Origin of the sequence: Acidithiobacillus sp., from assembly GCF_023256195.1 — a bacterium.
In the GTDB taxonomy this organism is placed as follows: domain Bacteria; phylum Pseudomonadota; class Gammaproteobacteria; order Acidithiobacillales; family Acidithiobacillaceae; genus Acidithiobacillus_A.
Genome location: NZ_JAGDWX010000013.1, coordinates 87,443 through 131,041, shown reverse-complemented (window position 1 = coordinate 131,041; position 43,599 = coordinate 87,443). Strand labels below are relative to the sequence as shown.

The following is a 43,599-nucleotide window of genomic DNA, read 5'->3' as shown; positions in this document are numbered from 1 at the left end:
AGATGGGTTTCTAGTCGGATTCCGGGCCTTGATCAGGCCCGGAGATGTCCAGAAACGCGGTGTTCAGGAAACCTTGGTTTATATCAGCTATACTTGGCGCTAGAGTCTTTCGGTTTCACTCTTCCTGGAGCTGCAGCATCCTTGAGTAAAGGCGTTATTACTTTGGGTCACTCTGTGCAGGCTCTTGCCAAAGGCAGGACTAGGATACCGTCCGAACATGCTGGCAAAGGTGAGGCAACCGATTGATCTGCTTCGCAGGATCGAGTCCTTAAGGGAATCGCAATCTTGCTTGCCTCGCCCCGGGGATCAGCCGAAGGGTACCAACCTTGTCGGGCTGGCTCCAAGACATAAGGTTCCATGGCGGCCCAGGTTGCCTGCCTCATTGAAAACATGGAATATACAGACATTAAAGAATCCAAGGGATAATTCGGTTCGGTGTACGTTTGCAATATTCTGGGTAGCCTGAAAGATTAGCGATGAGGATCGATTCCTCCCGACGGATCCGAATCAAGTACAGGTAAAGAGTAGTTAGAGCAAGAAGAACTAGCACTGCAGGATTGCCGGAAAGCACTCCCAGACCAAGAAACGCGATAATACCACCCGTATAGGATGGATGACGAACGTAACGATAAGGGCCTTTTTCTACCAATTGTTGGTTCTTTGCCACGCGCAGCACTACAGAGAAAGCATCTCGCAAAATGGCTATTGCGTAAAAACGTAGGGCATAGCCCAGGACGAATAGAGTGGCACCAAAAACAATCCAAGGAGTGGTGGCAAATATGGGCAGATGAAGCGCATTAGATATAACGGTTCCCAAAAGAAAACTTATAAATAACGACATACCAACAAACCAGAAATAATACCTGTCAATCAATGCTCGACTGTGAACATCGACTTGGTCATATCTGCGGTAACGCCACCATATATAGTACTCCATAAGCAGCATAAAGATAATTGCCAGCACCGCATAATTAACCATGGCCGTTTCCTCAAAAATAATCCAGCGTCAGTTATCATGGTTGCCAATACCTTCGTAGAAGTGATCTACAGGAGGAAACCGACCAGACGGAACTCAGCTAACAGCTTATTAGCTATACAATATAACTCCAACCAGTAAGCCTCTGATCACACTCCGCACATATGTTCATCTTGGTTTTAGATCAGACAAAATGCCTCATTGTGTCTGGTGGCTCCGAGACTCATTGACCGTAATGTACTGAACCCCCTACAGGCAGGCAATCCCAGCAGGGTGCTATCATCAGACCTTAGGAATCACGGGGAGAAAACTTAAGGCCACCGTGGCCAACACCAGTCCTGCCCCAACGTCCGTTTTCAGTCTCAAGCAGCCGTTTAGTGGATCAATAGTACCCCCCAAGGGAACCTGCTGTCACGAATCGGCAATCCTCGTGCTACGGGGGTTATGCCTAGGGACCAGGGCCACACGTCGAACCAAGCGACAGGACAGGGTCGTCATGATCAGTCTTTGTAGCCCATGCGCAAACTATATTACCCATAATCAAATTTTATTGCCTGCGAACAGTCGCCGCCAATTGGCCGCCTATCTCACTCGACCGTGACGGCCTTGGCAAGGTTACGCGGACGATCGACGTCAGTCCCTTTCACCAGTGCGGCATGATAGGCAAGCAATTGTACCGGTATAGCGTGCAACACCGGGGACAGCAGGCCGGCGTGGCGCGGCAGGCGGATGACGTGAATACCTGCCGCCGCCTCGAAATGGCTATCCAGATCGGCAAAGACGTAGAGCTCTCCGCCCCGCGCCCGCACTTCCTGCATATTGCCCGCCAGTTTTTCCAGGAGTCGATCGTTGGGGGCAATCACCACCACCGGCATGTGCTGGTCCACCAGAGCCAGGGGTCCGTGCTTCAGCTCACCAGCGGGGTAGGCCTCGGCGTGGATATAGGAAATCTCCTTGAGCTTCAGAGCCCCCTCTAGGGCGATGGGGTAGTGCAGCCCACGGCCCAGAAAAAGCGCATGCTCCTTGTCGGCAAAACGCTGCGCCCACAGCTGAATCTGTGGTTCCAGATTCAAGGCCTGTTGCACACCGCTCGGCAACTGCCGCAGCTGCTCCAGATGATGCGCGAGACTCGCGTCGTCCAGACGACCGTGCTGGCTGGCCAGCGACAAGGCCAGCAGATATAGCGCTACCAGCTGGGTGGTGAAGGCCTTGGTGGAAGCGACCCCAATCTCCGGCCCGGCCCGGGTGATGAAGCGCAGGGCGGATGCCCGCGGGATGGCGCTTTCCGCCACGTTGCAGATGGACAGGGTGTCGTCGTGTCCCAGATCCTTGGCACGGCGCAGCGCCTCCCAGGTATCCAGGGTCTCTCCAGACTGGGACAAGGTGACGATGAGCTGGTGTCGGTCGGGAATCGAATCGCGATAGCGATACTCGTGCCCGAGCTCCGCATGGGCGGGTATGCCGGCGATGCTTTCGATCCATTGGCGCCCAACGAGGCTGGCGTAGTGGCTGGTGCCGGAGGCCAGGAAGAGCACGCTGCGCACCTGGGCCAAGCGCTCGCGCGCATCGGCTCCCCACAAATCCTGCAGCGAGAAGGGGCCCTGCAAGGCACCCTCCAGGGTATCGGCAATGGCCCGCGGTTGCTCGTGGATCTCTTTTTGCATGAAATGCCGATAGGGTCCGAGATCGATGGCCGCAGGGCTCAGCTGGCTCCAGTGCTCGGTGCGCTGGACGGGATTACCGGCGGCATCCTCGATGGCAATATCCTCTCGGGTGATTTCCGCCAGATCGCCGTCTTCGAGATAGACGACACGGCGCGTAACCGGCAGAAGTGCCGCAACATCGGAGGCGAAATAGTGCCCATGCTCCGCGAGTCCCAGTAAAAGCGGGCAACCCATTCGGGCGACGCAGATACGATCCGGATCCCGACGACTCAATACGGCCACGGCAAAGGCGCCGCGCAGGTGTCTTATGGCCTCCCGACACGCGGACCGCAGATCGGCTTGCCGAGATCGTTCGCGATGGATGAGGTGGGCGATGACTTCGGTGTCCGTTTCCGAACTGAAGACATAGCCTTGATCCTGAAGCTCACGTCTCAGTTCGACGAAATTTTCGATGATACCGTTATGTACCACGGCGATGTCCTCGCCCGAAAGCAGAGGATGGGCATTGTGCTCGACCACGCCGCCGTGGGTCGCCCAGCGGGTGTGGCCGATACCTACGCTACCCGTCAGCGCCTCCTGGGCTATGAGGGCGCTGAGCTCCGTCACCCTGCCCACGCTGCGTCGCCGCACGATCCCGCCCTTGGCAGACACCAGCGCAATCCCGGCGGAATCGTAGCCGCGATACTCCAGACGGCGTAATCCCTCCAGAATATGGGGTAAAACGTCGCCATCCGCCACGCCACCGACAATTCCGCACATACTGTGGTCCGACTCCTTGCTAGTCCCGGGTTTTCTTGGTGGGTCGCCGCCAGTGAGCGACGTAGCGTTGGGGGCTGCGACTGAGCGTGAGGCCGCCCTCCGGTACGTCCCGAGTGATGGTGCTACCAGCGCCAATGGTCGCACCGGCCCCGACCTGTAGCGGCGCGATGAGCTGGCTGTCGGAACCGATGAACACGCCGTCGCCGATTTCCGTGTGGTGCTTGTTGGCACCGTCGTAGTTGCAGGTGATCACGCCAGCGCCGACGTTCACGCCAGCGCCGATACGGGCATCGCCAAGATAACTGAGGTGATTGGCCTTGCTGCCGGCGCCCAACTCCACGGCCTTGACCTCCACAAAATTGCCGATGTGGGCCGCCGCACCGATGACACTGCGGGGACGGATCCGGGCAAAGGGTCCCACCCGTGCCCCCTGACCCAATTGCGCGCCCTCAATGACGGAGTAGGGCAGGATCTCCACATCGTCGGCGACGGATACATCCTTGAGGTAGACGCCGGCGCCGACGCGCACACCCCTGCCAAGGTGTACGCTGCCCTCGCAGACCACATTGACATCGAGGGAACAATCCTCACCGCACCGGAAGTCTCCCCGTATGTCGACGCGACTGCGATCACGCACCCGTAGACCCGAGCGCATCAACGCCTCCAATCGTCTTTTCTGATAGAGGCGTTCGACGGCCTCGAGCTGAAGCGCATCGTTGACCCCGCTGGCCTCGGTAGGATCGGCCAAGCAAAAGGCTCGCACCGGGACACGCTCGGACACGGCCAGTGTCACGACATCGGTGAGATAGATTTCCCCTTGGGCGTTGTGCGGCTGCAGACGCGGCAGCCAGGACCTAAGCTCCGCTACGGGCAGGATCATGACGCCCAGATTCACCTCCGTGATGCGGCGCTCGTCTTCGTCGCGGCAGTCCCGCTCCTCGCGAATACCGAGGATGGTATCGGTCCCATCGCGCAGAATCCGGCCATAACCCTGGGGGGCCTGCAACACACCGGTCAGGATACCCAGTTCCCGCTCGGCGATGGTATCCAGGAACTCCTGCAAGGTCTTGGCCTGCAGCAGCGGTACGTCACCGTAGAGCACCAGGATCCGCTGCGCATCCGCGAAACCCTCGGCGGCAGCGGCGACGGCGTCGCCGGTACCGCGCTGCCCATCTTGTAGCCACCAATGCAGGTTCCATCCCTCAAAATGCGCCCGCACGGCGTCGGCGCAATGGCCGAGCACCACGTGGATATGCCGGACATGGGAGAGTGCACCGGCACTCTCCAGCACGTGCTGCAGCAAAGGGCGGCCGGCCAGATCCTGCAGGACCTTGGGCCTTTGTGAATACATCCGCGTGCCTTTGCCGGCAGCAAGAACGACGACATCCGTGATCACGGAGCGACATCTCCTCTGTATGCGCTTTTCGCGCCCATACGCGGTCGTGCCCTTGGCTGGAAGACTCCCGTAAAAAACCCCAAGTGGGCGCGGGGCCCGGACCTGGGGTTTTTGAGTACTCGGCTATCCGCGACTGTTCCGGACCATTCCACGCCTGAACGCGCGGCGCCCCGGACTCAGCGCAAGAGACCTTGTTCCCGCAGCTTCTGGACGGTCTTGAGACGAGCGATCTGCTCCAGGAGTTCCGCCTGCGCTGCGGCGTAGTCCATGCCATCGAGCTGCTGACTCAGACGCGCCTCTGCCGCCTCCTTGGCAGCCCTGGCCTTGGCCTCGTCGATATCGGTGGCGCGCTCGGCAGAGTCCGCCAGCACCGTCACCAGATGCGGCTGAATCTCGAGAATGCCACCATTGACGAAGAGATACTCCGTCTCAGCGCCGTGCTTGATACGCAGCTCCCCAGGGCGAAGCCCCGTGAGCAAGGGCGCGTGTAGAGGGAGGATACCCAACTCCCCCATTTCGCCGGGGGCCACCACCATGTCGGCGGCGCCCTCGTAGATACTGCCCTCGGCACTTACAACCTGGACATCGATGGTCATGGCCATACCGCCTTATCCCTGCTGCAGCTTCTGCGCCTTGGCAATGGCTTCGTCGATGGTTCCCACCATGTAGAAGGCCTGCTCGGGCAGATGATCGTATTCGCCGTTGACGATGGCCTTGAAGCCGCGGATGGTTTCCTTCAGAGAGACGTAGGTTCCCGGCGCGCCCGTAAAGACCTCGGCAACGAAGAAGGGCTGAGACAGGAAGCGCTGAATCTTGCGCGCCCGCGCCACCAATACCTTGTCGTCGGCCGAGAGCTCATCCATGCCCAGAATGGCAATGATATCCTGCAATTCCTTATACCGCTGCAGCGTCTTCTGGCAGGCTCGCGCCACATCGTAGTGCTCCTGACCCACGATCTGCGGGTCGAGCTGGCGGCTGAAGGAATCCAAGGGATCCAAGGCCGGGTAGATGCCGAGCTCCGCGATCTGACGCGACAACACCACCGTGGCGTCCAGGTGGGCAAAGGTCGTGGCCGGGGAGGGGTCGGTGATATCGTCCGCCGGCACGTACACCGCCTGCACCGAGGTGATGGAGCCCACTTTGGTGGAGGTGATCCGCTCCTGCAGCTTGCCCATCTCTTCCGCCAGGGTCGGCTGGTAGCCCACGGCCGAGGGCATGCGTCCGAGCAAGGCCGAAACCTCCGTGCCGGCGAGGGTGTAGCGGAAGATGTTATCGATGAACATCAGGATGTCGCGACCCTCATCGCGGAAATGCTCCGCCATGGTCAGCCCCGTGAGTCCGACCCGCAGACGGTTGCCTGGGGGTTCATTCATCTGCCCGTAGCAGAGCGCAACCTTGTCCAGCACCTTGGATTCGGTCATCTCGTGGTAGAAGTCGTTGCCTTCGCGGGTGCGCTCACCGATACCGGCGAACACCGAGTAGCCGGTGTGCTCGATCGCGATGTTGCGGATGAGCTCCATCATTAACACCGTCTTGCCCACGCCGGCACCACCGAAGAGACCCACCTTGCCACCCTTGGCAAAGGGACATACCAGATCGATGACTTTGACGCCCGTCTCCAGGATTTCCGTACTTGCCGCCAGTTCATCGAAGGCGGGCGCGGCGCGGTGGATGGGCGTCCGCTGATCGCACTGAACCTCGCCCTTGCCATCCACCGGATCGCCCAGCACGTTCATGATTCGTCCCAGCGTGCCGTGTCCGACCGGCACACTGATAGGTGCCCCGGTACGGCGCACCTTGAGACCGCGCTTCAGACCTTCGCTCGCGCCCATGGCGATGCCACGAGCCACGCCATCGCCCAACTGGTTCTGAATCTCGATCGTGAGCTGGCGATCCTCGACAATCACCGCTTCCATGATCTCCGGAACCTCGCCTCGCGGAAAGGCGATGTCGATCACCGGCCCAATGACCTGGACGATGTGACCTACCGCCTGTTCTGCTGCTTGCGCTTCGCTCATGTTCTAACCCTCGATAGTAAATGGAAGACTCTAGACCGCCGCCGCACCGGCGCTGATCTCGGCAATTTCCTGGGTGATGGCCGCCTGACGCGCTTTGTTATAGGCCAGCTGCAGGTCCGACACCATCCGTTTGGCGTTGTCCGAAGCATTCTTCATGGCCACCATGCGAGCACTCTGCTCGCAGGCCAGGTGCTCGATGACGGCCTGATACACCACCGACTCCACATAGCGCTCCAGCAGCCGGTCCAGTACGGGACGGGCCTCCGGTTCGTAAATGTAGTCCCACTGCTCCTTTTTCTGGGCTTCGGTCGGCTCTGGCTTGGCCACCGGCAGCAGCTGCTCCAGGGCAGGTCGCTGCACCATGGTATTGATGAAGCGCGACGACACCAGATAGACGACATCCACCTCACCGCGGCGGAAGGCATCGGCCATGGCGCGAATAGGGCCGATCATATCGGCAAGGTTGGGCCGGTCACCGAGGCCATTCAGCTCTGCGACCATATGACCGCCGTGCCGGCGCATGAATGCGATACCCTTGTTGCCGTAAACGCCCAGATCGGCGTCGATACCCTGCTGGTGCAGCTCGTGCATTTTGTCCACGACCTTCCGCAGGACGTTGACATTGAGTGCACCGCAAAGACCGCGGTCCGTGGTCACCACCAGAAAACCCGCGCGCTTGACTTCCCGCGCTTCCAGAAAGGGATGCCGGTACTCCGGGTGCGCCTGGGCAAGATGCCCGAGGACCTCGCGGATCTTCTCGGCGTACGGCCGAGCCGCGCGCATCCGCTCCTGGGCTCGCCGCATCTTGCTGGCTGCCACCATCTCCATGGCCCGCGTAATCTTTCGCGTGTTTTTAACGCTCTTGATCTGCGCGTTGATTTCCTTGGCCTTAGCCATGTAGAACTCCTAGTAGGTCGACGTGGATTTGAACTGCTTGACCGCCGCGTCCAACTGCTGCTTGAGTTCATCCGTCAGCTCTTTCTTCGCCTCGAGAGCCTCCAGAAGATCCTGGTGATTGGAGTGCAGGTAAGAGAGCAATGCCTTCTCGAAGGACCGCACCTTGCTCACATCGACATCGTCCAGCGCGCCGCTACTGGCAGTGAAGAGCGATACCGCCTGCTCGGCTACGGACATGGGTGCATACTGGTCCTGCTTGAGAAGCTCCGTCACCCGCTTGCCGCGCTCGATCTGCTTGCGCGTAATATCGTCCAGATCCGAGGCGAACTGGGCAAAGGCGGCCAGCTCGCGATACTGCGCGAGGTCAAGACGAATGTTGCCGCCCAGCTTCTTGATGATCTTGGTCTGGGCCGCACCACCCACACGCGACACCGACAAGCCCGCGTTGATGGCGGGACGGATGCCGGAGTTGAAGAGATCGGACTCGAGATAGATCTGGCCGTCGGTGATGGAGATGACGTTGGTAGGCACAAAGGCGGAAACGTCACCCGCCTGGGTCTCGATGATGGGCAAGGCCGTCAGCGAGCCCGTCTTGCCCTTCACCTCACCCTTCGTGAACTTTTCCACATAGTCCGCATTGACGCGGGAGGCGCGCTCCAGCAGACGCGAATGCAGATAGAAGACGTCGCCGGGGTAGGCTTCGCGACCGGGCGGACGCCGCAGCAGCAGGGAAATCTGACGGTAGGCCCAGGCCTGCTTGGTCAGGTCGTCGTAGACAATGAGCGCGTCCATACCCCGATCGCGGAAATATTCGCCCATGGTGCAGCCAGCATAGGGTGCCAAGTACTGCATGGCTGCCGACTCCGAAGCGTTGGCGGCAACCACGATGGTGTACTCCATGGCACCGTACTCTTCCAGCTTGCGCACTACCGCAGCGACGGTGGAGGCCTTCTGGCCAACGGCCACATAAATACAGAAAACGTCTTTGCCTTTCTGGTTGATGATGGCGTCGACGGCGACGGCGGTCTTGCCCGTCTGCCGGTCGCCGATGATCAGCTCACGCTGGCCGCGGCCCACCGGTACCATGGCGTCGATGGCCTTGATGCCTGTCTGCATGGGCACGTCCACGCTCTGTCGCTCCACCACACCCGGTGCGATCTTCTCCAGGACATCGAACTCCTGGGTGTCCACGGGACCCTTGCCGTCCACCGGCTGCCCTAGCGTGTTCACCACACGGCCCAGCAGGGCCTTGCCGATGGGAACCTGCATCACCTTACCGGTGCACTTGACGGTGTCTCCTTCCTCCAGACCCGTAAACTCGCCCAGCACGACAGCGCCGACGTTGTCCTGCTCCAGGTTGAGGGCAAGCGCATACTTGCCACCGGGAAGCTCCAGCATCTCGCCATACATCACGTCTTCCAGACCGTGGATGCGGAGAATACCGTCACCCAGGCTGATGATAGTGCCTTGGGAGCGGGTTTCGACCCGTCCCTGAAAGCCCGCTATCCGCTCGCGGATCAGTTCACTGATTTCCGATGGATTCAGTTGTTGCATGCCAGTTCCTCAAGTCTTAATTGCGAAGGGTCTGGGTCAGCTGCTCCAGCTGACCACGAACGGATGCGTCGATGGTAAGGTCGCCCGCCTGCAAGACGAGGCCGCCGAGGATGTCCTCGTCCACCTCTTCCCGCAACTGCACCTCGTGATCCGGGAAGCGGCGCCGCAGCGCCTCGCGCACGGCCGATTTCTGATCATCGGCCAGCGGTACCGCAGAGCGGACGACCACCTCCATCCGGCGCTGATCGGCGAGCACCGCCGCCTGAAAATGCGCAGCGATCTCAGAAGCCGCGGCCCAGCGATCGTTCTCGAGGAGCACCGCGATGAAGCGCCGCCAAGCCTCGCCGTTCACCTCTACGGGCAGGGAAGACAGAAACTGAACCTTGTCCTCCTCAGCCCGCTCGGGATCGTCGAGGAAAGCGCGTGCCTGTGGATCCGCGATCCAGGCCGAGAGGACAGAAAGGGCGTTGGACCACGCGCTTTCTTGGTGCTCGGCCTTGGCTACGGAGAAGAGTGCGTCGGCATAGGGCCTCGCTATCGTGATCAGATCCGCCATAGGTCTAGGCCTCAGAGCTCCCCGACCACACGGTCCAGAATATCACGATGGGTATTGCTGTCGATTTCCCGGTGCAGAATGCGCCGCGTGCCGTCCACCACCAGTTCCACCACCTGGCCCCGCAGCACCTCGCGCGCACGATTGGTCTCCACCTCGATCTCGGCCCGGGCCCCGGCAATGATGCGATCCGCCTCTTCCCGCGCCTTGACCTGCGCTTCTTCGCGCATCTCCACGCTCCGGCGCTCGGCGTTGGCGATGATCTCGGCAGCCTTGTCCTTGGCATCGCGAAGAATCTGCTCTGCGCGCTTCTGCGCCAGAGCCAGCTCTTCTTTACCGCGCTCCGCCGCCGCCAGGCCATCGCTGATCTTGGCGCGCCGATCGTCCATGATCTTGCGTAGTGGACCGTACAGATACTTGTAGAGCAACACCACCAAGATGGCAAAGGTGATCAACTGAATGATCAAGGTGCCATTGATTGCTACTGGATTCATGATTCCCTCTTATGTGCAGAACCGGCGCGCGCCGGACCGACCTCAGCCCAGGAAGGGATTGGCGAAGAGGAACCAGAAGCCGAAGGCGAGAATGATGAAGGGGAAAGATTCCATCAGGCCCGCAAAGATGAAGGTGTTGACCATGAGCTGCGGGCGCATCTCCGGCTGACGGGTGATGCCTTCGATGGTCTTGGAGGTGATCAAGCCCCAGCCGATGGCGGAACCGAGACCAGCGGCGCCGAAAATGATACCCACGGCAATGGCGGTAGCTGCAACGATGATGGTATGCGCGTCCATGATGACTCCTGAGATGACGAAAGGTGATAAGAATCCGAAATTCTGGGCTCTGCGCTCAGTGTTCCTGCATGTTGGCCATGCCCAGATACACTACGGTGAGTACCGTGAAGATAAAGGCTTGCAAAATGATGATAAGGCTTTCGAAGCTCGACCACACCACGCCGAGAATGCCCTCCCCCCACCAGGGCAGCATCACGAGCAACAGGAAGACGAGCTCTCCTGCGAACATGTTGCCGAAAAGTCGCAGGCCGAGGCTGAGAGGCTTGGTGATCTCTTCGATGAGGGTCATGACGATGTTCAACGGGAAAAGCCACGGCCCAAAGGGATGGGTGAGATAGGTCTTGAAGTAGGCAAAACCCTTTACCCGCAGGCTGGTGAACAGACTCAGCAGGAATACTGCAATGGCGACACCGAGGGTCGTGTTGAGATTGACCGTCGGCGTGATGCGAAATTCGGGGATGCCGAACCAGTGCGCCACAATGGCGGGCAGGTAGGCGGGGATCACGTCCATGCTGTTCATGAGCAGGATCCACAGAAAAACGGTGAGAGCCACCGGTGCGATCATCGGATCCCGTACCGGGAAGCTGTCGGTTACCAGGTTGTCGATGAACTCCACGACCCCCTCGAGCCAGGATTGCATGCCCGTGGGCGCGCCACTGACCAGTCTGCGACCCACCACCATGCTGGTGATTACCAGGACCGCGGCAAGCACCCAGCCCATGAGGATGGTGTCGAGGTCGAAGGTCCAGAAGCCATGGCCAACGTGCCAGTTGGTAAGATGCTGGGCGATATCGCCTTGAGCCACGTTTCAACTCCTTTGACTGCTGCGTTGCCGCAGCATGAAACCCAAGAATACAAAGTGTGTGAGCAGCAGGCCAGCCACCAATCCGATCACGGGGAGATGGAGCCAAGCGATGGCCACCAGCAGACCCACGATGGTGATCGTCCAGCGCTGCAACACTGCGCCGCCGAGGCGTCGCGCACCTCGACCGGACACAGGGAGCGCTACGAGGCGACTACCCAGTATGAGCATATTGATGACGCTCAACGATGCGGCGTAGAGGACCGCGAGAGCGGCTTCGCGTCCCCAACGCCACTGGACGAAGCCGGCGACCACCAGAGCCAAGGTCACCTCCCACGTCACCACGCGCGCCACAAAGGACGAGAACCGCACCATGGCCGTTTGTTTTTCTTGCTCTTTCAACGGCTCGGTCCTGAATTCGCTGGGAGTCTAAAGGCGCGCATCGGGCTCGTCAAGGGTGTGGACGCTAATCGAGGGCGCTCAGGTCGAGCTGCAGGCGTTGCCAGAGTTCCGCCTCCTCGGCAGCGTCCCGCCAGCGGATGCGTAGCTCCCCACCCTGCCCACGCTGCCGTACCTGCACCGGCAGGCCCAGCTGCGCGGCAATGAGCTCGGTGAGGGCCTGGACATTGGCGTCAGCGGATGGTGCCCGACGTTTTTTCCGGCTCTGTCCGGCGAGCTTCTCCATCTGCCGCACACTCAAGCCTTCGCGTACCGCGCGCATCGCCAGCTCCCGTTGCTGCGTGGGCTCCAGCGCCGCCAGGGCACGCGCGTGTCCGGCGGACAGGGCGCCACTCTGCAGGTGGGTCGCGAGGCTTGGGTCCAGACGCAGCAGTCGCAACTGATTGCTGATAGCGGCCCGCGAGCGGCCCAGAGATTGGGCGAGGGCGTCGTGGGTGAGGTGGAACTCGTCCACCAGCCGTTGCAGAGCCTGAGCCTCTTCCAAAGGATTCAGATCCTGCCGCTGGATGTTTTCGATCAGCCCGATAGCGAGGGCTTGCTGATCGCCGCATTCTCGCACCAGCGCCGGTATCTCGCGCAGGCCGGCCCTTTGGGCCGCCCGCCAGCGGCGCTCGCCAGCCAGGATCTCGAAGCGTCCTTCGGCCAGAGCTCGGACCAGAATGGGCTGTAGCACCCCTTCGCTGCGGATGGAGCTGGCAAGCTCCTCCAGGGCTTCTTCTGGGAAATGTCGGCGCGGCTGGAAGCGTCCGGGCTGCAGCAGATCCAGAGGAATGCTGCGCAGGCTGTCGCTGCTCGACTGGGCAGAAAAAAGGGCGTCGAGCCCCCGCCCCAAGGCCCCGGGTCGCTTCACTGCCGCCACTCCCGCTGCAGAAACTCCGCGGCCAGGACGCGGTAGGCCTCGGCCCCGGCGCAGTGGGGATCGTAGTCGAGGACCGCTTTGCCGTAGCTGGGGGCCTCGGCGAGGCGGACGTTGCGGGGCACCACCGTGCGGAAAAGTTTTTCAGGGAAATGCCGCTCCAGCTCCGAGCCGACCTCACCGGCCAAGCGGTTGCGGGCATCGAACATGGTGCGCAGGACCCCGTGCAGCTCGAGCCCGGGATTCAACCGACTGCGTACCCGACGGATGGTGCCCAACAGTTGAGCAAGACCTTCCAGGGCGTAGTACTCGCACTGCATGGGAATGAGCACGCGCTCTGCCGCGACCAGGGCATTGATGGTCAGTAGATTGAGAGCGGGCGGGCAGTCTATCAGGCAGTAATCCCACTGGTCCGGGGCCTTTTCCAGGGCGCGACGCAGGACCGACTCGCGCTGTGGACGCTGCACCAGCTCTACCTCGGCACCGGCCAGATCGGGACTGGCAGGGAGCAGATCCACCTGCGCGGCCCGCCGCACGGCCGACAGCAGCTCCGCCTCTTCCAGAAGGACGTGGTAGACATTGGGATTCAGGGCCTTGGACAGACCCATGCCGGTGGTGGCGTTGGCCTGGGGATCCAGATCGATGAGCAGAGCACGCTTGCCCGCCGCGGCCAGCGCCGCCGCCAGATTGACGGCCGTCGTGGTCTTGCCGACCCCACCTTTCTGATTGGCAATGGCAATGCAGCGCATCGAGAGGGCGTGTTCTCGGTCTGAGGAGATGTGGCAGAGCATACCCTTTTACCGACGTTCCGGGCTAGCCCGTGGAGTCTGCGGACAGCCGCGGTTTGGGCCAGCGAACCAGAAACCGCGGCGGGAGCCCAGGTACCGTCAACGGGATGATCTCTGGTGCAAGCTCCGTCGCCCGGGGCCATTCCTGCAATTCCGCAATCCAGCCTGGGCCCTTGGCCGCCAGCACCTGCGTGCCGCTACCCTGCAGGTGCTGGGTCAAGGCGTCCAGACCTGCGAGGGAGGCCGTGGCCCGGCTGAGGATGGCAGCGATAGGCTCGGCGGGGCAGTAGCTCTCGACGCGTCCTGCATGGACCTCGACTCGGGCCAGACCCAGGTGGCTGCGCAGGTGACGGAGAAAGGCAACCTTCTTGGCATGGGGCTCGATGAGCACGATATCCTGTGCCGGACGGACGATGGCCAGAGGTACACCGGGCAGACCGGCGCCGCTACCCACATCCAGGAGCCGCCCTTCGGGCGTGTAGGGAAGCAGAGCGAGACTGTCCAGCAGGTGGTGCGTCACCATCTCCTGCGGGTCGCGTATGGCGGTGAGATTGTGGCTACGATTCCAACGCTGCAACTCCGCGAGATATTGCACCAGGGTGTCGAGCGCGTCCGCGTCCACAGCAACCCCCAGACCCATGGCGTTCAGCCCGTCGCTCAACTGGCGACGCAGCAGTTCTCTGGGGAATTCCACCATGGGGAGCGGGCTCAGACACCGGCCTGCAGCTGACGACGTTTCACGTGGATCAAGAGCAGAGAAATGGCCGCCGGAGTCACGCCCGGGATACGGCTGGCCTCACCCACGGTGCGCGGACGCTGGCGCTCCAGCCGCTGACGCACCTCGAACGACAGGCTGTCGAGCTGCCGGAAATCCAGGTCTTCTGGGATGTGGGCCTGCGCCCAACGCTGGGCACGCTCGATTTCCTCGGCCTGACGCTGTATGTAACCAGCGTACTTGGTCTCAATCTCCAGGTGCTCGGCCACCGCCTCGGAAAGTTCGGCATTCTCTCCCACCAAGCGAGCCACGGCCGCATAATCCCACTCCGGTCGGCGCAGCAGTTCCAGAGCCGTGAGATCGCGCGGTTCGCCGTCGCCCATTTCCACTCCCAACGCGCGCGCCGCGGCACTGTCCACACGAAGGCGCAGGCTCGCCAGGCGCTCGCGCTCCCGACCAAGCTGCGCCTGCTTGACCTCGAAGCGCTGCCAGCGCTCGTCACCCACCACGCCCAACCCACGACCGATGGGGGTAAGCCGTCCATCGGCATTATCCTCGCGCAACTGCAGGCGATATTCCGCCCGGCTGGTGAACATGCGATAGGGCTCGTCCACGCCGCGGCTGACCAGATCGTCCACGAGGACCCCGATATAGGCTTCGTGTCGCGCCGGGCACCAGGGTGCCTCGCCGCGCAGGCCGCGCACCGCGTTGATTCCGGCCAGGAGCCCCTGCGCCGCCGCCTCTTCGTAGCCGGTGGTGCCATTGATCTGCCCGGCGCAGAAAAGACCGGGCAGACGACGGCTCTGCAGGCTGTGATCGAGATCCCGCGGATCCAGATAATCGTATTCTATGGCGTAACCAGGACGCAGCAGGATCGCCCGCTCCAGGCCACGGATGCTGCGTACCAGCTGCTCCTGGATCGCGAAGGGCAGACTCGTGGAGATGCCGTTGGGGTAGACTTCCTGCGTGTCCAGTCCCTCGGGCTCGAGGAAGATCTGGTGCGAGGCCTTGTCCGCAAAACGAACGATCTTGTCCTCGATGGATGGGCAGTACCGCGGCCCCACGGCCTGGATGAAGCCGCCGAAGAGTGCCGAACGCTGCAGATTGGCGGCGATGATCTCGTGGGTGCGGCTGTTGGTGTGGGTGATGAAACAGGGTCGCTGGGGTAGCGGCACCTGGCTGTTGAGGAAAGAAAAAGGGCGCGGCGGCGTGTCCCCGGGCTGAGGCTCGAGGCAGCTGTAGTCGATACTGCGTCCGTCGATACGCGGCGGCGTTCCGGTCTTGAGCCGTCCCACAGGAAACCCCATGGCCCGCAGACGTTCGGCAAGGGCATTGGCCGGCGGATCTCCCGCCCGACCCGCCGACGTCCGGCGGTCCCCAATGTGAATCTGGCCGCCCAGAAAAGTGCCCGTCGTCAGCACCACGGCACGGGCACCGATCTCGATACCGTTCTCCAACTGTACCCCAGCCACGCGCCCGGCCCGCAGCAGAAGATCGGCCACCGTACCCTGAAACAAATGCAGCGCCGGCAGGGCCTCCAGCAACTCGCGAATCGCCTGTCGGTATCGCACGCGGTCCGCTTGGGCCCGGGTCGCCTGCACCGCTGGGCCCTTGCGCCGGTTCAGGGTACGAAACTGGATCCCGGCGGCATCGATGGCGCGCCCCATGAGTCCGTCCAGGGCATCGATTTCCTTGACCAGATGTCCTTTGCCAATGCCACCGATAGCGGGATTGCAGGACATCTGGCCGATGGTGTCGAGATTCTGGGTGAGCAGCAGGGTGCTTGCCCCAAGGCGAGCACCCGCAGCGGCTGCCTCGACGCCGGCATGACCGCCACCAACTACAATGAGATCATATGCTTGTGCCATGCGGCGATTATCCCCGTCCGTGTCGGCCACGGCAAGATATCCGCCTTGGCGCGCGAGCCCTCACTGGGGACGACGCCAGACGCCGGCTACGCGCTCCTCGTCCTCTTGATAGTACAGACAGGTCAACGCGGCAAAGGCCGTCGCCAGCTCCCCGGGCCCGGCGCGGAAATCCGGATCGCGCGGGCCGCGACCGCGGTAGCTGCCGCACCAGGTCGCATAAACGAGCAGGCCGCCGGAGCGCAGCGCGGCCACGAGCCTGGAAAAAATGGGACGGGCCATGAAGTTGGCCACGTGTATGCAGTCATAGGATTGCTCCTTCGGCGGTGCCCTCAGCACGTCGCGGACCTCGGCATGGAGCGCAACACCGTCGGCGAGGGGGCGCAGGGCTGCAATGGCCGCCTCGGCAGTGTCCCAGGCCTCTGTCACGTAACCGCACCGCGCCAAATACAACGCATCTTGACCCCGACCGCAGGCAAGATCCAGAGCCGTGCCCTGCTGCGGTGCCCGTACCCAGGCCTGCAGCAGATCGTGCACCGGCGGCAGCGCGCTGCCGGAGAGCTCGGTGTAGCGCGCCTGCCAGCGGGCTTGACGATCCGCATGGCGGGGGTCGCCGTGCCCGCTCCCCTCAGTGCTCATTGCGGATGCGCGGCAAGAGTTCTGCAAGACTGCAGGGGCGATTGCGGCTGTCCAGCTGCGGCAGGACGATCTCCTGCAGGCCCAGACGCACGCCACCGCGCGATCCCGGCAGAAGAAAGATCAGGGTGCCGGAGCACACGGCCGCCTCGGCCCGTGACTGGATGGTGCTCGACCCGATCTCCGCGTAAGAGAGCTGGCGAAAGAGTTCACCGAAGCCGGGGATGGCCTTGCTCACCAACGGCGCCATAGCCTCGGGGCAGACATCCCGACCAGTGACTCCGGTGCCGCCCGTGGCGATGACGACGTCGACATCGGGATCGTCGATGAAGCTCTGGAACTGCCCGCGCAAGGCCATCAGATCGTCGCGGACGATGACCCGCGCCGCTACGCGGTGCCCGGCGTCACGGCACAGGCTCTCGGCCAGATCGCCGGAGCTGTCTGTGGCCGGGGTGCGGGTATCGGAGGCCGTCAGGATGGCAATGCTGAGAGGGTGAAAGGGACGATTGGGATCGATGGGCATGGCAATTCCTCCACGGCTAGCTGGTACGGTCTGGCCCCCGAGGGCGTTTCGAAGCCGACGCTGCAGGGCCTGGGTCAGTGACCCGTCTCGTCGTCGCCATCCCCACGGCGCTCACTGCGCAGGGCGATACCGAGGCTCTTCAGCTTACGATACAGGTGGGTGCGCTCCAGCCCCACGGTCTCGGCAGTGCGGGCGATGTTCCAGTCATTGCGCGCCAGGTGGTATTCCAGAAAGGCGCGCTCAAAGCGCTCCCGAGCGCGCTTCAAGGTGCCGCCAAAGTCTTCCTGATCAAGTCCCATGGGCTGGGCGAAGACCGAACGGTTGTCGAGCCCCAGCGCGCCTTCAATCTCATCGGCGCTGACCTCCGGGCCCTCGGACAGGATCAGCAGGCGTTCCACCAGGTTCTGCAGTTCTCGAACATTGCCAGGCCAAGGGTAGTGGCGCAGCACCTCCAGGGCATCGGGTCGGAATTGCCGCGGCGCCAGGCCATCGCGGCGACCGTAGAAGGCCATGAACTCCTCCACCAGCACCGGAATGTCGTCCACCCGCGCCGACAGCGGCGGTACGCGCAGTGGCAGGGCGTTGAGACGATAGAAGAGCTCTTGGCGAAAACGCCCGGCCTGCACGGCCTGCCCCAGATCCTGCACGCTGCCGGCGATCACGCGCACATCGACGGGCACGGGACTGTCACCACCGACCCGCATGATGCGCCGCTCCTGCAATGCCGAACTCAGGCGCGCCTGGGTCTCGAGATCCATGTCGCCGATCTCATCGATATAAAGGGTGCCTCCGTGGGCCATCTCCAAGCGTCCCCGCACCAGGCGCCCATCCTGTTCGCTGCCGAAGAGCTCGATGGCGACATTGGGACGGGCGATGGCGGCAGCGCGCAGATCCACGAAGGGCCCGCGCGCACGGCGGCTGTGCTGGTGCAGATAGCGTGCCGCGACTTCCTTGCCGCTGCCGGGCTCGCCCAGCAGCAAGGCCCAGGAGTCCACGGCGGCGACGCGCTCCAACTGTTCCCGAAACTGGCGGATGGCCAAACTATCGCCGGAGGGTCGATGGACCACCCCGACCTGATTCTGCAGGAGACGATTCTCGCGCTGCAGACGGCTGGCCTCCAGGGCGTGCGCCACCGTCAGCAGGGTCTTGTCCAGGGACAGGGGCTTTTCGATGAAGTCGTAAGCGCCAAGCTTGGTGGCCTGTACCGCCGTTTCGATGGTACCGTGTCCGGACATCATCACCACCGGCTGCTCCAGGCCCTGCTCGGCCAGGCGCCGCAGCAGGCTGAGCCCGTCCTCGCCGGGCATCCAGATATCCAACAAGAGCAGGTCGAAAATCTGATCGCGGCACAGGGCCGACGCCGCCTCGGCACTGGCGGCGGTCTGCACGGCATAACCCTCGTCCTCGAGAATCTCGGCCAGGGTGGCGCAGATATCCGGTTCGTCGTCCACCACGAGAATCTTCAGGCCCGACTCTTCCATCCTCCCTCCTCCGTCTCCGACTCCTGCAAGGGAAAACGCATCACGATGCGTGCTCCGCCGTCCAGACCCTGATTGTCCGCATGAATCTGCCCACCATGCTCCTCGACAATGCGACGGACGATGGCGAGACCCAAGCCCGAGCCTTTGACCTTACTGGTGACGTAGGGTTCGAAGACCCGTGCCAGCAACTCCGCCGGAAAGCCCGGGCCGTTGTCGCTCACTTCCCATTCTAACACGGCTTGGCCCGCCTCGACGCCCACCCGGCTGGCAATGCGAATGACCTTGTGTGGGCGCTCGTCACCGACCGCCGCGAGCGCGTCCAGGGCATTGCGCAGCAGGTTGTTGAGGATCTGTCGCAGACGATTGGCGTCGGCACGCAAGGGCGGCAGATCCGCAGCCAGTGCGGTCTGCAGTTCTACCCCGGAGTCCTGGCCGCGATAGAGTTCCAGAACGTCCAGTATCAAGGTGTTGAGGTCCACCGGCCGCAATTCCAGCTGCGGCGCCCGGGCGTAGTCGGAAAAGGCGTCCACGAGCACCCGCAGGGAATCCACCTGATGGATGATGGTGCGAGTGGCCCGATCCAGGGTGTCGGCCTCCGGTCCCAGGCGCTCCAGATATTTGCGGCGCAGGCGCTCGGCCGACAGCTGAATGGGCGTGAGCGGATTCTTGATCTCGTGGGCCAGACGGCGGGCCACTTCGCTCCAGGCGGCGCTGCGCTGGGCGGCCACCAGGGTGCTGATGTCGTCGAAGACCAGGACGAAACCGCTGCGACCGCCTTCCTCGACGAAACGGGCGCCGTGTAGGATGAGGGTTTGATTGCCGTCCTTGCGCTCGATCTGCAACTCCTTGTGCATCTCGGCGCGGGGTTGGCGTACCCAGTCCTGCACCAGCTGCCAGAAGGGTTCGAGCACCGCGCCGTCGCCGGACTCCGCCAGGGTACGGCCGGTCTGGAGATCCTGCTGCAGGATCTGTCTGGCAGCGGCGTTGCACTCGGTCAGGCGCTCCTCGCCATCAAAGGTCAGGATGCCGCTGGAGATCTGCGCCAGCACCGTCTCCAGATACAGGCGGCGCTGTTCCGCCTGCTCCTGAGCGGCCGCCGCCTGGGTCTTGGCACGCGCCAGCTGCCGGGTCATGTTGTTGAAGGAGTGAATGAGCACCCCCAGCTCATCCTGGCTGGCCACCGTCTGTACCGGGATGAACTCGCCCCGAGCCACCGCCTGGGTCCCGGCGGCGAGGCGGGCGATGGGGGCGGTCAGGCGGCGGGCGAGGTGCAGGCCCATCCACACGGCGGACAGCACCGCCAGAAGGAGCGCCACGCCGAGGCTCAGCTGAAAGGCGGTCTTCATCGGCTCGCGCATGAGCAGGAGCTGGTGGTAGCGGGTGTAGGCCACCTGTACCGCCGCTGCCGCTTTGCTCAGCTGCTCCGGAATCGCCTGCTCCACATAGAGCAGGCGATTGCCCTGGCCGAGGTTGGGGCTCATCACCGGCACCACCACACGCACCACCATGCGCCCGTCCGGCTCGGTGATGATCTTGGCGTCCGGATGCCCCGTATTCATGCCCAGCATCTGCCGCCGCGGCAAGCGCGGGGCCAGGTCGAGGCTGTCGCTGCTGGTGGCGATGATGCGATTGTTGCTGGAGAAGAGTGTCACACTGCTCAGGCGAAATTGATCCCGCAACTGGATCACGGTGAGCACGGCATTGCTGTCGGACTCTCCCACCAGGGCCTGGGCAATGCTCTCGGCAGCGAGGAGGGTGTTGCTGCGGTAGCGATCGAGCCCGGCCTTGGCGACGTCCAGGGCCTGATCCAGCGCGCTCTGCACCGCCGAACTGAACCAGGAGTCCACACCGCGGTCCAGATATTGCCAGGAGAAGGCGAACACGACGGTGGCCGGGAGCAGGCTCAGGACGGTAATGATGACCACGAGGCGGGTCGCCAGCTGGCTGCCCACCTCGCCGCGGCGCAGGCGCCAGACCAGCGCAGCCACGGACAGGATCACCAGCCCCAGCAGTCCCAGCAGAATGATGGCCGATGCCACCAGCATGGGGACGAAATAGGCGCTGAGGGGACCGCCGGCACCGGTAACAAAATTGACGCCCAGAAAAATGAGTATGGCGACGATCAGCAGTATCGCCCCGAGACGTGGACCGCTGCCCTCGCTCGCATCTGCGCCCCCACGACGCAGGGCTCGCAGCCAGGAACGGCGCGAAGACTCTGGCCGCTGCGGACTGCTCATGCGAAGTCCTCAACCGTCACGTCCGGCCGCGTCGTCTCGTCCGTTTCACGTGAAACACAAGCCGGCGCCACAATCTTGCCCAGCAGGGCATAGAAGAAGCCATCCATACCGTCCTCACCCGGGAGCCGCTGCCCGCACAGCGGGTGCTCCAACACACGGGCATCGCTGTGACGATCCAGGAAACCAGCCACCTGTTCCTGGTTTTCTTCCGGCAACACCGAACAGGTGCAATAGAGCAGACGACCACCGGGCTTGAGCACCGGCCAGAGTGTATCCAGGAGGCGCTGCTGTTCGCCGCAGACAGCTTCCAGGTCCGTTTCACGGCGACGCAGGAGAATATCGGGGTGACGACGGATAACCCCGGTGGCCGTGCAGGGTGCGTCCAGGAGGATGGCGTCGAAGGGCGTACCATCCCACCAGGTGTCGAGCTCGGCAGCGTCGGCGACCTGCAGCAGGGGCAGGCGCAGGCGCAGACGCTGCAACTCCTGTCGCAAGCGATCCAGACGACGCGATGATCGGTCCAGAGCCATCAGTTCGGTCACCCCGAGACTGAGCAGGTGGGTCGTTTTGCCCCCCGGCGCGGCACAGGCGTCCAGTACCCGCTCGCCCGGCCGTGGCGCCAGGATCTGCGCCGCGCACTGCGCCGCACCATCCTGAATGCTCACCCAACCCTCGTCCCAGCCCGGCAGCGCCCGCACGGGGACGGCGGCGTCCAGACGCAAAGCCTGCGGCAGCTCGGCAAAACTCCGCGCGGGCAGACCGGCCTCGGACAGTCGCTCCGCGTACACCTCCGGCGCGACGGCCTGGGGATTCACCCGCAGCCAGAGAGGCGCTTCCTCGAGATTGGCAACGAGGATATCGGACCACCGCTCGGGGTAGACCTGCTGCAACCGCCGCACCAGCCAGTCGGGGTGATTCCATCGCGCCCCCTGGACCTGCGCCTCCAAGCTCTCGCGCTCCCGAAGGTAGCGGCGCAGTACGGCGTTCACCAGTCCGCGCGCCCACTCCTTGTGCAGGATCGCGCAGGCCTCCACCCAGTCGTTGACTACGGCGAAGTCCGGCCGCTGTCCCGCGCGCAGTTCCTCCAGGGCAAGGTGCAGCAGGGCTTCCAGATCCCCGTCTTCGGGCCGCAAAGCCTTGCGCAGCAGCAGAGCTGTGAGCCGGCGCAGGCTGCCGTGCTGGCGGAGACAGCCGCTCCACAGCCACTGCAAGGTGCCCCGCTGCGCCTGCTCCGGCGCCAGTTCCGCCAGCAGATCGTCGAGACGGGTACCGACCCACAGTCGCTGCAGGCCCGCTATGGCCAGACCCCGATCCAGGCGCACCGGCCTCAACCGAGCCGCTCTCCCACCTGCAGCCGATAACCGCGCAGGAAATCCCCGCCCCCCAGCGCCGCTTTGCCGCTGGGCTGGACGCGCGTAAGGATCAGGCTGCCCGCGCCACAGGCCACCTCAGGTCCTTCGGGGTGCAGGGCAAGGACCTCACCGGGGGTACCGCGTGCCGCACCGATGCGGGCGGACCAGATACGCAGGGGCTGTCCACGCCAGCTGCTGTGGGCAACGGGAAAGGGATTGAAGGCGCGCACCAGGCGTTCCAGCAAATTTGCATCCTGCTGCCAATCCAGCCGTCCTTCCTCTTTACGCAGCTTGCGGGCGTAACTGACCCGGGCAGGATCCTGAGGCTCCGGCGTCAGGGCCCCGAGCCAGAGTCGGTCCAAGGCCTCGCGCAGGGCCAGCGCGCCCAGCTCCGCCAGCCGATCGTGCAGACTGGCTGCGGTATCGCCGGCCTCGATGGCGAGAGATCGGGTCCATAGCACCGGGCCGGAATCGAGACCCGCCTCCATCTGCATGATGGATATGCCGGTCTCACGGTCACCGGCGGCGATGGCCCGGGCGATGGGGGCAGCGCCGCGCCAGGCGGGCAGGAGGCTGGCGTGCACGTTGATGGATCCCAGGCGCGGGGTGTGGAGCAAGGCTTCCGGCAGGATCTGGCCGTAGGCGACGACGATGAGCAGATCGGGGGCCAGGGTCCGCAGAGTCTGGATCACCTGCGGTTCGCGACAGCTTTCCGGTTGGAACACGCTCAGGCCATGCTCCTCGGCCAGCATCTTGACGGGGCTTGCCTGCAGGCGCCGACCCCGGCCGGCGGGCCTATCGGGCTGAGTGAACACGCCCACCACCCGTTCTGGCCCGGCCATCAGAGTCTGCAGCACGACACGCGCAAACTCCGGCGTTCCCGCGAAGACGATGCGACGGCTATCCACCATGGTGACGCAGCCGTTTCTCCGCCTTTCGGCGGATGAGATTCTGCTTGAGTCGGGAGAGCCGATCGACGAAGAGGGTTCCATTGAGGTGATCGATCTCGTGCTGCAGACAGACAGCCAGCAGGCCATCGGCTTCCAATTCCAGGGTCTTACCGCGCAGATCCTGGGCCCGCACCTTGACCCGCTCGGCACGGCGTACCGTCTCCAGGACGCCCGGTACGGACAGACAGCCTTCCTGCATCTCCTCCTCACCGGAGCTTTCGACGATCTCGGGATTGACCAGGGTCAGGAGCTCATTGCGCGCTTCCGACACATCGACCACGATGAGCCGCCGCGGCGCTGCCACCTGAATGGCGGCGAGACCGATACCGGGAGCATCGTACATGGTCTCCGCCATGTCATTGGCCAAGGCTTCGATATCGCGATCGATACGGGTGATGGGGCTGGCCTCTTGCTTGAGGCGGACATCGGGATACTCGACAATCTTCAAAAGCGCCATGATCGTCCTCTGCGCTGCGCTAACTCGCCAAATCCCTTATCTTGAACTAATACTAGTTGCTGCGAAAGTCTGGAGGAAAACATCATGCGCAACGCCCCCCGTGTCGTTCTCAGCCTTGGTCTGGCCTTGGCCGCCATGGAACCCTTGGCCGCGTCGGCCACACCCGCCGTGGCCTCGGCTGCCCAGTCCGAGGTCTACGTGGTTCGGCCCGGTGACACGCTCTGGGGCATTGCGGCGCACTTTCTCAAAAATCCGTGGGACTGGCCGCTGCTGTGGCGGCGCAATCCGGCCATCCGCAATCCGAATCTCATCTATCCCGGCGATCGCATCGTCCTGAGCTACGATGCAGCGGGCCAGCCGCATCTGCAGGTGATCCAGCTGCAGCCCCAGATGCAAGTAGGCCCCATCCCGAGCTATAACACCGGCGTGATGATGCCTTTCCTGGGTAGCCCGGGCCTCATCGCCAGCCGCAGCGACTACGAGCGACTGCCCTACATCGCCGCCGCCGATGACAGCGATACCATCTTCAGCAACGGTGATCGCCTCTATGTGAAACAATTGGGCGATCTTGCCCCCGGTACCATGCTGCGGGTGGTCCGCGCCGGCCCGACCCTGACTCGGCCCGGTGAAACCAAGAGTCTGGGCCACGCCCTGATGGATCTCGGTAGCGCCAAGGTGCTCCACGCGGGTAGCCTGGCCGAGATCGAGATCACCAACGCGCGAGAGGAGATTAGCCTGGGAGATCGCCTGGTGCCCGAGGAGCCGGAACCCTCTCCGCACTTCTTCCCCAGCAGTCCGACCCATCCGGTGCAGGGGCACATCATCGGCAGCCTCAGCAACTTTCCCGAGATGATGGTGGGGCAGGTGGTGGTCGTGGATCGGGGCAGTGCGGCGGGTCTTGTCCCCGGCAACGTCCTGCAGATCGACGGTCCTGAAAATGCCAGCCGTGACGCAGTGACCGGTGAGCGGCTAACCTTGCCCGGGCGGGATATCGGCTCCCTCATGCTGTTCCGGGTGTTCCCGGAGGTCTCTTTCGCGGTGGTCACCGTCGCCAAGCGCGGCATCCAGGTCGGCGACGCCCTGCGCAATCCCCCGCCCACGGCCCCCAAAGTGCTCGGTATCGCTCCTTGAGCCATGCGCTCTGGCTTGCCTTCGGGCGTGTCCCAGGCCTCGGTCCCGTCCGGCAGAAGGCCCTGTGGCAGCGCTTCGGCAGCGTCGCCGCCTGCTTCGGACACGGGTCCGCGGAGCTGGCCGGACTAGGTCTCAGCGAGGCCCAGATCGGCGCACTGCGGAAGGCACCCGAGGACCTGCTGAGTGCCGAGGATCGCCGCTGGCTGGCGAATCCCGACAACAGTATCTGCAGCCTCGAGGACAGCGACTATCCGGCCTTGCTGCGGGTCCTTCCCGACGCCCCGGCCTACCTGCATCTGCGCGGGCGCCGCGAATTGTTGGGGCGCGCGGCACTGGCCATCGTCGGCAGTCGTCGTCCCACCCCCAGCGGACGCGCCAATGCCCAGGCCTTCGCCGCCAGTCTCGGGCGGGCCGGCCTCATCATTGTCAGCGGCTTGGCCCTGGGCATCGACGGTGCGGCCCACGAAGGCGCCCTGGACACGGGAACCATCGCGGTCCTGGCGACGGGCCCGGATGTCATCTACCCACGCGAGCACCTCGAGCTTGCCCATCGATTGCTGGAGAATGGCCTGCTCATCAGCGAGCAGGCACCCGGAACCGGGCCGCGCAGCGGTCTCTTCCCCCGGCGCAATCGCCTCATCAGCGGTCTGAGTCTCGGCGTGCTGGTGGTCGAGGCCGCCCTGCAGAGCGGCTCCCTCATCACCGCTCGCCTGGCTCTGGAGCAGGGCCGCGAGGTCTTCGCCATCCCGGGCTCCATCCATTCACCCCTGTCGCGCGGACCACACTCCCTCATCCGGCAGGGTGCGAAGCTGGTAGAAACGAGCCAGGACATCCTCGAGGAGTTGGGGCCTCTCTTTCAGGCGCGCCAGGAGCTCCAGCGCGACGCCGCGGCGACACAGGCGCCCCCGGACCCGCAGGAACGGGCGGTGTGGGATGCGCTGCACCAAGATACCCTGAGCCTCGAGGAAATCTCGGAGCGTTGCGGATTGACGCTATCGGCGCTTTCGGCCATCCTCTTGAGCATGGAAATCCAAGGTTTCATCGCTCCCTGTCCCGGCGGGCGTTTCTGCCGCCTCTCTGGCCCCAGCTAGGAGGTTGTTCCCATGGAAGACGTGATCGACATCATCAGCTACCTCCTGGACCATCTGGACGACGAGGACGACCTCGAGGTGGAGGATCAGCTACGGGCAGTGGGCTATCCCGAGGAGGACATCCAGCGGGCCTTGGACTGGATGGATGGCTTTGATGCCGTCTCCGAGCAGCACGACAATGCCCGCGCTACCCGTGCCTATCACCCCTGGGAGCTGCGCAACCTGTCGGTGGCCACCCGAGGCCAGCTGCAGGAGTGGGAGCGCCTGGGCGTAATCAACGGCGTCCTGCGGGAACGCATCATCGATCGTCTGCTTGCGCTGGAACTGGACGAAGCCGATGTCGATACCCTCGACTGGGTCGCCTTTCTGGTCCTGGCCAACGAACCGGGACCGGAATCCCTGTGGATGGACAATCTACTCGATCCCGACGGCAAGCGTATCCTGCACTGAGCATGGGTCAGCAACTCGTCGTCGTCGAATCTCCGGCCAAGGCCAAGACCATCGAAAAGTACTTGGGCAAGGACTTTACGGTGCTAGCTTCCTATGGGCACGTGCGTGACCTGCTGCCCAAGGAGGGCGCGGTGGATCCCGAGCACGGCTTTGCCATGCGCTACGCCGAAATCGAGCGCAACCAACGACACGTGGAGGCCATCGCCAAGGCGCTGCGTTCAGCCGATGCCCTGTGGCTGGCCACCGACCCGGATCGCGAGGGGGAGGCCATCTCCTGGCACCTGGTGGAGCTGTTGCGGGAGAGGGGCCTCTTGAAGGGACGGGCGGTGCATCGCGTGGTTTTTCACGAGATCACCCAGAAGGCGGTGCGGGAGGCCATTGCCCACCCGCGCGAAATCGCCGGCGACCTCGTCAATGCGCAGCAGGCGCGGCGTGCCTTGGACTACCTCGTCGGCTTCAATCTTTCCCCCCTGCTGTGGCGCAAGGTCCGTCCCGGTCTGTCTGCCGGAAGAGTACAGAGCGCCGCCCTGCGCCTCGTGTGCGAGCGCGAGGATGAGATCGAGGCCTTCGTCCGTCAGGAATACTGGACCCTGGGCGCGCGCCTGCGCCGCGCCGAGGACCTTTTCGCGGCGCGCCTGACCCACTGGCAGCAGCAGAAGCTGGAGCAGTTCGACATCGTCGATGGCGAACGCGCCGAGGAACTGCGCCAGGCCATGCTCCAAGACATCGCCGCGCACGGCCTGCGGGTGCGCAAGGTGGAGCGCAAGAGCCGGCAACGCCAGCCTGCCGCGCCCTTCACCACCTCGACCTTGCAGCAGGAAGCGTCACGCAAGTTGGGCTTCAGCGCCAGCCGCACCATGCGCGTGGCGCAACAACTCTACGAGGGCGTGAGCATCGGCAGCGAAACTGTCGGCCTCATCACCTACATGCGTACCGACGCCGTCAACCTCGCCGAAGAGGCGCTCCAGTCCCTGCGCGGCTTCATTGCCGGTCACTATGGGGCCGAGTTCTTGCCAGCCGAGGCGCGACGCTATCAAACCAAGAGCAAGAATGCCCAGGAGGCCCACGAGGCCATCCGACCGACGGATGTGCAGCGCACGCCCGATAGCCTCAAGGGCGTGTTGGAACGGGATCTGTGGCGCCTCTACGACCTGATCTGGAAACGCAGCGTGGCCTGCCAGATGGCGGCGGCCCGCCTGGATCTCGTGGCCGTAGATCTCGACGCGGACAGCCATTGGAATCTCCGCGCCAACGGCTCGACGGTGACCTTTCCCGGCTTCATGGCTGTCTACCTGGAAGGCCGCGACGAGGCGGCGGAGGAGGACGAGGAACGTCTGCTGCCGCCCCTGCGCGAGGGCGAGACCGTGGCCGTGGACGAGGTCTTCTGCGAACAGCACTTCACCGAGCCGCCACCGCGTTACAGCGACGCGACCCTGGTCAAGACTCTGGAGGCGCACGGCATTGGCCGACCCTCCACCTACGCCAGCATCATTCAGACCCTGCAGAACCGTGAGTATGTGGAGGTCCAGCAACGCCGCTTTTTCCCCACGGACCTCGGCCGCGTTGTCGGGCGCTTCCTGATCCAGCACTTCGAACGCTACGTCGACTATGGCTTCACTGCGGGAATGGAAGACGAGCTGGACGCCATCGCCCGCGGCGAGAAACAATGGCAACCCGTGCTCGCGCAGTTCTGGGGACCCTTCCGAGAACTGCTGGAGGAAAAGGCCACGGTCAGCCGGCAGGAAGCCACCAGCGAGGCGCTGGACGAAGACTGTCCGGAGTGCGGCAAGAAACTCCTGGTGAAACTCGGTCGACACGGGCGCTTCATCGCCTGCTCCGGCTTTCCCGAGTGCCATTACTCCCGGCCTCTGGAAGGACCGCGGGAGGCCCCGGAGCCCGTGGGCCGCGATTGCCCCGACTGTGGCCAGCCTCTGGTCTACAAGACCGGGCGCTACGGCCGTTTCATCTCCTGCAGCGCTTATCCCCAATGCAAGCACATCGAAGCACTGAACAAACCCAAAGGCACCGGCATCACCTGTCCACAGTGCGGCCTTGGTGAACTGGTGGAAAAGCGCAGTCGCTACGGTAAAGTGTTCTACTCCTGCGACACCTACCCCAAATGCAGCTACGCCCTGTGGGGACCGCCGGTGCAACGGCCCTGTCCCCGGTGCGCCTGGCCTATCCTCTACCAGAAGACGACCAAGCGACGAGGAGACGAACTGGTCTGCCCGCAAGGCGAATGCGCCTTTCATTTCCCTGCCGAAGCGGACGTCGCTGAGGTGCAGAAACTCCTGGCAGAGTACAGCCCGCCGACCCCCAAGGACGATCAGGACACCGCCGCACGCCGCGGCGCGAAGCGCGGCAAAAAGACGGCCGCTGCCTCCAAGGCACCCGGCTCGACCAAGACCGTGCGGGCCAAGGGCGGCAGTACCACCGCCAGCAAGAGCAAAACGTCCAAGAAACCCACCGTCAAAGCGTGAAACATGACCTACGTCGTCACCGAAAACTGTATCCAGTGCAAGTACACCGATTGCGCCGAAGTCTGTCCCGTGGAGTGTTTTCATGAAGGACCCAACTTTCTGGCCATCGACCCTGTAGAGTGCATCGATTGCGCCGCCTGTGTCCCCGAGTGCCCCGCCGATGCCATTTTTGCCGAGGACGAAGTACCCGCGGATCAGCGGGATTTCACTGCCCTCAATGCCGAACTGAGCAAGCTTTGGCCCGTCATATTGCGCAAAAAGGCAGCACCGGCGGACGCCGACGAGTGGAATGGCAAGCCGAACAAGCGGCCCCTACTGAAGCGCGGATGATTGTGTTTCCCGTGAAACATGACTGAATCCGACCGCAGCGGCCTGCGCCTGACTGGCGGCGTTTTCACGCTGCCCATTCTGGAGCTCTTCCATGCCGATCCCTCCACCCTGCGCCGGGAAATCCTCGGCCCGGATGGTCGTCTCCCCGATCTGCTGCACGGCGCCGGTCTCGTACTGGATATGGCACACTGGTCCGACGCCGAGGCAGAGCAGCTGGGTGCCTGTGTCGCGAGCCTGCGCGATCTCGGCTGCACGGTGGTGGGGGTACGGCAGGCTTCTGAGGCCCTGCAGGAGGCCGCCCGGAAACTGGGCCTTGCTACCCTGCGCGGTCGGGATCAGGGCGCCGCGCCCCCATCCGCAGCAACGCAGGCACCCGCCGCAGTACCCGACCGAATCCTCGACCAGCCCGTGCGCAGCGGTCAGCGCTTCTACGCACGACACACGGGTCTGGTGTGCCTGGGCGTGGTCAATGCCGGCGCCGAGGTATTGGCCGATGGTCACCTACACGTCTACGGCGCCTTGCGCGGTCGTGCCATGGCCGGGGTGAGCGGTGCCAGCAACGCGCGCATATTCTGCCACAGCCTCGAGGCCGAACTGGTGGCCATCGCCGGTGTCTACCGCACCCTCGACTCCCAGCATCCCCTGTGGAGCCGCCCGGCCCAGGTGTACCTGAACGAGGAAGAGCTGCATATAATCCCTCTACAAACGTAGTACCCCCTACCGGAGACAAGAACCATGGCCAGGATCATCGTCGTCACCTCGGGAAAAGGCGGGGTGGGCAAGACCACCACCAGTGCCGCCTTTGCCAGCGGCCTTGCGCTGCGCAATTTTCGCACCGTGGTCATCGATTTCGACGTGGGTCTGCGCAATCTGGATCTGGTCATGGGCTGCGAGCGCCGGGTGGTCTACGATCTCATCAACGTCATCCAGGGCGAGGCCCGGCTGCAGCAGGCTCTCATCCGGGACCGCCAACTGGAACAGCTCTACATTCTTCCCACCTCCCAGACCCGCGACAAGGAGGCCCTCACCGCCGAGGGTGTGGCCGCCATCATGGAAGAGCTGCAGAAGGATTTCGATTACATCGTCTGCGACTCGCCGGCGGGCATCGAGACAGGCGCTCTGCGGGCTCTGTACCACGCCGACGAGGCCATCGTCGTGACCAATCCAGAGGTCTCCTCCGTACGCGATTCGGATCGCATCATCGGTATCCTCCAGGCCCGTTCGAAGCGGGCCGAAACGGGCGATAGCCCCGTCAAGGAGCATCTCCTGCTCACCCGCTACGCGCCCCGCCGCGTCCAGAGCGGCGAGATGTTGTCGGTGGAGGATGTCCAGGAGCTGTTGCGCACGCCGCTGCTCGGGGTCATCCCCGAATCGGAGACCATTCTTCAGGCCTCCAACCAGGGTATACCGGCCATCCACATGAAGGGTACGGACGTCGCCCAGGCCTACGAGGACGCCATCGCCAGATTCCTGGGTGAAGACCGCCCCCTACGTTTCACGCAGCCGGAAAAGCAGAGCCTTTTCAAGCGGCTTTTCGGAGGCTGACATGTCCTTTCTCGACTACTTTTTAGGGACCCGCAAGAAAAGCGCGGAGGTGGCCAAGGACCGTCTGCGTCTGATTTTGGCCCACGAACGCTCCGCCGGAACCCAGGATTTCCTGCCGCAGATGCAGGAGGAACTGCTCGCCGTCATTGCCAAGTACCTACCGGTGGAGCGGGATCGCATCAGTGTCAATCTCGAGCGGCGCGGCGACTTCGAGGTACTGGAGCTGAACGTGCTCTTCCCCGAGAAGCAGGCTTCGCCACCGAAACCCTGAGCGCTCCCCGGCGATATCTCGCCGTGCCTGCTCAGGCCTTGGCCATCCCCTGGAGCAGGTGATCCAGCCACTGGCTGGAAAGGCGTTCCAACAGGCGGTTCTGGCTCTGCCGTGCCGCCAGGTGGTCCAGATCCACCCAGGCCAGGGGCTGATCCTGGCCAGCGCAACTGAACACCGCCTGCGTGCGTTGTCCGGTCTGTGGATCCACCTGCCACTGCAGACACTGGGCACAGACTCCCTTCAGCATGCATTGCATGGGACTGCCGACGGTCGCAACGGCCTCTAGGTCTGGCCGGAAACACCCCTCCAGCGTTCCGCGCAAAGCGGCCTGGAAGGCCTTGAGCAGTCCCGTGGAGCCCATCACCATGAGCCGGTCCACGGTGTCCAGGGCGATGTGAGAGTCGATCCGTCCCAAGCGTCCGGCGGCATAATCCTGCAAGAGCTGCACCATGTCGCTGGCCGTGACGCTGAGGTCCTGGGGACGCCGTGCCGCGATCTGCGGACCCTTGGCAACACACCAGACGATCTGGTCCGCGGCCGCCTCCAGGAGCTCCTGGTGATCCAGTTCCCGAGCCTCTCCCAGCGCGGCGACGTAGAGAACGCGGTTGCCCGCCGCCCTTAGGGCCGGGCCGATATCCATCATCACGGCTGCGCCCCAGCGCCCCGCCACCACCAGGATGGTCTTGTTCTGGGGGATGTCCGTGGGTGCTCCCGTCGGACCCATGAGCACGATGGGATCGCCCTCGCGCAGACGGCCCACCAGACGCGGTGCCGTACCCCACTGAAGCACCATGAGACGGATGCAGTCGTCCTCGACTCCGGCGCCACTGACCGTGAGGACCGGGATCTGCAGCCGCGTGCCCTCGGTGAGAGGACTGCTTGCCTCATAGCTCTGCAGTCGGAAGAACTGCCCCGGACGGAAATTCTGGGCGGCCGCCGGAGCCTCCACCCAGAGTTCGCAGACCGCCGGGTTGCTGCGATCGATGCGCCGGATACGCATACCGAGTCGCCGCGCCATCTCCCCCTGAAAGGACTCAAGGGAGATATGCCGTTCGGGCAGTTGCCGCAGGTGTTCCATGAGCTCGGGGTAGCTGCGCTTGGCCGAGGCGATGGCCTTGACCACACTGCCGTGGAAGACGGGGTGAGCATCGCCCACGAAGCTCACGCGATGCTGTTGATCATCGTGGTAGGAGGTGAAGGGACCGAAATCCGGCGCCTTGCAGTCTGCGGCTACCTGTACCGTTTGCAGACTGTGGGCGTGCCCCACATAGGTCTGAAAGTGATCGCCATCCAGGGTCAGGGTACCTGGGTATTCCCGCTCGTATATGGTGTTGGGGACCGTGCCGGCGGCGACGAAAACGGCTCGGGCCGGCAGGCGCAGCTCCGTATCCGTGGGGCGCCAACGCCCTTCCACCTCTTCCATCCGTCGAAATACCATGGCGGCAATGTGGCCGTAGCCATCCAGCTCGGCGCGCAGGGGATCGAGGCCCTCCTGGTAGAAGAGCCCCTCCTGCAGGGCTTTGATGAGTTCCTCGTGATTGCGGGTGTAGGCCGGGGATTGCTGCATGCCCTTGCGATAGGCCAGAGTCACCCCGCCCCAAGCCTGCAGGAGAGGAATGAAATTGGGCATCTCCCCAGCGGCACGGGCACGCGCGCGCTCCGCACGCACGGCCCTACCGTGCTCAAGAAACTCGTCGAGAATCGCCGCATCCTCCGCCCCCAGTCCGGCCCGTACCGCCTCCTCCCCGCGCGCCTCGGCCAAAGTCTCATAGCGCTGCAGCACCTTTTCCACCTGCCGCACGTAATAAGCCTGGACCTCCGTTGCGGTATCCACGGCCGTCAGGCCGCCGCCGATGACCACGGCCGGCAGGCGTACCTGCAGATTGGCAAGACTGCTCTGCTTTCCTGCCCCCGTGAGCTGCAGCGCCATGAGAAAGTCGCTGGCCTGACGCATGCCGCGAGCGAGACTGCCGGGCAAGGACAATACCCGGGGCAGCCCCGCACCCGTCGCCAGGCATACGTGATCGAAGCCACTGGCCCAGGCATCCTCCAAGGTCAGCGTGCCACCCAGACGCACGCCACCGAAGATCTGGAACAGCGGTCGGCGCGCGAGGCTCAGATAGATGAGCTTGAGAAAATTCTTGTCCCAGCGCACGGTGATGCCATATTCCGCAACGCCCCCGAACCCCAGCAACAGCCGCTCGTCCAGATCCTCCTGCAGCGCCGCCCAAGAACGCACAGGCCGATGCAGCCAGTCCTCTGCCAGGGGCTCGATCTTGAGACCGTCGATGCCCACCACCGCACAGCCCTCTTGGAGCAGGTGATGCGCCATGGTGAATCCGGCCGGCCCCATACCCGCCACCAGTACCCGCCGGCCATTGTAATCCTTTGCCAGATACTGGGTCTGGCGCAGCGGGTTCCAGCGGCAGAGGAGATCGTAGATCTCGACGCCATAGGGCAGCGACAGCACATCGCTCAGGATCCGGGTCTCTACCTGCGGGATATTCACCGGGTCCTGCTTCTGATAGACGCAGGCCTTCATGCAATCGTTGCAGATACGATGCCCCGTGGCCGGAAGCATGGGGTTGTCCACCATGATCATGGCCAACGCGCCGATGTTGAAACCATCGCGGCGCAGGATCTGCATCTCCGAGATCTTTTCCTCCAGAGGACAGCCCGTGAGGGTCACACCCAGCGGATCTACCTTGAAGCCCAGCTCCGGCACCCCCTTCTTTTCCGGGAAACCCTTGGAGCAAAAATCGCCATCGTGATCGTGGCAATACAGACAGTAGTGCACCTCACTCTGGACACCACGGGCATCCATACGCTGATCCGTGAGATGGAAACCGTCGCGTCGGCGCAGCTGCGTCGGATCGCCGATCCAGGGCTGATCGGGACGGGTGGTAAGGCGCTGCAGGGGCACCAAGGCCTCGTGGTCCACCCGCTGCGGCAGCCGAAAGCTGGGCCAGTCCGCCACCCGTTGCCGGCCTTCGCGATCGTTCAGGGCAAGGGCACACCAGCGGGTGAGCTTGAGGATGGCCTCGGCGTGTTTTGCCTCATCTGCGAGCCACGCTTCGCCCAGGCGGGCAATGGCCAGTTCCGGATCGCCGGGATCCAAGTGGGCCTGTCGGATCTCGCGGTCGAGCCAGGTCTCCAGCTCGGCAAAGGTCTCGGGGAATTCGCCGCGATATCGGCGGGCGCGGCGCAACACGAAATGTTTTTTGAAAGCCATGACCGGATCGTGGCCGCGCGTGCTTTCCTGCAGGGCGGCATTGTCCGCCTCGATGGCAAAGAAACGGGCGAGATAGGCTTCCAGAATGGGCGCCAGGGCCAGCAGCAGCGCGCTGCTCTCTTGACCCTGGGCCGCTATCTTGCCGGCACGGTAATCGGCCAGCTGCCGGGCGAGATCCGGCCACTCGGCCGAAAGCATCGCCTGGAAATCGATATCCAGACGAGCGAGACCCTCGGCCGTGAAAAAATCCGCAAAATTCCCCTCAGTGAATGTCAGCACCTTGACTCCCCTGGGCAACACCACCTGGGTGCCGCCGTGTCCGTGTATGTTTCTGAAAAATGGTCCTCAGACGTCCAGGCGCGATACGAAGCGCGCGTTTTCTTCGATGAAGCGGCGGCGCGGTTCCACCGCGTCGCCCATGAGCATGGAAAAGACCTCGTCGGCGGCGATGGCATCCTCCACATCGACGCGCACCAGGCGCCGGTGATCGGCATTCATGGTGGTCTCCCAGAGCTGTTCCGGATTCATCTCGCCCAGACCCTTGTAACGCTGGATCTCGACACCCTGTCGTGCCTGGGCCAGGAGCCACTGCATGCCCTGGCGAAAATGCCGCAGTTCGGCGGATTTGTCGCCGCGGTGAATGCGTGCACCGGTCCCCACGCGACTCTCCACCTGTTCGGCGTATTGGCGCAGGTGGCGATAATCCGCCGTGGCAAAGAAATCCGCGTCCAGAAAGCGCTGCTCCTGACTACCGTGCAGGCGCCGTTCGATGTGCAGGCGGGGGCTTTCGCCACCGACGATCTCGACGCGATAGCGTTCTCCCGGCAGCGCGTCCTCCTGCAGGATCGCCTCGAGGCCGGCGACGAACTCCTGCCAGGCAGCGCGGTCGCTCTCATCCATGGCCGACGCGGGGGCGGCCAGGGTCGCCAGGGCCCAGAGCAGGGGACTGGGATAACGGCGGCCGAGGCGTTCGATCACCGCCTCGACGCCCTGATACTGGCGGATCAGGCCAGCCAAGTTCTCATCGGCAATGACCTCGCCGCCGGCGGCGGTCTCGAAGCGTGCACCTTGTACGGCCAACTCCCGGAGATAGGCGGCCAGTTCCAGATCGTCCTTGATATAGCGTTCGTCCTTGCCTTTCTTGACCTTGTACAGGGGTGGTTGGGCGATATAGACGTGACCGCGGGCCACCAATTCCGGCATCTGCCGGTAAAAGAAGGTCAACAGAAGCGTGCGGATGTGGCTGCCGTCCACATCGGCATCCGTCATGATGATGACCCGATGGTAGCGCAGCTTGGCGACATCGAAGTCTTCTGGACCGATGCCCGTCCCCAGGGCGGTGATGAGGGTGCCGATCTCGTCGGAGGACAGCATCTTGTCGAATCGCGCTCGCTCTACATTGAGAATCTTGCCCTTCAGGGGCAGGATGGCCTGATGGCGACGGTCGCGTCCCTGTTTGGCGGAGCCTCCCGCAGAATCGCCCTCCACCAGATAGATCTCACACTTGGCCGGGTCTTTTTCCTGGCAGTCGGCAAGTTTCCCCGGCAGATTGGCGATATCCAGAGCACCCTTGCGCCGCGTCAATTCCCGCGCTCGCCGCGCCGCCTCCCGCGCACGCGCTGCCTCTACCACCTTGGCGGCGATGGCCTGGGCCTCGCGCGGATGTTCGTCGAGGAAGATGCCTAGGGCCTCGGCCATGGACGCCTCGACGATGGGCTTCACTTCGCTGGATACCAGCTTCTCCTTGGTCTGTGAGGAGAACTTGGGATCCGGTACCTTCACCGAGAGCACCGCCGTCAGACCCTCTCGGGCATCGTCGCCCGAGACGGCCACTTTGGCCTTGGCGAGAATCCCCTCGCGCTCCATGTACTGATTCAGGGTGCGCGTCAGAGCGGCGCGAAAACCGGCCAGGTGCGTGCCGCCGTCCGCTTGGGGAATGTTGTTGGTAAAACAGAGGACGCTCTCGTTATAGCCCTCGTTCCACTGCAAGGCCGCCTCCACGACGACACCATCGCGCGCGCCCGTCAAACTGATGACGGTAGGGTGGATGGCGGTCTTGCTCCGGTTCAGGTGCTCGACGAAGGCGCGGATCCCGCCCTCGTAGTGGAAGGTCTCCTCCCGCCCTTCACCGCGCTCGTCGCGCAACTGAATGTGCACACCGGAGTTGAGAAAGGCGAGCTCGCGCAGGCGCTTGGCCAGAATCTCAAAATGGAAGTGGGTGTCGGCAAAGATCTGTGGTGAGGGTTTGAAGCGGATCTCCGTACCGCGTTTGCGCGAGGGCTCCCCCCGCCGCAGCGGTGCCACGGGCTCGCCGTCGTGATACTCCTGCAGCCAGCGGTAACCGTCGCGGTCGATCTGTAGAAGCAGGTACTCCGAAAGGGCATTGACTACGGAGACACCGACACCGTGCAGACCGCCCGAGACCTTGTAGGCGTTGTCATCGAATTTGCCGCCGGCGTGGAGGACCGTGAGGATCACCTCTGCCGCCGAGCGTCCCTCTTCGGCGTGGATATCCACCGGTATGCCGCGGCCATTGTCGCGTACGCTGACGGACTCGTCCTCGTGGATGGTGACTACGATGCGATCGCAATGCCCGGCGAGGGCCTCGTCGATGGCGTTGTCCACCACCTCGAAAACCATGTGGTGCAGGCCACTGCCATCGTCGGTATCGCCGATGTACATGCCGGGACGTTTGCGCACGGCCTCTAGCCCGCGCAACACCTGGATACTGGAAGAGTCGTAGGTTTCGGTCATGATGATTTTCCTTCACGCAATTGTCCGGCCTGGATCGCCCATTGGCAATCCTCGGCACGGATGGGTAGGGCTGCGGCCTCGGTACCCGCAGCAAAGACCTGCACGCCCAGGGCATCCAGTTGCTGGCGCCACCATAGGCGCCCCGCAGGATCCAGCTCGGCGGCAAAATCGTCGATGAGCACCAGCGGCAGCTCCAGGCGACTGTCCTTCAGGGCCTGCAACTGCGCCAGGCGAAAGCAGTTACCAAGGATGCGCAGCTGGCCCCGGGATAGGCTGTCGGCGGCACTGCGATCGTCGATACGAAAGAGCAGATTGGCGCGGTGTGGGCCGCTGCGGGTGAAGCCCGTTTCCACATCGCTGCCCAGGTCTTCGCGTAGCACTTCGGCAAGGCCCAGGCCCTCGCGCCATCCCGATTGCAGGTGCAGGCTCAGTTCGGCATGGGAGCCCGTTCGCTGTTGCCAGAGGCCCGTGAGTCGCTGCTGCAGATCTTGGACCTCGCGACGTCGATAGGTGTGCAGGAGCTCACCAGCTTTCGCCAGCATGTCCAGCCAGGGGTCTTTGCGGCCGCCATGGCTGCGCAGCCAGGCGTTGCGCTGTGCCAAGAGCCGACGATACTGACGCAGTTGCTCGCCATACTCGCGATGCCGCCGGTAGATGCCCCAATCCAGCTGGCGCCGCCGATCGTCGGCAGAACCGGCAATGAATTCGCTGTTGGCGTTGTGAATGGCTTGGATGGGTAGCAGCTCCAGCAGAGCCCACTGCGAGGAAAGAGACTCGCCACCAAAGCGCATGTGGCGTTCGCTGCCGCGTTGCTCCAGCACGAGACGGTCGTTCAAATCGAGATCTTCTGCGCGCAGGACGCTGAGGGAAAAGCCCGCGCTGCCCTCGCGGATGAGCTGCCGTGGTCCGCGACGCCAGCTTTGCCCGAGACCCAGCAGGTGCAGGGCTTCCAGGACGGTGCTTTTCCCTGCGCCATTGGGTCCCACCAACCAGTTCCAGTTCGGCCCCGCGGCGAGACGCATATGCCGGATGCAGCGCACATCCTGGATCTCCAGTACGGCAATGCGCATCTCACAGGCGAATGGGCATGACGATATACAGCGGGTTGTCTCCTTCCAGGGGAGTAAACAGCACGCTGCTGCTGTTGTCCTTGAGCTGCACGGCAATCTCTGGGTCGGTAAAGATCTGGGTCGAGTCGGCCAGATAGTGGCTGTTGAAGGCGATTTCCAGACCGGCACCGCTGTACTGCACCGGAATTTCCACTTCGGCCTCTTCCTGCTCTTCATTTCGGCTGCGCAGACCCAGCGTCTCTGTCCGGAAATTGAGGACGCAAGCGGGATTCTTGTCGCTGGAAAGCACGTTGATCTGAGTCAAGGCCTGTTTCAGAGACTGGCGATCCAACTGCGCTCGCTCGGGATGGCCGAAGGGGATCACCCGACGGTAGTCGGGGTAACGGGCATCGATGAGCTTGCAGCGGAACTGGAGGGTATCGTTGGCAAGGACGATGGCATTGTGGCCGAAGCGCAGCTCCACGTCTTCTTCACCCAGCAGGCGGCTGAGTTCGAGTACGGCCTTGCGCGGCATGATGCCCTGATAGGTGGGTAGTTCCTCAGCGTGGGCAAAAGGCAGGGTCATACGTGCAAGGCGGTGACCGTCGGTAGCGATACATCGCAGTTCCTGTTCCGCCACTTCCAGAAGGACCCCGTTGAGAAAGAAACGCGCATCGTTCTGGGCCATGGCCGTAGCGGCTACCGAGAGGGCTTCCCGCAGCGCCGTGCCGCTGCAGTGTCCGGAAAAGAGGGAGTCGTCTGCACCGCTTTCCGGAAACTGTTCTGCGGGCAGCGATTGCAGATGAAAGCGCGCAGAACCACAGCGCAGCGCGATGCGCTCCTTGTCTCGGCTGATATCGATCTGGCTCCCTTCCGCCAGGGAGCGGCAGATGTCGTAGAGCTTGCGGGCCGGTATCGCGCAGGCACCCGCTTGTTCTACCTGGGCTGCTACGTGGCTGTACAGTTGCACCTCGAGATCCGTGGCCACACAGCTTAGGGATTCTCCCTCTGCCTTGACTAAGAGGTGGGAGAGTATGGGCTGTATCGGCCGTCGATCCGCCACGCTGACCATACTGGCGAGCATGGGCAAAAGCGTATCGCGTTCTACCCGGATTTTCATATCGTCTCTCCCCCAGATGCTAAATATAATAAATATCTTCTTTTTTCTGTAGTTATTATTAAGGGCATTCCCACCTGTGGGTGGTGGTAATAATGCTTTGTTTTCACAGGTTTTTTCTTCAAGGTATGCCGCGGTATAGCTTGTGGATAAGTTGGTATGGGTCGGGATGGATCGACCTGCCCGTGCTTATCCCGAAATGGTACGGACTTTATCCCTGCGCTTATCCACAGCTTTTTCGAACCTGCACTCATGCGCCCAGAATCCGGATGAGATTGTTATAATCTTCCTCGAGTTGCGGGCTTTCCCGGCGTAATTTCTCGATCTGACGGCAGGCGTGCAGGACGGTGGTGTGATCACGTCCACCGAAGGCCTCACCGATTTCCGGAAGACTGTGCCGGGTCAATTCCTTGGTCAGGGCCATGGCCATCTGTCGCGGCCTGGCCACATTGCGATTGCGCCTTTTGGACTGCATCTCCGAGGCCCGGATGTGGTAATAATCCGCGACCACTTTTTGGATATTTTCGAGACTGACCATGCGTTTCTGAACATCGATGAGATCGCGCAGGGCCTCCTTGGCGGATTCCACACTATAGGGTTTGTGGGTGAAGTTGACGTGGGCGATGACGCGCCGCAGTGCTCCTTCCAACTCACGCACGTGAGAGCGAATCTTTTCGGCAATGAAAAAGGCGACCTCTTCCGGTAGTTGGATACCGTGGTCCTCGGCCTTGCACAGGACGATGGCCATGCGGGTTTCCAGGTCATGGGGCTGGATGGCAACGGTAAGGCCCCAGCCGAAGCGCGACTGCAGACGCTCCTCCAGACCCTCTACCTCCTTGGGATAGCGATCGCAGGTGATAATGATCTGCCGCCCGCCGTCGAAGAGCGCATTGAAGGTGTGGAAGAACTCCTCCTGGGTACGATCCTTGCCGGCGAAGAACTGGATGTCGTCGATGAGCAGTGCGTCCAGTTTGCGGTAACGCTGTTTGAAGTCGTTGATGGTGTTGTGCTGCAGCGAACGCACCATATCCATGATGAAGCCTTCGGAGCTGATGTAGAGCACCTTGGCCTCGGGCTGGCGCTGCAGTATGTCGTTGCCGACGGCCTGCATGAGGTGGGTCTTGCCCAATCCGACGCCACCGTAGATGTAAAGAGGGTTGTAGGACTTGCCTGGATGCTCGGCCACCTGTCGGGCTGCTGCCAAAGCCAGCTGGTTGGATTTGCCCTCGACGTAAGACTGGAAGCTGAAGGCGGGATTGAGACGATGGCCACCCGTCGATCCCGTTCTTTCGAGGGGTGTCGGGGTGGCTGGCGTTGTTGCCGACGCCGTCTCGGTCGCGTCGTCCAGGGTGACGACCAGCTCGAAGCCCGGCGCGATCTGCTGCAACTGTTCTCGGACCAACTCGGCCATACGCTCACGCACCCAGTCGCGCACGAAGGGGTTGGGTGCGAGCAGCCGCAACTCCCGACCCTGCAGCTCGCCACGCAGGGGCCGCAGCCAGGTGTTGAACTGCTGCGGACTGGTGACGAGCTCCAGCTGGACGCATAGGGCGGACCACAGCGCGGCTCCATCTTGCAACGCTGTCGGCGCTGAATGACTGCTCATGATGATCCTATCTGGTCGTGGTGACCCGATCCTGGCCGCAAGCTGCAGTGCAGGAAGGGTTTCCCGTGTAACGATAGCAAGGAACAAGGTCTGCGGTCAGTATACCCATCCGCCCCTCCGGTGGCCAGTCGTCGCGGCCCCCAAAAGTTCCTGTCCTCGCCAGGAATATTTCGTTTTTTCAGAAAATTAGGCCATACATGGCGGTCACCTGGTTGCCGTCCAACGGCTGGGCGAAAGGAGCTACCTGGAGTAAGCTGATCGGGTATCCTTGCGCGCAGGAGGAGCGTTTTGGCAGTGTCCCACAGTCACTCGGCTTCGTCCGGGCGCACCATCGTCATCACCGGCGCCGGTAGCGGCATCGGCAGGGCTCTGGCGCTGGCCTATGCCGAAGCATCCGCGCGGCTCTTCCTCATCGGTCGACGTCTGCCGGAATTGGAACAGACGGCGACGGCGGCGCGCCAGCAGGGAGCGGATGTCTGCGTCGCCCAGGCGGACGTCACCGACGCTAGCCACCTGGATCGCCTCGCCCGTCGCTGTCACGCGCAATGGGGGCCGATCTCGGTACTCATCGCCAATGCCGGTATCAGTCACGGCACCCTGAGCAGCGAACCGGCGGATCGCGCGGTATTCGCCCAGATCCTGGCCACCAACCTGGTCGGTGTCCAATATACCGTCAGTGCCTTTCTGCCCTATCTCGCAGTGGGTGCACGCGTAGCCGGGGTTGCCAGTGTTGCCGGCCTGCGCGGTCTGCCCGGCGCCGGTGCCTACTGCGCGTCCAAGGCCGGCCTCATCGTCTACCTCGAGAGCCTGCGCCTCGAACTGCGCCCGCGCGGCATTCGCGTCACCTGTATCGCCCCGGGCTACATCGCCACCCCCATGACGGCGGAAAATGCCTACCCCATGCCTTGGCTGATGCCCGCCGAGCAAGCGGCGGCGCGCATGCGGCGTGCCATCGATCGCGGTCGACCCTGGCTGGTAGTGCCGTGGCAGATGGCCTGGGTGGGTCGTCTCCTGCGGATCCTGCCCATCCCGGTCTTCGATTTTTTCTTTGCGCGGGTACCGGTAAAAGCCCGCTGTGAGGCCGGAGAATCACCGGGTCCAAAAAGTTTTCCACACGCCGGTGACAGCGAGCTTAAGAGCGATAGTTAGACTGGCACTTTCGGATAAAAACATAAGACACTGAAAAAATTGGTTATTAATTTTAAAGCAGATTTTTTGACGGGACCTGAAGCGGGATAGCCCAGACCCCATCGTTTCATCCACAAAGTTATCCACAGAGTCGCCCCCGCCGGAGCGGGGGTCGCAGGGCCTCACTCAGGCGGTGGATGCCTCTGGACGCGGTTTCAGGAACCACATCTGGATGAGGCTCAGAAACATCTCCAGGAGCGCGACGGGGCAGGACAGCGCGCCGCCGATCAGCACCAGCCAGACGAAGGCGGGATTGTGGTGGGTCAGAAACCAGCCGGAGAAATCCACCAGCATGGCGATGAAGGGCAGGATGATGAGGATGAGCTTGGGAACGGTGGGGAATCGCGCCTTGCTGAAGATCCAGCCGGCAATCCAGAAAATCACTCCCAGCATGGTCAGGTGCACCATACCGTTGAGAAGCATGGACGTGAGACTCATGCCCGTGTCCACCTGTGCCACCTTCTTCACATCCTCATAGCTTGCCAGGGGCGGATTGTGCAGCTGTTTGCTCATGGCGACGCTGTGGCATTTCAGACAGTTGGCAGCGATGAGCGGCTTGATCTGACTCTCGTACTCGGCCTTGCTCTCGCCATTGGCGATCCAGTGGTCCACTGCGGCCGTCATCTTCGGTTTGTCGGCGGCGGACATGCCGGCAAAGCTCATCATCTGCGGTAGAACGGACTGCAGGGTGCTGGAGCTGCGATCCCCGTAATAGTGGACGACGACGGCGTGGACTGTCATCCCATTTTTACCACCTACTGTAAGGTAAACATAGGCTTCCGCCACCAGTAGGCCCAAACCGACCAAAAAAATGAAGCCGGTGTGTACCAATTTTTCTGCTAAACTGAGTTCCGGCAAATGCCGCATTCGGTTACCCTCCCTGTTCAGGCCCTTCTACGATGTTATCAGCAGCCATGCCTTGCAAATTCCCTGCCTGCGTCTTGTGGATCCCGGTTTCCCACCCATGTCGGCACAACCGCCCCTGATGCTGAGCATCGCCGGTGCCGACCCCAGCAGCGGCGCCGGTTTGCAGGCAGATCTGCTGACCGGCGCGGCGCTGGGTGTGCACGTCTGCACGGCGCTGTCCGCCTGGACCATTCAGGACTCGCGCGGTGTAGTGCGGGTCACCGCCCTGTCGGCCGAGGATCTGGCCGCACAGCTGCAGGTGCTGGTGGCGGATTTCTCCTTCGATGCCATCAAGATAGGTCTACTGGGCAGCGCCGACAATGGTCGGGTCGTGGCGCGCTTCCTCGATGCCCACCCAGATCTGCCGGTCGTCCTCGATCCCATCCTGCGGGCGGGTGGCGGGCAGGTGCTGAGCGATGCCGATCTCGCTCGGGTCCTGGTGGAGGAGCTCTTCCCGCGCGCCACCGTCGCCACTCCCAACGCCCCAGAGGCGCGGTGGCTCGGGGGCTGTGACGACCTCGACCGGGCAGCACGGCAGCTCCTCGCCAGCGGCCTGCCCCACCTGCTCGTGAGTGGCGGGCACGGTCGTGACCCGCAGCGCCTGCGTAACCGCCACTACCGCGCAGACGGCACCCTCACCTACCTGGACCAGATCCGTCGGCCAGGCGAGTATCACGGCACCGGTTGTACCCTTGCCAGCGCCATCGCCGCCGGACTGGC

At 63.2% G+C, this 43,599-nt stretch carries 39 protein-coding genes; 10 read left to right on the top strand and 29 right to left on the bottom strand.

Going from position 1 to position 43,599, the window contains the following annotated elements; translation table 11 throughout:
- Positions 1–406 precede the first annotated feature (406 nt).
- The 23 genes from Q0C23_RS03040 to def all read right to left on the bottom strand — a co-directional run bounded on the left by Q0C23_RS03040 (position 407) and on the right by def (position 23,729).
- On the bottom strand, positions 407–979 hold the full coding sequence (locus tag Q0C23_RS03040) for an isoprenylcysteine carboxylmethyltransferase family protein (RefSeq protein ID WP_291510905.1): 573 nt from the start codon (positions 977–979) through the stop codon (positions 407–409).
- A 584-nt stretch (positions 980–1,563) separates the two neighbouring features.
- A complete protein-coding gene (gene glmS / locus Q0C23_RS03035) occupies positions 1,564–3,399 on the bottom strand; it encodes a glutamine--fructose-6-phosphate transaminase (isomerizing) (RefSeq protein ID WP_291510904.1) in 1,836 nt (611 codons plus the stop codon).
- Between the two features lie 19 nt (positions 3,400–3,418).
- Positions 3,419–4,795 carry a bifunctional UDP-N-acetylglucosamine diphosphorylase/glucosamine-1-phosphate N-acetyltransferase GlmU gene (gene glmU, locus Q0C23_RS03030; protein ID WP_291510903.1) on the bottom strand — a complete coding sequence of 459 codons (1,377 nt, stop codon included), beginning with the start codon at positions 4,793–4,795 and terminating at the stop codon, positions 3,419–3,421.
- A 176-nt stretch (positions 4,796–4,971) separates the two neighbouring features.
- On the bottom strand, positions 4,972–5,391 hold the full coding sequence (locus Q0C23_RS03025; protein ID WP_291510902.1) for a F0F1 ATP synthase subunit epsilon: 420 nt from the start codon (positions 5,389–5,391) through the stop codon (positions 4,972–4,974).
- A 12-nt stretch (positions 5,392–5,403) separates the two neighbouring features.
- Positions 5,404–6,813: a F0F1 ATP synthase subunit beta gene (atpD, locus tag Q0C23_RS03020; protein WP_291510901.1), complete on the bottom strand. Its 1,410-nt coding sequence runs from the start codon at positions 6,811–6,813 to the stop codon at positions 5,404–5,406.
- A 30-nt stretch (positions 6,814–6,843) separates the two neighbouring features.
- The gene (atpG, locus tag Q0C23_RS03015) at positions 6,844–7,710 is read right to left on the bottom strand and encodes a F0F1 ATP synthase subunit gamma (protein WP_291510900.1); all 867 of its coding nucleotides are present in this window, start codon (positions 7,708–7,710) and stop codon (positions 6,844–6,846) included.
- Between the two features lie 9 nt (positions 7,711–7,719).
- A complete protein-coding gene (atpA, locus tag Q0C23_RS03010) occupies positions 7,720–9,264 on the bottom strand; it encodes a F0F1 ATP synthase subunit alpha (protein WP_291510899.1) in 1,545 nt (514 codons plus the stop codon).
- Positions 9,265–9,280: 16 nt separating this feature from the next.
- Positions 9,281–9,820 (bottom strand): F0F1 ATP synthase subunit delta, encoded by a 540-nt coding sequence (locus tag Q0C23_RS03005; protein WP_291510898.1) that lies wholly within the window; start codon positions 9,818–9,820, stop codon positions 9,281–9,283.
- Between the two features lie 11 nt (positions 9,821–9,831).
- The gene (gene atpF, locus Q0C23_RS03000) at positions 9,832–10,311 is read right to left on the bottom strand and encodes a F0F1 ATP synthase subunit B (protein ID WP_291510897.1); all 480 of its coding nucleotides are present in this window, start codon (positions 10,309–10,311) and stop codon (positions 9,832–9,834) included.
- Positions 10,312–10,353: 42 nt separating this feature from the next.
- Positions 10,354–10,608: a F0F1 ATP synthase subunit C gene (atpE, locus tag Q0C23_RS02995; protein ID WP_004869709.1), complete on the bottom strand. Its 255-nt coding sequence runs from the start codon at positions 10,606–10,608 to the stop codon at positions 10,354–10,356.
- Positions 10,609–10,663: 55 nt separating this feature from the next.
- Positions 10,664–11,413 carry a F0F1 ATP synthase subunit A gene (gene atpB / locus Q0C23_RS02990; protein ID WP_291510896.1) on the bottom strand — a complete coding sequence of 250 codons (750 nt, stop codon included), beginning with the start codon at positions 11,411–11,413 and terminating at the stop codon, positions 10,664–10,666.
- A 3-nt stretch (positions 11,414–11,416) separates the two neighbouring features.
- Positions 11,417–11,812 (bottom strand): ATP synthase subunit I, encoded by a 396-nt coding sequence (locus tag Q0C23_RS02985; protein WP_291510895.1) that lies wholly within the window; start codon positions 11,810–11,812, stop codon positions 11,417–11,419.
- Positions 11,813–11,876: 64 nt separating this feature from the next.
- Positions 11,877–12,719, bottom strand: coding sequence for a ParB/RepB/Spo0J family partition protein (locus Q0C23_RS02980; RefSeq protein WP_291510894.1), 843 nt, complete (start codon positions 12,717–12,719; stop codon positions 11,877–11,879).
- Positions 12,716–13,474, bottom strand: a complete 759-nt coding sequence (locus Q0C23_RS02975; protein WP_367273174.1) for a ParA family protein — start codon at positions 13,472–13,474, stop codon at positions 12,716–12,718. Before Q0C23_RS02975 ends, Q0C23_RS02980 begins: the two co-directional genes overlap by 4 nt.
- 64 nt (positions 13,475–13,538) lie before the next feature.
- Positions 13,539–14,210 (bottom strand): 16S rRNA (guanine(527)-N(7))-methyltransferase RsmG, encoded by a 672-nt coding sequence (gene rsmG / locus Q0C23_RS02970; protein ID WP_291510892.1) that lies wholly within the window; start codon positions 14,208–14,210, stop codon positions 13,539–13,541.
- An 11-nt stretch (positions 14,211–14,221) separates the two neighbouring features.
- A complete protein-coding gene (mnmG, locus tag Q0C23_RS02965; protein ID WP_291510891.1) occupies positions 14,222–16,096 on the bottom strand; it encodes a tRNA uridine-5-carboxymethylaminomethyl(34) synthesis enzyme MnmG in 1,875 nt (624 codons plus the stop codon).
- A gap of 60 nt (positions 16,097–16,156) precedes the next feature.
- Positions 16,157–16,732 (bottom strand): bifunctional 2-polyprenyl-6-hydroxyphenol methylase/3-demethylubiquinol 3-O-methyltransferase UbiG, encoded by a 576-nt coding sequence (locus tag Q0C23_RS02960; RefSeq protein WP_291510890.1) that lies wholly within the window; start codon positions 16,730–16,732, stop codon positions 16,157–16,159.
- Positions 16,722–17,252: a molybdenum cofactor synthesis domain-containing protein gene (locus Q0C23_RS02955; protein WP_291510889.1), complete on the bottom strand. Its 531-nt coding sequence runs from the start codon at positions 17,250–17,252 to the stop codon at positions 16,722–16,724. Before Q0C23_RS02955 ends, Q0C23_RS02960 begins: the two co-directional genes overlap by 11 nt.
- A gap of 74 nt (positions 17,253–17,326) precedes the next feature.
- Complete coding sequence (locus Q0C23_RS02950) at positions 17,327–18,733, bottom strand: sigma-54 dependent transcriptional regulator (RefSeq protein ID WP_291510888.1); 1,407 nt, start codon at positions 18,731–18,733, stop codon at positions 17,327–17,329.
- Positions 18,715–20,970, bottom strand: coding sequence for an ATP-binding protein (locus Q0C23_RS02945; protein ID WP_291510887.1), 2,256 nt, complete (start codon positions 20,968–20,970; stop codon positions 18,715–18,717). The genes Q0C23_RS02950 and Q0C23_RS02945 overlap by 19 nt, the downstream gene beginning before the upstream one ends.
- The gene (gene rsmB / locus Q0C23_RS02940) at positions 20,967–22,292 is read right to left on the bottom strand and encodes a 16S rRNA (cytosine(967)-C(5))-methyltransferase RsmB (protein ID WP_291510886.1); all 1,326 of its coding nucleotides are present in this window, start codon (positions 22,290–22,292) and stop codon (positions 20,967–20,969) included. The genes Q0C23_RS02945 and rsmB overlap by 4 nt, the downstream gene beginning before the upstream one ends.
- 5 nt (positions 22,293–22,297) lie before the next feature.
- Positions 22,298–23,233, bottom strand: coding sequence for a methionyl-tRNA formyltransferase (fmt, locus tag Q0C23_RS02935; RefSeq protein ID WP_291510885.1), 936 nt, complete (start codon positions 23,231–23,233; stop codon positions 22,298–22,300).
- Complete coding sequence (gene def, locus Q0C23_RS02930) at positions 23,223–23,729, bottom strand: peptide deformylase (RefSeq protein WP_291510884.1); 507 nt, start codon at positions 23,727–23,729, stop codon at positions 23,223–23,225. Before def ends, fmt begins: the two co-directional genes overlap by 11 nt.
- 84 nt (positions 23,730–23,813) lie before the next feature.
- Between def and Q0C23_RS02925 the strand changes: the two genes are divergently transcribed.
- From Q0C23_RS02925 to minE, 8 genes are read left to right on the top strand one after another with little or no spacing between them, the layout of a single operon-like run.
- Entirely contained in the window at positions 23,814–24,860 is a 1,047-nt protein-coding gene (locus Q0C23_RS02925; protein WP_291510883.1) for a LysM peptidoglycan-binding domain-containing protein, read from the top strand.
- Positions 24,857–25,951, top strand: coding sequence for a DNA-processing protein DprA (gene dprA / locus Q0C23_RS02920; RefSeq protein ID WP_291510882.1), 1,095 nt, complete (start codon positions 24,857–24,859; stop codon positions 25,949–25,951). The genes Q0C23_RS02925 and dprA overlap by 4 nt, the downstream gene beginning before the upstream one ends.
- A 12-nt stretch (positions 25,952–25,963) precedes the next feature.
- Complete coding sequence (locus tag Q0C23_RS02915) at positions 25,964–26,401, top strand: DUF494 domain-containing protein (protein ID WP_291510881.1); 438 nt, start codon at positions 25,964–25,966, stop codon at positions 26,399–26,401.
- A 2-nt stretch (positions 26,402–26,403) separates the two neighbouring features.
- Positions 26,404–28,881 carry a type I DNA topoisomerase gene (gene topA, locus Q0C23_RS02910; RefSeq protein ID WP_291510880.1) on the top strand — a complete coding sequence of 826 codons (2,478 nt, stop codon included), beginning with the start codon at positions 26,404–26,406 and terminating at the stop codon, positions 28,879–28,881.
- 3 nt (positions 28,882–28,884) lie between these two features.
- A complete protein-coding gene (gene fdxA, locus Q0C23_RS02905; RefSeq protein ID WP_291510879.1) occupies positions 28,885–29,211 on the top strand; it encodes a ferredoxin FdxA in 327 nt (108 codons plus the stop codon).
- An 18-nt stretch (positions 29,212–29,229) separates the two neighbouring features.
- Positions 29,230–29,922 carry a septum site-determining protein MinC gene (gene minC, locus Q0C23_RS02900; protein ID WP_291510878.1) on the top strand — a complete coding sequence of 231 codons (693 nt, stop codon included), beginning with the start codon at positions 29,230–29,232 and terminating at the stop codon, positions 29,920–29,922.
- Positions 29,923–29,946: 24 nt separating this feature from the next.
- Complete coding sequence (gene minD, locus Q0C23_RS02895; RefSeq protein WP_291510877.1) at positions 29,947–30,756, top strand: septum site-determining protein MinD; 810 nt, start codon at positions 29,947–29,949, stop codon at positions 30,754–30,756.
- A gap of 1 nt (position 30,757) precedes the next feature.
- A complete protein-coding gene (minE, locus tag Q0C23_RS02890) occupies positions 30,758–31,027 on the top strand; it encodes a cell division topological specificity factor MinE (protein ID WP_291510876.1) in 270 nt (89 codons plus the stop codon).
- A 31-nt stretch (positions 31,028–31,058) separates the two neighbouring features.
- Here minE and Q0C23_RS02885 read toward each other — a convergent pair whose 3' ends face one another.
- The 5 genes from Q0C23_RS02885 to dnaA form a co-directional block, all read right to left on the bottom strand.
- Complete coding sequence (locus Q0C23_RS02885; RefSeq protein ID WP_291510875.1) at positions 31,059–34,538, bottom strand: FAD-dependent oxidoreductase; 3,480 nt, start codon at positions 34,536–34,538, stop codon at positions 31,059–31,061.
- 66 nt (positions 34,539–34,604) lie between these two features.
- Positions 34,605–37,013 carry a DNA topoisomerase (ATP-hydrolyzing) subunit B gene (gene gyrB, locus Q0C23_RS02880; RefSeq protein ID WP_291510874.1) on the bottom strand — a complete coding sequence of 803 codons (2,409 nt, stop codon included), beginning with the start codon at positions 37,011–37,013 and terminating at the stop codon, positions 34,605–34,607.
- Positions 37,010–38,083, bottom strand: coding sequence for a DNA replication/repair protein RecF (locus Q0C23_RS02875; protein ID WP_291510873.1), 1,074 nt, complete (start codon positions 38,081–38,083; stop codon positions 37,010–37,012). Before Q0C23_RS02875 ends, gyrB begins: the two co-directional genes overlap by 4 nt.
- 1 nt (position 38,084) lies before the next feature.
- Positions 38,085–39,182 (bottom strand): DNA polymerase III subunit beta, encoded by a 1,098-nt coding sequence (gene dnaN / locus Q0C23_RS02870; protein ID WP_291510872.1) that lies wholly within the window; start codon positions 39,180–39,182, stop codon positions 38,085–38,087.
- 247 nt (positions 39,183–39,429) lie between these two features.
- Positions 39,430–40,785, bottom strand: coding sequence for a chromosomal replication initiator protein DnaA (gene dnaA, locus Q0C23_RS02865; protein WP_291510871.1), 1,356 nt, complete (start codon positions 40,783–40,785; stop codon positions 39,430–39,432).
- 294 nt (positions 40,786–41,079) lie between these two features.
- On the opposite strand from dnaA, the gene Q0C23_RS02860 reads away from it, so the two are divergent.
- On the top strand, positions 41,080–41,934 hold the full coding sequence (locus tag Q0C23_RS02860) for an SDR family oxidoreductase (protein WP_291510870.1): 855 nt from the start codon (positions 41,080–41,082) through the stop codon (positions 41,932–41,934).
- Between the two features lie 165 nt (positions 41,935–42,099).
- On the opposite strand, the gene Q0C23_RS02855 is transcribed toward Q0C23_RS02860, so the two are convergent.
- Positions 42,100–42,714: a hypothetical protein gene (locus tag Q0C23_RS02855; RefSeq protein WP_291510869.1), complete on the bottom strand. Its 615-nt coding sequence runs from the start codon at positions 42,712–42,714 to the stop codon at positions 42,100–42,102.
- Between the two features lie 178 nt (positions 42,715–42,892).
- Between Q0C23_RS02855 and Q0C23_RS02850 the strand changes: the two genes are divergently transcribed.
- A partial coding sequence (locus tag Q0C23_RS02850; RefSeq protein ID WP_291510910.1) for a hydroxymethylpyrimidine/phosphomethylpyrimidine kinase occupies positions 42,893–43,599 on the top strand: 707 nt, incomplete at its 3' end.

Bases quoted from the DNA above. Each gene is read 5' to 3' on its own strand.
- Q0C23_RS03040 (WP_291510905.1), bottom strand. From the start codon at position 979: ATGGTTAATTATGCGGTGCTGGCAATTATCTTTATGCTGCTTATGGAG.
- glmS (WP_291510904.1), bottom strand. From the start codon at position 3,399: ATGTGCGGAATTGTCGGTGGCGTGGCGGATGGCGACGTTTTACCCCAT.
- Q0C23_RS03025 (WP_291510902.1), bottom strand. From the start codon at position 5,391: ATGACCATCGATGTCCAGGTTGTAAGTGCCGAGGGCAGTATCTACGAG.
- atpD (WP_291510901.1), bottom strand. From the start codon at position 6,813: ATGAGCGAAGCGCAAGCAGCAGAACAGGCGGTAGGTCACATCGTCCAG.
- atpG (WP_291510900.1), bottom strand. From the start codon at position 7,710: ATGGCTAAGGCCAAGGAAATCAACGCGCAGATCAAGAGCGTTAAAAAC.
- atpA (WP_291510899.1), bottom strand. From the start codon at position 9,264: ATGCAACAACTGAATCCATCGGAAATCAGTGAACTGATCCGCGAGCGG.
- Q0C23_RS03005 (WP_291510898.1), bottom strand. From the start codon at position 9,820: ATGGCGGATCTGATCACGATAGCGAGGCCCTATGCCGACGCACTCTTC.
- atpF (WP_291510897.1), bottom strand. From the start codon at position 10,311: ATGAATCCAGTAGCAATCAATGGCACCTTGATCATTCAGTTGATCACC.
- atpE (WP_004869709.1), bottom strand. From the start codon at position 10,608: ATGGACGCGCATACCATCATCGTTGCAGCTACCGCCATTGCCGTGGGT.
- Q0C23_RS02975 (WP_367273174.1), bottom strand. From the start codon at position 13,474: ATGCGCTGCATTGCCATTGCCAATCAGAAAGGTGGGGTCGGCAAGACC.
- rsmG (WP_291510892.1), bottom strand. From the start codon at position 14,210: ATGGTGGAATTCCCCAGAGAACTGCTGCGTCGCCAGTTGAGCGACGGG.
- mnmG (WP_291510891.1), bottom strand. From the start codon at position 16,096: ATGGCACAAGCATATGATCTCATTGTAGTTGGTGGCGGTCATGCCGGC.
- Q0C23_RS02960 (WP_291510890.1), bottom strand. From the start codon at position 16,732: ATGAGCACTGAGGGGAGCGGGCACGGCGACCCCCGCCATGCGGATCGT.
- Q0C23_RS02955 (WP_291510889.1), bottom strand. From the start codon at position 17,252: ATGCCCATCGATCCCAATCGTCCCTTTCACCCTCTCAGCATTGCCATC.
- Q0C23_RS02950 (WP_291510888.1), bottom strand. From the start codon at position 18,733: ATGGAAGAGTCGGGCCTGAAGATTCTCGTGGTGGACGACGAACCGGAT.
- Q0C23_RS02945 (WP_291510887.1), bottom strand. From the start codon at position 20,970: ATGAGCAGTCCGCAGCGGCCAGAGTCTTCGCGCCGTTCCTGGCTGCGA.
- fmt (WP_291510885.1), bottom strand. From the start codon at position 23,233: ATGGTGGATAGCCGTCGCATCGTCTTCGCGGGAACGCCGGAGTTTGCG.
- def (WP_291510884.1), bottom strand. From the start codon at position 23,729: ATGGCGCTTTTGAAGATTGTCGAGTATCCCGATGTCCGCCTCAAGCAA.
- Q0C23_RS02925 (WP_291510883.1), top strand. From the start codon at position 23,814: ATGCGCAACGCCCCCCGTGTCGTTCTCAGCCTTGGTCTGGCCTTGGCC.
- Q0C23_RS02915 (WP_291510881.1), top strand. From the start codon at position 25,964: ATGGAAGACGTGATCGACATCATCAGCTACCTCCTGGACCATCTGGAC.
- topA (WP_291510880.1), top strand. From the start codon at position 26,404: ATGGGTCAGCAACTCGTCGTCGTCGAATCTCCGGCCAAGGCCAAGACC.
- fdxA (WP_291510879.1), top strand. From the start codon at position 28,885: ATGACCTACGTCGTCACCGAAAACTGTATCCAGTGCAAGTACACCGAT.
- minC (WP_291510878.1), top strand. From the start codon at position 29,230: ATGACTGAATCCGACCGCAGCGGCCTGCGCCTGACTGGCGGCGTTTTC.
- minD (WP_291510877.1), top strand. From the start codon at position 29,947: ATGGCCAGGATCATCGTCGTCACCTCGGGAAAAGGCGGGGTGGGCAAG.
- minE (WP_291510876.1), top strand. From the start codon at position 30,758: ATGTCCTTTCTCGACTACTTTTTAGGGACCCGCAAGAAAAGCGCGGAG.
- gyrB (WP_291510874.1), bottom strand. From the start codon at position 37,013: ATGACCGAAACCTACGACTCTTCCAGTATCCAGGTGTTGCGCGGGCTA.
- Q0C23_RS02875 (WP_291510873.1), bottom strand. From the start codon at position 38,083: ATGCGCATTGCCGTACTGGAGATCCAGGATGTGCGCTGCATCCGGCAT.
- dnaN (WP_291510872.1), bottom strand. From the start codon at position 39,182: ATGAAAATCCGGGTAGAACGCGATACGCTTTTGCCCATGCTCGCCAGT.
- dnaA (WP_291510871.1), bottom strand. From the start codon at position 40,785: ATGAGCAGTCATTCAGCGCCGACAGCGTTGCAAGATGGAGCCGCGCTG.
- Q0C23_RS02855 (WP_291510869.1), bottom strand. From the start codon at position 42,714: ATGACAGTCCACGCCGTCGTCGTCCACTATTACGGGGATCGCAGCTCC.